At 64.6% G+C, this 57,671-nt stretch carries 44 protein-coding genes (2 of these 44 cut by a window edge); 20 read left to right on the top strand and 24 right to left on the bottom strand.

What is annotated here, in order from left to right; genetic code table 11:
- The 4 genes in view from GGQ90_RS00695 to GGQ90_RS00680 are tightly spaced (at most 32 nt apart) and all read left to right on the top strand, a layout consistent with a single transcriptional unit that may run on beyond the window.
- Positions 1 to 1,195 carry the 3' portion of an N-6 DNA methylase gene (locus tag GGQ90_RS00695; protein ID WP_188080349.1) on the top strand. Its footprint begins 494 nt before the window's first position, so the window shows 1,195 of its 1,689 coding nt (coding positions 495-1,689); the start codon falls outside the window, past its left edge; the stop codon is at positions 1,193 to 1,195.
- A gap of 32 nt (positions 1,196 to 1,227) precedes the next feature.
- Positions 1,228 to 3,513, top strand: coding sequence for a sensor histidine kinase (locus GGQ90_RS29625; RefSeq protein WP_188080348.1), 2,286 nt, complete (start codon positions 1,228 to 1,230; stop codon positions 3,511 to 3,513).
- Complete coding sequence (locus tag GGQ90_RS00685; RefSeq protein WP_188080347.1) at positions 3,510 to 4,628, top strand: hypothetical protein; 1,119 nt, start codon at positions 3,510 to 3,512, stop codon at positions 4,626 to 4,628. The genes GGQ90_RS29625 and GGQ90_RS00685 overlap by 4 nt, the downstream gene beginning before the upstream one ends.
- On the top strand, positions 4,625 to 5,305 hold the full coding sequence (locus GGQ90_RS00680) for a hypothetical protein (protein ID WP_188080346.1): 681 nt from the start codon (positions 4,625 to 4,627) through the stop codon (positions 5,303 to 5,305). The genes GGQ90_RS00685 and GGQ90_RS00680 overlap by 4 nt, the downstream gene beginning before the upstream one ends.
- Before the next feature lie 197 nt (positions 5,306 to 5,502).
- Here the strand turns inward: GGQ90_RS00680 and GGQ90_RS00675 are convergent, their stop codons facing one another.
- The 18 genes from GGQ90_RS00675 to GGQ90_RS00590 form a co-directional block, all read right to left on the bottom strand.
- A complete protein-coding gene (locus GGQ90_RS00675) occupies positions 5,503 to 5,697 on the bottom strand; it encodes a hypothetical protein (protein WP_188080345.1) in 195 nt (64 codons plus the stop codon).
- A gap of 375 nt (positions 5,698 to 6,072) precedes the next feature.
- Complete coding sequence (locus tag GGQ90_RS00670; RefSeq protein WP_188080344.1) at positions 6,073 to 7,140, bottom strand: caspase family protein; 1,068 nt, start codon at positions 7,138 to 7,140, stop codon at positions 6,073 to 6,075.
- Positions 7,141 to 7,169: 29 nt separating this feature from the next.
- The gene (locus tag GGQ90_RS00665; RefSeq protein ID WP_188080343.1) at positions 7,170 to 9,644 is read right to left on the bottom strand and encodes a GAP1-N1 domain-containing protein; all 2,475 of its coding nucleotides are present in this window, start codon (positions 9,642 to 9,644) and stop codon (positions 7,170 to 7,172) included.
- A gap of 17 nt (positions 9,645 to 9,661) precedes the next feature.
- The gene (locus GGQ90_RS00660) at positions 9,662 to 10,492 is read right to left on the bottom strand and encodes a TRAFAC clade GTPase domain-containing protein (RefSeq protein ID WP_188080342.1); all 831 of its coding nucleotides are present in this window, start codon (positions 10,490 to 10,492) and stop codon (positions 9,662 to 9,664) included.
- Positions 10,489 to 11,460 carry a TRAFAC clade GTPase domain-containing protein gene (locus GGQ90_RS00655; protein WP_188080341.1) on the bottom strand — a complete coding sequence of 324 codons (972 nt, stop codon included), beginning with the start codon at positions 11,458 to 11,460 and terminating at the stop codon, positions 10,489 to 10,491. The genes GGQ90_RS00660 and GGQ90_RS00655 overlap by 4 nt, the downstream gene beginning before the upstream one ends.
- A 3-nt stretch (positions 11,461 to 11,463) precedes the next feature.
- Entirely contained in the window at positions 11,464 to 12,807 is a 1,344-nt protein-coding gene (locus GGQ90_RS00650) for a GTPase-associated system all-helical protein GASH (RefSeq protein ID WP_188080340.1), read from the bottom strand.
- Positions 12,808 to 13,195: 388 nt separating this feature from the next.
- Complete coding sequence (locus GGQ90_RS00645) at positions 13,196 to 14,641, bottom strand: alpha/beta hydrolase (RefSeq protein ID WP_188080339.1); 1,446 nt, start codon at positions 14,639 to 14,641, stop codon at positions 13,196 to 13,198.
- 1,021 nt (positions 14,642 to 15,662) lie between these two features.
- Entirely contained in the window at positions 15,663 to 16,229 is a 567-nt protein-coding gene (locus tag GGQ90_RS00640) for a DUF1993 domain-containing protein (RefSeq protein WP_188080338.1), read from the bottom strand.
- A 66-nt stretch (positions 16,230 to 16,295) separates the two neighbouring features.
- The gene (locus tag GGQ90_RS00635; protein ID WP_246428075.1) at positions 16,296 to 16,718 is read right to left on the bottom strand and encodes a Dabb family protein; all 423 of its coding nucleotides are present in this window, start codon (positions 16,716 to 16,718) and stop codon (positions 16,296 to 16,298) included.
- Between the two features lie 55 nt (positions 16,719 to 16,773).
- Positions 16,774 to 17,808: a LacI family DNA-binding transcriptional regulator gene (locus GGQ90_RS00630; protein WP_188080337.1), complete on the bottom strand. Its 1,035-nt coding sequence runs from the start codon at positions 17,806 to 17,808 to the stop codon at positions 16,774 to 16,776.
- 73 nt (positions 17,809 to 17,881) lie between these two features.
- A complete protein-coding gene (locus tag GGQ90_RS00625; protein ID WP_188080336.1) occupies positions 17,882 to 19,564 on the bottom strand; it encodes a GMC oxidoreductase in 1,683 nt (560 codons plus the stop codon).
- A gap of 42 nt (positions 19,565 to 19,606) precedes the next feature.
- On the bottom strand, positions 19,607 to 20,455 hold the full coding sequence (locus GGQ90_RS00620) for a sugar phosphate isomerase/epimerase family protein (protein ID WP_188080335.1): 849 nt from the start codon (positions 20,453 to 20,455) through the stop codon (positions 19,607 to 19,609).
- Positions 20,452 to 21,015: a gluconate 2-dehydrogenase subunit 3 family protein gene (locus tag GGQ90_RS00615; protein WP_188080334.1), complete on the bottom strand. Its 564-nt coding sequence runs from the start codon at positions 21,013 to 21,015 to the stop codon at positions 20,452 to 20,454. Before GGQ90_RS00615 ends, GGQ90_RS00620 begins: the two co-directional genes overlap by 4 nt.
- Positions 21,012 to 21,863 (bottom strand): 3-keto-disaccharide hydrolase, encoded by an 852-nt coding sequence (locus GGQ90_RS00610; protein WP_188080333.1) that lies wholly within the window; start codon positions 21,861 to 21,863, stop codon positions 21,012 to 21,014. The genes GGQ90_RS00615 and GGQ90_RS00610 overlap by 4 nt, the downstream gene beginning before the upstream one ends.
- 18 nt (positions 21,864 to 21,881) lie before the next feature.
- Positions 21,882 to 22,796 (bottom strand): hydroxypyruvate isomerase family protein, encoded by a 915-nt coding sequence (locus GGQ90_RS00605; protein WP_188080332.1) that lies wholly within the window; start codon positions 22,794 to 22,796, stop codon positions 21,882 to 21,884.
- Positions 22,793 to 24,085: an MFS transporter gene (locus GGQ90_RS00600; protein ID WP_188080331.1), complete on the bottom strand. Its 1,293-nt coding sequence runs from the start codon at positions 24,083 to 24,085 to the stop codon at positions 22,793 to 22,795. The genes GGQ90_RS00605 and GGQ90_RS00600 overlap by 4 nt, the downstream gene beginning before the upstream one ends.
- Positions 24,086 to 24,153: 68 nt before the next feature.
- Complete coding sequence (locus GGQ90_RS00595) at positions 24,154 to 25,218, bottom strand: sugar phosphate isomerase/epimerase family protein (protein WP_188080330.1); 1,065 nt, start codon at positions 25,216 to 25,218, stop codon at positions 24,154 to 24,156.
- A complete protein-coding gene (locus GGQ90_RS00590) occupies positions 25,215 to 25,583 on the bottom strand; it encodes a c-type cytochrome (protein WP_188080552.1) in 369 nt (122 codons plus the stop codon). Before GGQ90_RS00590 ends, GGQ90_RS00595 begins: the two co-directional genes overlap by 4 nt.
- A gap of 127 nt (positions 25,584 to 25,710) precedes the next feature.
- Here GGQ90_RS00590 and GGQ90_RS00585 point away from each other — a divergent pair, with 127 nt between their 5' ends.
- The gene (locus tag GGQ90_RS00585; RefSeq protein WP_188080551.1) at positions 25,711 to 26,865 is read left to right on the top strand and encodes a Gfo/Idh/MocA family protein; all 1,155 of its coding nucleotides are present in this window, start codon (positions 25,711 to 25,713) and stop codon (positions 26,863 to 26,865) included.
- On the opposite strand, the gene GGQ90_RS00580 is transcribed toward GGQ90_RS00585, so the two are convergent.
- Positions 26,859 to 28,724, bottom strand: a complete 1,866-nt coding sequence (locus tag GGQ90_RS00580; RefSeq protein ID WP_188080329.1) for a gamma-glutamyltransferase family protein — start codon at positions 28,722 to 28,724, stop codon at positions 26,859 to 26,861. The genes GGQ90_RS00585 and GGQ90_RS00580 overlap by 7 nt on opposite strands.
- 80 nt (positions 28,725 to 28,804) lie before the next feature.
- The gene (locus GGQ90_RS00575) at positions 28,805 to 31,864 is read right to left on the bottom strand and encodes a TonB-dependent receptor domain-containing protein (protein ID WP_188080328.1); all 3,060 of its coding nucleotides are present in this window, start codon (positions 31,862 to 31,864) and stop codon (positions 28,805 to 28,807) included.
- 528 nt (positions 31,865 to 32,392) lie between these two features.
- On the opposite strand from GGQ90_RS00575, the gene GGQ90_RS00570 reads away from it, so the two are divergent.
- The 10 genes from GGQ90_RS00570 (at position 32,393) to GGQ90_RS00525 (ending at position 48,494) form a co-directional block, all read left to right on the top strand.
- Positions 32,393 to 34,282: a gamma-glutamyltransferase family protein gene (locus tag GGQ90_RS00570; protein ID WP_188080327.1), complete on the top strand. Its 1,890-nt coding sequence runs from the start codon at positions 32,393 to 32,395 to the stop codon at positions 34,280 to 34,282.
- Between the two features lie 13 nt (positions 34,283 to 34,295).
- Positions 34,296 to 37,253, top strand: coding sequence for an amidohydrolase family protein (locus tag GGQ90_RS00565; protein ID WP_188080326.1), 2,958 nt, complete (start codon positions 34,296 to 34,298; stop codon positions 37,251 to 37,253).
- Between the two features lie 297 nt (positions 37,254 to 37,550).
- Positions 37,551 to 39,185 carry a TldD/PmbA family protein gene (locus GGQ90_RS00560; protein WP_188080325.1) on the top strand — a complete coding sequence of 545 codons (1,635 nt, stop codon included), beginning with the start codon at positions 37,551 to 37,553 and terminating at the stop codon, positions 39,183 to 39,185.
- Positions 39,186 to 39,204: 19 nt separating this feature from the next.
- Complete coding sequence (locus GGQ90_RS00555) at positions 39,205 to 40,539, top strand: TldD/PmbA family protein (RefSeq protein WP_188080324.1); 1,335 nt, start codon at positions 39,205 to 39,207, stop codon at positions 40,537 to 40,539.
- 194 nt (positions 40,540 to 40,733) lie between these two features.
- Positions 40,734 to 41,402 carry a DUF4159 domain-containing protein gene (locus GGQ90_RS00550; protein ID WP_246428074.1) on the top strand — a complete coding sequence of 223 codons (669 nt, stop codon included), beginning with the start codon at positions 40,734 to 40,736 and terminating at the stop codon, positions 41,400 to 41,402.
- A gap of 135 nt (positions 41,403 to 41,537) precedes the next feature.
- Positions 41,538 to 42,527 (top strand): AAA family ATPase, encoded by a 990-nt coding sequence (locus GGQ90_RS00545; protein WP_188080322.1) that lies wholly within the window; start codon positions 41,538 to 41,540, stop codon positions 42,525 to 42,527.
- Positions 42,528 to 42,542: 15 nt separating this feature from the next.
- Positions 42,543 to 43,436 (top strand): DUF58 domain-containing protein, encoded by an 894-nt coding sequence (locus GGQ90_RS00540; protein ID WP_188080321.1) that lies wholly within the window; start codon positions 42,543 to 42,545, stop codon positions 43,434 to 43,436.
- Complete coding sequence (locus tag GGQ90_RS00535; RefSeq protein ID WP_188080320.1) at positions 43,433 to 44,596, top strand: BatA domain-containing protein; 1,164 nt, start codon at positions 43,433 to 43,435, stop codon at positions 44,594 to 44,596. Before GGQ90_RS00540 ends, GGQ90_RS00535 begins: the two co-directional genes overlap by 4 nt.
- Positions 44,593 to 46,692, top strand: a complete 2,100-nt coding sequence (locus tag GGQ90_RS00530; protein ID WP_188080319.1) for a DUF4175 domain-containing protein — start codon at positions 44,593 to 44,595, stop codon at positions 46,690 to 46,692. The genes GGQ90_RS00535 and GGQ90_RS00530 overlap by 4 nt, the downstream gene beginning before the upstream one ends.
- Entirely contained in the window at positions 46,689 to 48,494 is a 1,806-nt protein-coding gene (locus GGQ90_RS00525; protein WP_188080318.1) for a carboxypeptidase regulatory-like domain-containing protein, read from the top strand. Before GGQ90_RS00530 ends, GGQ90_RS00525 begins: the two co-directional genes overlap by 4 nt.
- Here the strand turns inward: GGQ90_RS00525 and GGQ90_RS00520 are convergent.
- On the bottom strand, positions 48,491 to 49,384 hold the full coding sequence (locus GGQ90_RS00520; protein WP_188080317.1) for a LysR family transcriptional regulator: 894 nt from the start codon (positions 49,382 to 49,384) through the stop codon (positions 48,491 to 48,493). The genes GGQ90_RS00525 and GGQ90_RS00520 overlap by 4 nt on opposite strands.
- A 115-nt stretch (positions 49,385 to 49,499) precedes the next feature.
- On the opposite strand from GGQ90_RS00520, the gene GGQ90_RS00515 reads away from it, so the two are divergent.
- Positions 49,500 to 50,993 carry a CoA-acylating methylmalonate-semialdehyde dehydrogenase gene (locus GGQ90_RS00515; protein WP_188080316.1) on the top strand — a complete coding sequence of 498 codons (1,494 nt, stop codon included), beginning with the start codon at positions 49,500 to 49,502 and terminating at the stop codon, positions 50,991 to 50,993.
- Between the two features lie 64 nt (positions 50,994 to 51,057).
- Here the strand turns inward: GGQ90_RS00515 and GGQ90_RS00510 are convergent, their stop codons facing one another.
- Positions 51,058 to 51,363, bottom strand: a complete 306-nt coding sequence (locus GGQ90_RS00510; protein WP_188080315.1) for a GIY-YIG nuclease family protein — start codon at positions 51,361 to 51,363, stop codon at positions 51,058 to 51,060.
- 68 nt (positions 51,364 to 51,431) lie between these two features.
- Here GGQ90_RS00510 and GGQ90_RS00505 point away from each other — a divergent pair, with 68 nt between their 5' ends.
- The 4 genes from GGQ90_RS00505 to GGQ90_RS00490 all read left to right on the top strand — a co-directional run bounded on the left by GGQ90_RS00505 (position 51,432) and on the right by GGQ90_RS00490 (position 56,401).
- On the top strand, positions 51,432 to 52,574 hold the full coding sequence (locus GGQ90_RS00505; protein ID WP_188080314.1) for an acyl-CoA dehydrogenase family protein: 1,143 nt from the start codon (positions 51,432 to 51,434) through the stop codon (positions 52,572 to 52,574).
- 11 nt (positions 52,575 to 52,585) lie between these two features.
- Positions 52,586 to 53,650 carry an enoyl-CoA hydratase/isomerase family protein gene (locus tag GGQ90_RS00500; protein WP_188080313.1) on the top strand — a complete coding sequence of 355 codons (1,065 nt, stop codon included), beginning with the start codon at positions 52,586 to 52,588 and terminating at the stop codon, positions 53,648 to 53,650.
- Positions 53,651 to 53,829: 179 nt separating this feature from the next.
- Positions 53,830 to 54,717 carry a 3-hydroxyisobutyrate dehydrogenase gene (gene mmsB / locus GGQ90_RS00495; protein ID WP_188080312.1) on the top strand — a complete coding sequence of 296 codons (888 nt, stop codon included), beginning with the start codon at positions 53,830 to 53,832 and terminating at the stop codon, positions 54,715 to 54,717.
- 100 nt (positions 54,718 to 54,817) lie between these two features.
- Positions 54,818 to 56,401, top strand: coding sequence for a cytochrome P450 (locus GGQ90_RS00490; protein WP_188080550.1), 1,584 nt, complete (start codon positions 54,818 to 54,820; stop codon positions 56,399 to 56,401).
- Between the two features lie 38 nt (positions 56,402 to 56,439).
- Here GGQ90_RS00490 and GGQ90_RS00485 read toward each other — a convergent pair whose 3' ends face one another.
- The gene (locus tag GGQ90_RS00485) at positions 56,440 to 57,072 is read right to left on the bottom strand and encodes a DUF4198 domain-containing protein (protein ID WP_188080311.1); all 633 of its coding nucleotides are present in this window, start codon (positions 57,070 to 57,072) and stop codon (positions 56,440 to 56,442) included.
- Between the two features lie 11 nt (positions 57,073 to 57,083).
- Positions 57,084 to 57,671 carry the 3' end of a TonB-dependent siderophore receptor gene (locus GGQ90_RS00480; RefSeq protein ID WP_188080310.1) on the bottom strand. It continues 1,482 nt past the right edge of the window, so only the last 588 of its 2,070 coding nucleotides appear in the window; its start codon lies beyond the right edge, outside the window — the gene reads right to left on this strand; it ends in the stop codon at positions 57,084 to 57,086.

Here is a 57,671-nt window from a genome sequence, read left to right as displayed (position 1 = left end):
CCTGACCCACTCCTTGTCCTTCCTTGAGAAGGATGGGCGTATGGCCTGGGTATTGCCGGGCGCATTTCTCCAAGCCGACTATGCAAAACCGATCCGCACATTCTTGGCCGGCGCCTTCAGCCGTGTGGCGGCGATCGTCATTCGCGAGCGCATTTTCCTCGATGTCGGCGCGGATGAGGAAACGGTCATCTTGCTCGCCGATGGCTATCAAGCTCCACCCTCAGGACATATCGAACTCGGTCAGGTTGAAACGCTGGATGCTCTACGGCAGCTCATGGCGGACTGGGACGATGGAAAATGGTCGGGGAAGAAATCCAACCTGCGCCCCGCCGCGCTGAATCTGTCGGAAGGCGAGAGCGATATTCTGGCTCGGATGGAGTGCCTGCCCGATTGTAAGTCGCTCGGCGATGTAGCCTCTGTTCAGATTGGGCTGGTCACAGGGGCCAATGAGTTTTTCGTTCTCGGTAACGAAGGGCTGGCGGAGGCCGGTCTTCTGGAAGAGGATTGTACGCCGATCCTCGCGAAATTCATTGCCGCGCCGGGTGTGTCATTTTCGCTGACCGACCATCTGTTGTTCCTTGCGGGCGGCGGCCGGGGCTATCTTGTCGATAGTGACGGGCAATGTGGTAATGCCCGCGTTCAGGCGTATCTTGAAACTTTCCCGCTCGAACGGCGCACGGAGACCAGCACCTTCAAAAAAAGAAAAATCTGGTCGAAGCCGGACGACGGACGGGTGCCAGATGCCTTTTTCCCTGTCATGCACCACTGGGGGCCGAGGCTTGTGCTGAACCCTTATGGGTTCACGAATACGAACACGATCCATCGGGTCTATTTCTCGGAGGCGTTGGACGACATTTCGCGCAAACTGATCGCCATTTCCCTGCTGACTAGCTTTTCGCAATTGTCCGCCGAACTGGTTGGGCGGCGATATGGCTCCGGGGTCCTCAAACATGAGCCACGCGAAGCCGAAAAAATCCGCATCCTGTTGCCAAAGATCGGCCCGGCGACGATCGAGAAGGCATTCAACGTCGTTGATCGAGACCTCAGAGCGGGCAGTCGAGAGAGCGCAATGAAGCGTGCTGACAAGCTGGTTTTTGCTGCGATCAAGCTTGATGATCGAGAGGCGGTTTCGATGGCATTGAGCGGGGCGCTCGAACATATTCGGCAGAACCGTCGCCCCCGGCGCGGTGCCTGAGCCTTGCGTCAGGCGAAGAGAATGACGGGCATATGAGCGGGGCGGGCGAGGCATTGGACCCAGAGCAGATCAAGACTGCGATCGAGGAGGAACTCAAGAAGGCCTCACCGGACTGGCATCGCATCGAACAATGGAGCCGGGCTCGCGTGGAGTCCGATCCGGACAATGTTCGCTTCACGGTCGATGCCGGCCATATTCAGCGCCTGGGTGCGGAGCTGGTGGGCAAGCAGGACACAGCGTTGTCCGAACTTATCAAAAATGCGTACGATGCCGACGCCACGAAAGTGACGCTGACCTTTACCGATTACCAGCAGCCAGGAGGCACATTGGTGATCGAGGACGATGGGTCGGGTATGCAGGATGACATCATTCGTTCGTCCTGGATGCGCATCTCAACGGCTTCAAAGGTCGATCAGCCTCTGTCCCCGATTTATCGCCGTGTCAGAGCCGGAAGGAAAGGCATCGGCCGCTTCTCGGTGCAGAGGCTGGGGAAATGGCTCTATCTCGAAACGCGCCCGAGGGGATCGACCACTGGTTTCCGCGTCAGATTTAGCTGGGACGAAGAATTTCGACCCGGCCGGGATCTCAATGAGGTCTTCAGCCAGATCGAGCGTTTCGGAAAACCGGCCGATGAATGCGGAACCACGCTCAGGATCGTCGATCTGAGAGATGGCTGGAGCGAAGCAGCTCTAGCCAAGGTCTGGCGATCGGTGCTCCTGCTTCAGCCGCCGTTCCCGGTGGCTCGTAGCGAGCCAGTTGAGCAGCACCCCTCGTCGGCGGACCCTGGCTTTGCAGTGAACATCAATGGGGTCAGCCGTGACGCCAAACGGTCAGAATATTCGATCGAGACCAGCTTCCTATCGCAGGCGTTCGCAACGATTTCGGCGTCGATTGATGAGGATGGTCGCGCCACGGTTCGCGTCGTTTCGCCAAAGAGCAATCTGGATGATAGTCAGGAATTCGACAAGAAATTCCTTGTCACCGGTCCGGTGTCGCTGAACGCTTCGTACTTCATTTATCATTCCTCGACACTGTCGGGAATGAATATGACCGCAGCAGCGGAACTGGGCCGCTTGTTCGGCGGCATACGGATTTATCGCAACGGCTTCCGGGTTCTGCCTTACGGCGAGGCAGCGGATGATTGGCTCGAACTCGACATCGACGTATCTCGCCGAGAAGTTATCGTCCCATTCAACAACCGAAATTTTTTCGGACATGTTGAACTCAACACTGACGCCAATCCGCTCTTCGAGGAAACCAGTAGTCGCGAGGGATTGCTGGAAAATGAGGCCTATGCCGAACTGAAGCAATTTGTTCGCGATGCTGTTGAATGGGCGGCTAAGCGGGTTGCCGCTGCGCGTAATCGCAAACAGGATGCTGGCCAGCGCGACTTCATACCTGAGCCCCGCCGCCCTTCTGAATATATTCGAACCGTTCGGGAGAATATGGGGATTTCTCCGTCTTCGAGCCCGGATGCTGTGCAAACCGATCGCGTCCTGGCAAAGGCTGAAGCCATTGCCACCGAGTTCGAGCAGCGGGTGGAGGAACAGCGGGCAGCTTCGCTGGAATATGAAGAGATGCTCCGACTGCTTGCGTCTTTGGGTTTGTCGATCAGCGTGTTCGGGCATGAAGTGAAGGGTGCCCGTGATGCCCTGCGGGCACGGCTCGATCTGCTGGAAGATGCGATCGAAGCCGTTCCCGATGCTCGGCAAAAGGCTGCTCTGGAGCGGCAATTCGCCGAATTGAAGCTTGGGTCAGACCGCATGTTCGATATCGGCGGATATATATCGGGCTTGATGTCAACGACAGAGAGCCGGCAACTTAGTCCCCTTTCGGTGGGCGGAGCGTTGCAGCGTTTTGCGACGCAGTTCACTGAATATATGAGCCGCCAGAATGTCGAGTTCGAGGTGAACGTCGATCCTCCCACGCTGCGAACCACGCCGATGCACCGCAGCGAACTGGATTCTGTTCTTCTCAATTTCCTGACCAACTCGATCAAGTCCATGCGCAATGCCCGTGTAAAGGACCGCAAAGTTCGCATGGACGCGAGACCGGACGGACGCTTTATTGTCATCGGTTTCGAGGACAGTGGTCCCGGTATAGCCGCAGCGGACCGAAACCGGGTGTTCGATGCGTTTTTCACCACTACCATGGCCGCAGACGACGATGGCGTTGCGGGACCAGGAACAGGCCTTGGTCTTAAAATCGTGAGCGACATAGCGGCAAGTTATGGCGGTGGCGCGTCGGTTGAAGAGGCGTCGCCTGGATATGGCTGCCGCTTCGAGTTTCGAGTGCTGGCCTTGGGGGAGGAAGCGTGACGTACAAAGGGATATTCGTGGACGATGCCGACCTCGTCTACGCTGAAACGCTGTCTTCGGCTGACAAACTTGTATTTCAGCCGGTGGGAGTTGGCGAAGTCGCCGTCCTGGCACGCAAGATTGTGAGCGAAGCGCCAATCATCGTCGCCATCGACTATCGTCTTGACGAACAGCCCGCCAGCTTGGCGGCGGATCAGACGTACAAAGGAAGTGCTCTTGCCCAGCATTTGCGCGATGCCTCCATCGAGCATCCGGATCAGGATTTTGCGCTGGTGCTGGTGTCCGCTGAGAGCAAGATCAAGACGCTCTATCGGCCGGATAAGACCGCGCATGACCTGTTTGACCGGGTTTACGTCAAGGAAGACATTAACAATCAGCGCGCGGCTATCCGTCAGGAACTCGTCAGCCTGTGTAACGGGTATGAGAAGCTCCGCGCCGTAGGTAACAAGTACGATATCATCGACCTGATGGCCGGAAATGATGATGATCGACCACATGTCGATGCCCAGGAAATTCGTACCAAATTGGCGGAGGCGGCTGCACCTCATGTCGCTGCCCGCATCCTCTTCAGCCTCATTGATCGTCCTGGTCCACTGCTCACCACGGAATATGCGTGTGCCTATCTGGGCATAGAGCCTGGTGACGGGCAGACCGTTACGGAGGTCATGCGCAATGCGGGGATCGCTTATGAGGGCGTTTTTGGTGATGCGTGGCCGCGCTGGTGGGCTCATCGCCTTGAGAGCTGGGCGCAGGGCATTTTCAAGCGCCGTGCCACTGGTCTCCCTGCGGTGGACCGCGCGCGTATATTGTCTGAAAGCACTGGCAAGAAATTTGAACCGGCGCGGTCGCCGTGGAATGATTCACCGAATGAGTTGATTTCCTTCGCTTGCGCTTCCTGTGGACGAGGTACGGAACTGCGGCATTCTGTGGCGGCTTTTGAGCCCAGTCAGCCCCGCTACATCGTCCGTCGCCGCATCTGTTGGGATTGCGTCCAGAAGGACCAATATGAGGCCGTGGAACCGCCACTCTCGATCGATGATGCTGACGAAGATCTGGCGGAGCAGGTCAAAGGCCGAGACAGGAATGAAGGTCATGCGGGCGGCGCTGAAGCATGATGATTTCGGCAGTGGAAGCGGGCGACGCGATGGGCGCCATCGCTGCGACATTGGAACGCCACGGCATCGTCGAGCCGGAGGGTTTCAGCGTTCTCTCGCGTTTGTCCCGCGAATTGAAACTGAAAAAGGATGCCTTGGCTTGGTCGGTGGAAGTCGACCGGGGTGCCCCGATCCTTTTCAAGCGGACTACCGATGAAAAGAGCCGAGGTGTAAAACCGCGCATTGTCGCGAAGGGTATCGAGATAGAGCAGGGCGATGGCACAGCATTGCCGTTTAGAGCTTTGGACATCGCGCTTGAGGTCGACGATGATGCCAGCGTGCCTTTGTCACGTTGGCATCTGGACTTGGCGAACAAGCCTGATGGCGTTCCGCAGTCCGGGCCTTTGACCCATCTCCAGTTTGGTGGCCATCACCATGATGACCGTGAAAAGGATCATCCGCTCAAGGTGCCGCGCTGGTGTCACCCGCCGATGGAAGTAGCATTACTTTGCGAGGTGGTCGCCGCCAACTTCTATGAGGAAGCATGGCTAGAGCTTCGCAACGAACCCAACTGGTGTCAGGCAATCTCGCTCTATCAGCGTCTCTGCTACAGGCATTATTTCGAAAGAATGACCAACAGCCTGTCGATCAGTTCGAGCACGGCACTCAGCGGCATGTGGGCTAGCACCTACGCCTAATATCATAGTGCTGCTAAATAGGCGGCGGATGCCTTGATACGCGAAGACCTGATTCCCCTACTGACCTCCAGTAGGGGCGCGCGGAGAAGTAGCCGTGACCGCTGTCTTGTTCCGTCCTTTCGCCGAGCCACTACATGGATGTCACGGGATCGGTCGACGTGGCAACGTCCAAACATGCAGAACTGGCCCGCATCACATCACGGGACGCCAAGCTTGCCTGATACCGCTTCAAGCTTTGATTTGTCCCACTCGCCTTTGAGGAGGGCTGCCATACGCTCCTCGAGCTGGTCAGCCAACATGGCGTGCGGCGCCGTCCCTGACTTGCCCGCGTTAGCGATGGCGTCGAGCAGGAGGTGCACCGCGCGATCCGCATCATGCGCGTCGCCATTCACCGAGTGGTCTGCAAACGGCGATATCTGGTCGCGAACTGCCTGAAAAGCGGAAGGTCTGCACTTGGGGAGCCGAAATCGAACTCTGAGCGTCTATAAAGGGTCGATGGTTGCCGGCAGCGTATGCCGCGTCGTGGGACGAAGCCGACGTTCCGAGCCCGTGCGCTTAACGGCGGATTCCGACAACAGCCGACGTTCGCATACCGGCCCATTGTAGATCCATCAGCCTATTTTTGCTGCCAACGAACTGACCCAATCCCAGCCATTGACACGCGCCGTTCGCTGCCCACAATCTGCCGCTTGGCGAGTCCGTTCGACCACCGAGTATGGTCATGCTTGGGGAAACACCGCATGACATTTACATTGCGCGCCGCCGAGTCAGCGAAGCGCCGCCAGCTCGCGGTGGGAGGGAAACTCTTCCAGTGCCTCGTCGATCAGGCTTTCGCGAGTAATATTGCGTCCGCCGCCGCCCTGCGACAGCAAGCGTAACGCCGAGAACCACTGCGACCGTCCGGTCCCGCCTAGCGTCAGGTTGGCTACGTCGCCGCCCGCACGGAGCCAGATCTGTTGGTCCGTCGGGCCTGCCGGGAACAGGTCCGACATGATCTGCTCGAGCGTGCGCTCCCGAACGGCGTAACGGGGCGCAAGGGACTTGGTCCCGCCGAGGTCAAGCGCAACGGCGAAGTTTTCCTCGAGTTCGGACGCCTTGAAGATCGGGTGCTGCTTGCCGGGAACGGCCTGCCTAACCGCCTCGGATACGTAGTTGAACAGGTCGAACACCCGGATTGTGCCGTCGCCCGCGGAGCCGGCGGCGCCCTTAAGGCCGGCAAGAATGGCAGTCGTGAAGACGCTGTTGCGCTCACCTCTTAGGACGCGCGACACTTCGGTCGCGCGCGACGAGGCGAAGATCACTCGGCCGGTCCCGCTCGCCAGCTGCTGCAGAGACTTTTCGTCGAAGCCCACGTCCAGCCCGTCGTCACCCACTTCGCCAAGGTCGGACTTGAGCGAGGCCGCGCCGGCCGCGTGGCACGCGTCGACAATGACGAGGACGCGCGATGCCTTGATCGCTGCGATCGCTGCAGAAAGTTCGGACTCGCTAAGCGTGGTGCCCGTGAGGTCACTCCGCCTGCAGTCGTAGGGGACGAGCGCGCTCGTCATCGCCCCGCCCGATCCGACGCGCGTGCCGTGACCGGAGAAGAATATCGCGACGGTGTTGTCGGTCGTCGATTTCGCGGCGAGCTCAGCGAGCGCCTTTCGAATGCCCGCGAGCGTCGCTTGACCATCAGTGAGGACCGTCACGTTTGCATCGGGGTAACCGCAGTACGACGGCGACTTCAGCGCATCGGCGGTGTCGCGCGCATCATTAAGGACCGCTTCGGGCAGGCGCCGGACCTCCTCATAATTAGCGACGCCGATCACGAGCGCCCGGCCTTGGTTAAACTGCATGCTCGTCTCCACAATCAGCGCGTTCCCGTTCAACCGCAGAACAGGGTGTCGTCGGCCAGCATGCTGAGGTTGGTGTTCTGGGGGTAGTCAATCCGCATCTCGCTAATCAGCTTCGAGATGCGCGGTGGCCGGCCGTTCTGGATATCGCGCAGTGCGCTGTGCCACCGCTCCTTACCCGTCCCATGGTGGCGCAGGTCTGAGTCCCGCCCGCCGGCGCGCGACCAGAGCGCCTCCTGGTCTGGCCCCTTCGGGTAGAGCTCGGCGGCAAGTTCCACAAGAGAGTCCCACTTTTCAGCGCTGCTGACCGACGAGAGGCCAAGGAACATCCTATCCCAGAAACCAATGAGGTCTATGCAGTGGCGCAGCGCCGGCGCGAGGTCTCCGCGGCCGCCGCGATAAAAGGCAACAAAATCGGAGACGATGTCGCGCCGCCGCCGCGTCGCGAGCGCGCGCCCGATGAGCTCGGCGTCGGCCGAGTTAAGCGGGCGCCTCGACCGAACGGCGGTCAGTATCCACGTGCGGAACCTACTGGCGTCAAGGCCGCCCAGCGCATCGACCACGCGTAGGCCCTCGGCGATCCCGCGCGCGGTTACCCGGTCGAGGAGCTGTCCGAGCCTCGCGTCGACCAGGATCCGGTCAGTAAGCGGGGCTTCGAGCGCAGCTTCCTTCGCGTCGGTGCCGAACCGGGCGAACCAAGCGTCGATGGTGGCAGCGAGCAGGCGGTCGCGGATAGTGGCGGGTAGCTTCGCCCATAGTTCGGTCCTGCGAGGAAACGAGGTGACGTCCGCGAGCGGTGTGGTCGATAGCCGGTCGAGGAGCTCGGTCGGCGGGTGGGCGCCGTCAATCTGCTCGGTGAGGAGCTGGTCAAACGCCATGCGCGGTTCGGCCGGCCCGTCCCAGGCGGCAGGGTTTTCCTTCAGCGACGCCGCCCAGACGCGGCGGTTGGCTACAGTAGACATGTCACGTCGCGCCAAAAGCTTCGGGTCCTCGGCCACAGCCTCGCCGGCGATTGTCAGCACCCGATCGTCGGGGACGTCGTCGAAGACGTCGAGAAGCTCGTCGCGCTTCACGCGGCGCAGAGCGAGCCGCATCGCTGTGGGGTCGGTGCTATTCTCGGCGGCGCTCTGGGCCCGCGCTGCGTCTGCCGGAGTCATACTGCCGCTGGCCGCGACCGCGTGCAGCCGGGGCAGCCCAAACCGGCCGGCAGCCTCGATGATTGGCTTCGCGGTAGCGGGATCCAGTTCGGTCGGTGCGGCGGCAACGACGGCGTCGAGTGCCTTACGGTCCGCGGCGACCAACGCGACGAGCGGCGACGACGTCCTGAAGGCGGCCTTGGCCCAACGCCAGAACGCGGCGGCGAACGCCCCACCGGGAGCTCTCGAAGAGCGTTCCAGTCCGCGTCGGGCAGCGGCGCGCCACGGCGCGACCGCGTCGGTGCCGACGAGCGCTTCGGTGACGATGGTCACCGCCTCGGTGTCGTGTGAGGCGGGATGGCCGTTATCGACCAACCATTCTTCTAGCGCCAGCCACAGGGTGCCGCTGGTCGCGAAGCCGGGGAGCGCAAGGTTGCGCAGCGTCAGGATCTCAGAAGGCGTCGCGCCGGGGAGCGCGCAAGAGAGGCGTCCGACGATGGCTTCCTTCTCGGCCGCGCCGCGCGCCGGATCCGGCGAGAGCCGCTCGATCAGCCTGGCGGCCGAGACGAGCCGAGCGACGGTGTCGGGGCTAGCCCTCGCCATTGCGTGCGCCTGCTCGAGGAGTTGCAGGTCTTGGAAGCCGTCGAGGTCGGCGCCGATACGATCCCCGAACGCATGGAGCTCATTGCCGTCGGGCGAGCCGTCGATCATGCTGGCGGCCTTGAGCCCGCCGGTGACGTTGCGGCCCATGACTCGCTGGTCCTGCCAGCGACCGATGAGCGAGGCCGGGGTGCAGACGATTGTCGGTCCGGGCTTCTCCACGACGTCCTTTGGGCTGAAGCTCAGCCGGAAGTAGAGCTTGCCGCGCAGCGCCGGCCAGAGCCGTCCCCACAGCGCGACGATGAGCTCTTCGAACCCGGCCGACCCGATCCGCACCACCGGGCCGTTCCCGCGGGCGACGAGCGCCTGCGCGGCGTCGGCCAGGTCGGGGGAGGCGGGCGGCATGTCCTGGCCGGGCGAAACGTCAAGCGGCTCGACAGCGTCGGGCGCGGCAGCGGCCGACGTGATAAGGTGCGTGAGGAGCGGGCGCAGGTCGTTCACGCCGACAATCTCGGCTAGGTCGCAGATGAGGGCGTGGGAGATCACCATGCCCGACCTGCCGACAGTGGGATCGCTGAACGTCCTCGCCAGGACATATTTGTCGCGCGAGGGGAACCCAGAGGTGACAGGCGACCAGTTAGCGCCCAGCGGCTCGGTGTCCGGTAGGTCGAGCCGCTGGGCCAAGTCGGCCGCGAGCCTCAGGTCACCGCTTGCGCATCTGAGCCCGTGCCCGTTCCGAATGGTACCGTATATCGCTTGGTCTACGCGCATTCGCGCTTCTCGCCCCTTCAGCTACCGGCGCTTAGCAGGTGATGGATGGGTAGCGTAAGGTCAGTATTCTTTTTGCCGTTCGGTTCAATGACGTATCCGAAGTGCTCGGGCCCTTTGCTGGCGTAGTCCATGTCGCGCGTCGTTGGACTGAGCGGACGCTCAAGGGCGGAGAGCCCCATGATTAGCGGCTGGCGCCAGTTTGATCGCACGAACGCCGAGACGAGGGGTAGCCTGGCGCCGAGCGCTTCGGCCGGCGTCTGCGCGGTCGCCGCTTCGTCCCAACAAGTGAGAAGCACACCGAGCCGTGGGATTCGCTGCGCCTTTGCGGCCGACCCGTAGGAAAAGAGCAGCATCTGCAGCAATTCCACCAACCGGGCTTGGTCAGACTGGTGCACCTCCCGGTTCTCGACCGAGGTGCCCTTTAAGTCAGCGAGCGGCTTTGAGAACATGTCGTCGCCGACGATAGCCTGCTGCAGCCGAACAAGAAGTAGCCAGGCGTCGGCCCCATCGACCCGCTTCTGCCATGCGTCAGGCAGACGCCGGTTTTCGATTACCGACTTTATCTGCTCGCCGCCGTACTCCGGCCAGATAAGGTCAGCCCGCCGCCCGCCGCTATCGACCACCGGCCAGACGCTGTCGACGTTTACCGTACGCGCCGTATGGCCGGCGGCCCGCCCTTCGTCGAGGCTCTCGAGCGCGGTCTCGAACGCCTCAAGATTAGTCGCTGCGCCGTTCATGCGTAACGCGCCCTTGACCCGCATCAGGCGCCTCAGCAGCTGCGCGCCGTAGTGCGTCTTCCCCACGCCGCTTTCGCCGACGAGGAGGATGGAATTAGAGGGGCCGCTCACAGCTTCCTGCTCCCGTAGATGAACAGTGGGTCTGCGGACGTGGACGCGGGCGGCGGCAGATTGACGCCCGGTCGTCGAACACCAATCGCCCATTGGAGGAGTTCGGTCAGCCCGACGCCCTTGTTGAGGAGCGGGTCCGTATCGGGGGCGCCGACCACGCTAACGGAGTGCTCGGTAGAATCCGGTATCGCGTCGTTGACGGCGCCGCGGACGGCCTCCTCAATTTCGGTCGCGATCTCAACGTCGGCCTTGGTCCAAACGAGGGCGACCGGACGGCGGCCGCGCTCCGCCCCTAACCGCTTGGCAATAAGTTGGAGCGAGCCACGGGCCGAACCCATAGCCTCACCGGCGAGCGCCTCGCGATCAGCGACGATCATGAACGCGTCGGCATGGTCGGAGACCCAGCGCGCGCCGGCGCCCTCCGTCGAGTCCGTGTTGATCGCCCAGCGCTGGAACCACTCACCCGGTGCGTCGGTAAAGAGGTAGTCCACTAGTGCCCCGCTCTCCTCGTCCCGGAAGGCTAGGTGAAGGAGCCCGGGCGCTCTGCCGCTGCGGCTAGAGGTGTGCGGCGGAAAGCGCGGTGGCTGGCCGGGTGTCCACCGCATAGCGCCCGCGGCTGCCTCCCACCCGGAGAGCGTGTAGGATCCGGCGAACAGGCATCTTTCCGGAGTGGCCAACCCTCGGCCAAGCAGGAGATACCATGCGGCGAGTAGTGTGGTCTTGCCTGCGTTCTGCGGCCCGACCACGCCGATAACGATCGGCTTGGCGCGCCCCGACACGAAGCCGAGGTCAGCTAGCCCGAAAGCGCTTCCGGACCAGGGCATCAGCATCTCGCCCGACAGGTCGTCGTCGGCAACATTGTCAGCGATGTTGCCGCCGCTCCAGATCGGGCATTTAGAGAGGTCGGTGTGGCCGAGGTCGCATCCGGTGTCAGGAACGAAGCACGTTGTCCGCGCACACTTCTCCATCGCTCAGCCCTTTCTAGCGGCGCCGCGTCTCGCAGGCGAGGCGTCGGTCGCGGCCTTGGAGGCCTGAAGCTCGCGGAATAGCCAGCCAGCCCAAGCGACCGTATCCAACTCGGAGTCGGCAGGAACACCAGTCAGCCGCTGGAAGCTTTCCACGTCCCTCGCGCCGGTGTGCGTAGGGTATCCGATCAAAGCGAGCAGCGGACCGCGTCCCGCCGGCTCCGCTGCCAGCTTCGCGGCGGCGGCACGCAGTGGAGCGAGCGTGGCCTCGTCCTGCGCTTCCTTGACAAGATCGCGCACAGTGCGCTTCCCGCCATCCGCAATTCCCTCTAGGCGCAGCACCGCCTCGCCCAGAAAAGCGGAGACGCTCGCGGGCGAGAAGAGCGGGACGGCGTCGAACAGATCGAGCGCCATCAGCGCGGCGGCGACGGAGGGCGGGAGTGTCCGGTAGCTCCTGCCGACCGATGGGGAGAATAGCGCCTCTCGCCACCAGAGCAGGTTCGTGCGCCGCTGGAGCCCAGCGGTCGCCGCGCTGACTGTTTTCAGCGTCTCGTCAACGTAGCCGGAGACTGCCTCGGCTAGCTTGGCAAACGGCTGGGTCAGGTCTGGCTGGCTGACCTTGATCTCGCCAATCGCGGTGTCGATGGCTTTCGCAATTGTGGTGCCAGCGCGCTGCCCAAATTCACTTACCCATTGGGTCGGGCTATTTTGCGGCCACTGCGGGTTCCCGTTAGTTGCGACATTCCCTTGCTGAGGATTATGGTATTGTGGACCGGCTGCTGCCATCATTCCAACCCGCAGGGCTGCCGCGGGGGCCTCGCCGATTTCAACCTCGGCCGCGTTCAGCTTTGGCGCGTCATATTTCAGCGGCTGGACCGACAAGTTCTCGGGCGTAGCCCACTCCGCCTCTGCGCGGAGGTCGACACGCCGCTCGACTTCCTCGACGATCCCAATCCAGATTTCGCGCTCGTTATCGACGGGCAAAAGCGGCAATGCGTTGCGGGCCGAGGCGACGAAGCAGACGCCGACGCGGTCGTCATCCGCCGAGGACGCGACGAGCGCATCGAGCAGCATGGCGCGGATCACTGCAATCGGCGTGGCCGAGAAAGTGTTGCGGTATGTCGTCCACCGCTTCTGGAGCGCGGCCAGCGCCTCCTGAACGATTGGATCAGCCTCAGGCGCGTCGGGGTCGAACGCGATCAGTGAGAAGCCAAGCGCCTTCGAGGGATTTTTCTTCAGCGCGGCGGCTAGATCACCTGCCGCTTGATTGAGTTTATCTAGCTTGGCGTCGTCGCCACCAACGTCGATCAACCCCCTGTTCAGGAAACCTTGTAGTATGCCGTCGCCCACGTTGCCCCCTTGCCTAATCCCGCTTTGTTCTAGCAACCAAAGCGGCGATGAAAAGCTCAAAAGCGTCCTCTGTCACGATCATTCGCAGTGCGCCGGTCAACTCCGGCTACCTGCTTTGTGGTTGGGCCGCACGATGTTGATGGCATTCATAAGCACACGCAATCACAGACAAACCCGGCTTGCGATCGCGATCATCCACTTGGCACACGATTGATCGGCCGCTTTGAGATCCCGCAGTCTCCAGCTGACAACTGGATTCAGAGGGATCAACTTCTATCTCGCGAAAAACAATGGAGTGGCCGACTGGCCAGACGGCAGGATGATTGTCACGGCGAATGAACGATAACTGTCACCCGTCGTGCTGCTCCTTCCCCGCATTGATTAGACGTCAACGAACGAACTCCCAGTGCTCCGCCGTGCCGCCAAGGGCCTTTCGCAGGCCGAACCTTTTATCCGGGGCGGTGTCACCTTGAATGAGGCGGTGTATGTCTGCAAGCACCGGGCGCATTTCGGCTGTGTAGCTATGGCCCAGCAATCCCAGATTGACGTGACTTGCGTCGATCGTGTCGACTCCGGGCACCACGGGGATGGGCGGAGCCAGCCCCGCGCGCGCAAAATGATGCAGGCGACGTGAGAGCCCGATCGCCTTGTCGTTATTCGTCACATAGAGCGTGGCCCGTGTGGACAGTCTGCCATACGCGGCAGCAAGGTTCCGAAAGAGCTGCGCATCGACGTCAGGCGCGGCAAGAAATACTTGGCCGAAACGCACTGGCGCTGCCGATGCGGCGGCATTGGCAATAGCATCCATCGCTCGCAGCAAGCCGCGGTTGCCCATTGAGTGGGCGATGATGTGCACTGCACTCGCGCCAGAGCGCTCGGCGAAATCGATTAGAAAGCTCCGGATCGCCAGCTCGCTTCCCTCTATCGCCGCTTCGTCGCCGGTATAGCCGGCGCCAAAGCCGAGCGACGGCCAGGAGAAGAACCCAGCCGGTCCCTTATGTGCCAGATCGACCTTAAGCTGGGCGGTCCGGCGCGCGGCATCCTCGAATTTGGTATTGTAACCGTGGAGAAAAACCAAGCCTTGTCGGTCACCAGCATCGAGTGCGGCGGTCTCACCAGCCAGTAGAGACCAAAATTGGCGTTCGCCGAGGATGTCCAATCCCTGCAATTTCACACGGTTATCGCCCCTAAGGATCCGACCAAATAGGCCGCGGCCTAACGAGCCGCTCGTCCGATCCTCAGGGACGAATACGCGGCATCGGCCGTGCGTCACGATCTCTGCCCGCTCACCTAGGAATCGACCGCGGGCGTTCCGTCGCCGGTTTGTACCGAACCAGACCATAACTTCCTGTCCGTCGGCTTGCTCGATGCCAATCCCTGCGCTCAGTGAACCCTTCGTGAAGTCTTGAGCGCGGCGCCGCGCGGCCCGCACTTCCTCGCGGCGCTGATCGATATGTCTGCGCACTCCATCAAGCGCTCGGGCCAACTGACCACCTGGAGAGAGCGATCGGAGTTGGGCAGCCATACGCTCCAGCGTGTTTTCGGCGCGCTGCACACGGTATGCCGCAGACGCGGCGGAATGGGGCTCCGCTCCTCCCAGACCGAGAAGTGGACCGGCTGTTTCGTCGCTGATCGTCGGACGGCCTCGGCGCAAACCGTTTTCGTCTGCCGCGCGATCGAGGTCGTCCGCGTCACTACCGCGCTCATTGGCGAGCATCTGGAATAGGGCAGCATTATCTGCGGTGTCTTCCATCGCGGCGTAACCGCGATAACGACCTGCCGCGAACTTTAGGCTGAAGCGAAGATCTGCCAGCGCATCCACGGTTCCTGCCACAACATCTCCCTCTCTCGCCCTGCAGACCCGAATAACCGCATTACGTTACTCAGGTGCACCTTACGTCTTAAGTGCAAGCTAAATTGTCAGTCACGTTTTTAATGGCGACATTTGATCGAAACGCCCAACGGCTGCTTCAGCCGACACGAGCAGCTATAGCTGCCCCGCGGTTTGAATGAGCGGACGTTTGCTATTCGCCTGTCCGGACCCGAAAACGGCCTGGCCGTTCTCCTCCAGAGTTCTGACGTGCCGGTCCGCGCCCTGAGGTTTGGTGTCCGCGCAGATGATCGCCCGCTCGGCTCGTTCCCATCTTCGGCCTTGATCAGATCGAGTGGCAGCTAATGGCGGGACCAGACATCCGCCCGAGCGAACGCGAATGGCTGACCCTGGTCGCGACCTGCCGGTTAGCGGACCGACCGGACCAAGGAACAAAAAATTGGCCGCGGAATGGCGACAGAGGGTTGAAACCAGAGATCGGCGGTGAACTCGACTGGTGTACGATTGGCTACCGAAAGGTCAGACAGGACTCGAATTCACGCCGGTTTCGCCGAAATTTTTTTGGGGGCTTATGCGGGGGCCTCTCGCATAAATCAGTAGAAATTAGCCTGTATAATCAAATTGGTAGTGAAATAACATGAGTCCCGTAAGCGCACCATTTTCCCGAAAAGCGCTGAACAATGTTTGTCGGACCCTTGTGTTCTGACCGCAGCAACGGGGGGCGGCACGAAATGCCTGCCAGGATGACTTAACGAACTGCAATAATGGAAACTCTTTGGTCTAAGTGCGACGCAGGCGTGTCGTACAGGCGGATAATCGGTCGGTGGCGGGGAAGCGCGCTCTACCAGCATCGCGTTCGCATCCCGCATGAATTGTCGGGGCACCGGGCAAGATGCATCTCAACCGCTCATCGGAATCACTGACGCGCAGTCAGGCTGGGGTGGAAGCCCTATATGATCGGAGCGCGTGAAAGCAGGAGGTGGCCGCGAACCAGCGCCTGCTGGCGGACCCAAGCCGTTTCACCTCATTGCGCAGGCAGGGTACCGGGCCGCAAATAGGGGAACATGTGCGCCACATAATCGACCTTGCCCAGATCCACGCCCTGCGCCCGCAGGATCGCGTAGGCGGTCATGATGTGGAAGTAGAATTGCGGCAGCGCCCAGTCGCGGACAAATTGCCCGGCGGTGAGGTCGAAGATCATGCCCTGCGGCAGCGCATGAGTGATCGGCGCCGCCGGATCGATGGACGGCGCATCCGCTGCAAGGCTTTCCACGATCGCGATGGTCTCGGCTATTCTCGCCTGCGCGTCGGCGATCGATCCGGGGCACTCGCCGGCATTGCGACCTTCGTCGAGCAATTGCCCGACCAGCGGCGGAAAGGCTTCGTCGCGCAGCCGGTACATGCCCTCCTGCGCCTGCACGCAGGCGAAGCGGATCTGGGTCGACAGCGGAAACATGTCCGGCGCCAGGCGCGCGCCTGGCAATGTATGCGCCGTGCCATCCTGTGTCCCGGCCTCGGCCTTGGCCAGCCAGGCCGACAAAGCGCCCAGCATCTGGACATAGGTGGGGGCAAGAATATCCGGCAGAATCATGATCTTCTCTCGTTCAGGCTGATGAGCGACCCTTAGCGCGGATCGGGCCGCCTTGCGATGCCCGGCTCAGCGATCCGGCACGACCTGCATGTCGTAGACCACGACCTTCTGCCACAGACGTTCGCAGGATTTGACGAAGGCCTGATGGATTTCGTGGTCCTGATAGACTTTCTGGTCGACCGCATTGTCGAAGACCATCAGTTCCGACACGTCGAAGGAGGAATCGACCACGTCGCGCTTTTCGGTGCTGGCGGGCACGCCGATTTGCAGGTCGCGGATCACGGGAATTGCGCGCAGCGTGCGCAGCCCGGCGATCAACTGGTCGCGATCGGCCTGATTGCCCGGCCGCTTCAGCCAGAAGAAGACATGATGGACCAGTTTCGCCTGAACTGGCGTTGCTGCCTGTGCCGAGGACTGTGCCGATGTCAGGGCCATGCCTGCGCCGCCCAATGCCATCATCGCCGCCAATTCCCTTCTGCTCGTTTCCATGATGCTCTGTCCCCTGTTGCTGAAAGGGCGGCGATCACCGCCACCCGGTGAAACCCTAAATACTGGCCGGCGCAATCGACGCGCGCTGCACCAGTTGATGGTCGAATATCTCGTCGCTGACGCGCATCCCGCCCTTGCCGAGCGCGCCGATCAGGCACTGGGTGGCGCGAAAGGCCATGTCCTCGACCGGCTGGCGGATCACGGTCAGCGGCGGCCAGACGCGCGAGGCGAGGATGGTGTCGTCGAACCCGGTGACGCTCAGATCATGGGGCAGGGTCAGCCCCATCTGTCCCGCCTGGGCGATGACGCCCGCCGCCAGATCGTCGCTGCTGCACAGGATCGCGGTCGGCCGGTCGGGCCGGGCGAGCAGGGTCTGCGCCGCCGCCATGCCGGACGCATGGTCGAACGCGCCATGCTCGACGATCAAACTGTCGTCCACGCGCAGGCCGGCATCCTGCAAGGCGGCGTAGAAGCCGTCGAGCCGGGCGGCGACCACGCTGTAATGATCGGGGCCGGCGACATAGGCGATGCGGCGATGGCCATCGGCAATGACGCGCCGGGTCAGCGCCTGCATCGCCGCCTGATTGTCGATCCGCACCGTCGATATGCCCGACAGCGGCGTGCCGGTGGCGATCGCGGCAAAGGGCACGCCGAGCGCCGGCAATATCGCCGATCCGCTCAACTGTTCGGCAAAGGGCGGGATCAGCAGCAGCGCGTCGGCGCCGCTGCGCACCAGTTCCTGGGCGATGCGTTCGGCTTCGTCCAGCGTCACGCCATCGCCGTCGCGCAGGATCAGTTGCAGTCCATTGGCATTGGTCGCGCGCAGCGATCCGACCAGCACCGCGTCGAGAAAGGGCGTGCGCCGGTTGCTGTAGATGAGGCCCACCGTCGTCGCCCGCGCCTTGGCCAGGCGGCGGGCAGCCAGATTGGGCACATAGCCCAGTTCCGCGATCGCCGCCTGCACCGTCGCGACGGTTGCTACGCTGGCCCGGCCGGCGCCGTTGATGACGTTGGATACCGTCATCGCCGACACGCCGGCCCGTTCCGCCACGGCGCGGATCGTCACGCCATTTTCCCGCCGCCTGGCCATCAGAAGATCATCCTCATGGCCCCTGATAGCCGGTTTTGCGGCGCAGCACAGCGTCGGGAGGGGGCCGGCCCTGTCAGACCCGGCCCGCCTTCATTTCCTTGACCGCATGGTCGACCGCGCGGGCGGTCAGCGCCATGAAGGTCAGCGACGGATTGACGCAGGAGATGGAGGCCATCTGCGCGCCGTCGGTGACGAACAAATTGCTGGCATCATGCGCCTGGCTCCACTGGTTGAGCACCGATGCGCGCGGATCGGCGCCCATGCGTGCGCCGCCCATTTCATGGATAGCGTCGCCCGGCACATGTTCGCGGACCGAACTGGTGACGTTGGTCAGGCCCGCGGCACGCAGCATCTTTTCGCCCTGTTCGCGGGCATCCGCCATCATCCGCATCTCATTGTCGCGGAAGGTGACGTTGAACTGCATCAGCGGCATGCCGAACCGGTCGGTCTTGTCGGGACTCAGCGCGACATAATTATCCTCATAGGGCAGGCATTCGCCAAAGGCGCCCATCTGGAATTTCCAGCCGCCATATTTGCGCATGCCCTGCTTCATCGACGCGCCGAAGCCGACCGGCTTGGACGGCTCGCGATAGGCGCCGCCCTGATAGCCATAGCCGCGCTTGAAGCCGACATCTTCGCTGTCGCCATTGTTGCGGAAGCGCGGGACATAGATGGCGCCGGGGCGGCGGCCATATTCGATGAACTCCTCCATGCCGGGAATGTCGCCCTTCACCCCGACGCGGAAGATATGGTCCATGATATAGCGGCCCAGCGTCCCGCTGCTGTCGAAATGGCTCTTGCCGCTGCCCGCCGGGCGCGAGTTCATCAGGATCTGGGTCGAGGCGAGCGTGGACGCGCACAGGAAGACCAGCCGCGCGGTCACGGTTTCGGCCTGTCCGGTCTTGGCATCGACGAAGCGCACGCCGCTGACCTTCTTGGTTGCCGGATCATAATCGAGGTTGGTGACGACCGCGTCGGACCGCAAGGTCAGCCGCCCGGTCGCGCGCGCGGCCGGCAGGGTGACCGCCTGGGTCGAGAAATAGGCGCCGAAGGAACAGCCATTGCCGCACTGGTTGCGCAGCTGGCATTTCGTGCGGTTCTGTTCGGGCTTGTCCTCGGTCATGTTGGACAGGCGCGCATTGATCATCTTGCGGCCGGGGAATTGCGTTTCCAGCCGCTGCTTCATCCATTTTTCAGCGATGTTCATCGGCATCGGCGGCTGGAACTCGCTGTCGGGCAGATAAGGCAGCTTCTCGCGCGATCCCGATACGCCGATATATTTTTCGACATAACTGTACCAGGGGACCAGATCCTCATAGCGGATCGGCCAGTCGCCGCCGATGCCCTCGCGCTTGTTCGCCTCGAAATCGGCCGGGCTCCAGCGGAAGCTCCAGCGGCCCCAGATCAGCGACTTGCCGCCGACCGCGCCAGGGCGGATCCAGTAGAATTTACTGCCGGCGCCATAATCATAGGGGTTCAGGCGGTCATTATTGTAGAAGGCCTGGTTGCTGGGCGCGACATAGCCATGCTGGGCGATGAAATAATCGCTCTGCTTGATTGGGTCGGGCATGATGTTGCGGGCGGGCACCTCATAAGCGGGCTTGCCGTCATAGGTATAATCCTCGCCATGCTCGACCATGTGGCCACGGTCGAGCATCAGCACCCGCAGCCCCTTTTCCGTCAATTCCTTGGCGGCCCAGCCGCCGCTGATGCCCGAACCGATGACGATCGCATCGTACCTGTCTGTCGAAGCCATGATGTCCTCTCCTGGATCTTTCTGTCTTGAGGCAGGTGGGGGTCAGAAGCGCAGCGCGCGCAGCGTTTGGAAGCTCTTGGTGATGTCGGGAATATAGGGCGCGGGCGCCTGGTCATTCTCGACATAGAAATGCTGGACGCCGGCGATGGCGTTCAGCTTGAAGATGGCGGCGAAATCGACCGTGCCGCTGCCGACCGAGGTCATGCTGCGGTCCGCGCGCATATCCTTCACATGATAGGAATAGATGCGGCCGGCCAGGCTGCGGATCAACGCCTGCGGATCCTGCCCGGCATAGATCGCCCAGTAGAGATCCAGTTCGATCTTCACCAGTTCGGGGTCGCACGCCTTGACCAACTGGTCGAACAGGCTGACGCCGTCCGGCTTGGTGGTGAATTCGAAATCATGATTATGATAGGCAAAGCCCAGGCCCGCGGCCTTGAGCTGCGCACCGAAGCGGTTGATGTTGACCAGCGCGGCCTTCCACGCCTCCGCATTGCGATATTTGTCGACCATATAGGGCAGGACGACGGTGCCCGCGCCCAGCGTTTTTGCCATGGCCACGCTGGCGTCGAACTTGTCGAGCAGCGCGTCATAGCCGATGTGCAGCGACGGGCAGGTGAGGCCCAGCCGGTCCATCGTGCTGCGGAGCAGCTTGTGGTCCATGGCGTCATAGCCGCCACCGCCAAATTCGACCTCGCGATAGCCGACCTTGGCGACCTTCTCCAAGGTGGCGACCGGATCGGCGGCGAACAGTTCGCGCACGGTGTAGAGTTGCAGGCCGACGCTGGCGATCTTGCCGGAGGCCCTGGCGGCCTGCGCGGCGAAGGGGGAGGCAGCGAGGGCGGCCAGGCCGCCGGCGCCCAGCATCATGGAACGACGGTTGAGGTTCATGCGGAATAGACCTTGTTGACCTGGGAATAGGGGAAGGCGCCGTTATATTCGCCCGGCACCGGCAGATATTCGCGTTCCTGGGTGATCCCGATCTCGGACGTGTAATAGCCCACGATCACCATCTGCCGGAACGCTTCGAAAAACTCCTCGCCCTTGGGAATCTGGTCGTTCATCGCCAGGGTCAGCAGTGCATCATGCTGCGCCGCCGATGCCTTGGTCGCGGGAATCTTGTAATCCTGCCAGCTGCGCGCATCGATTTCGGCAAGGCCGGCGATGATCGGATCGCGATCCTCCGCCACCGACCAGTCGGCCAGCAATTTCTCGATATAGGCGGGGACGCCGGCCTCGATCGCGCCGGGCGTGTCGGTCGCCGGCAGGATGCGTTCGCACAGTGCGGTCATCAGCGCGCGCTGATCGGGCGTGAACAGTTGCAGGCTGGGCGCGCCCTGGTCGATCACGCCAGCGGCCGGTATCACTCCGGCGGCGCGTGCCAGCGGCGCGAACAGCCCGGCGCCGAACATGGCGACCATGCCCGCCAGCGCATGTCTGCGGTCCATCATTGTCCTGCTCCCTTCAGATCTTGTGCGATGGCTTCGTCCGGCAGCGGCCGAACCCAGATGTTGCGGAACGACACGGGGCTGTCATGATCCTGCAGCTGGATCGGCGCCTTGTCCCCATGGGCCTGATATTGGGCGAGCGAACGCCATTTGGTGGTGCCCAGCATCGCCTGATGATTTTGCACCAGCACGCCGTTCAGCAGCGCGGTGACATAGGCGGGCCGGACCAGGCTGCCGTCGGCGGCGAAACGCGGCCGTTCGAAGATGATGTCATAGCTCTGCCATTCGCCCGGCTGGCGCGACGGGTTCACCAGTGGCGGCTTCCAGGCATAGACCGCGCCGACCGTGCCGTCGGCGTAGGTGGCGTTGTTGTAGCCATCCAGGATCTGCACTTCGTAGCGCTGCATGAACCAGATGCCGCTATTGCCGCGATCCTGCGAGCTTTTGGTCGGCGGATTGGGCGAACGAAATTCCAGATGGAGCTGGACGTCGCCAAATTCCTGCTTGGAGATCAGGCTGTTCTCGCCGCCGCTCTGGCTGCGGGGCGGGATGGTCATGATCCCCTTTTCCACGGTCCAGGGACCGCGCTCGCCGCGCCATGCGTCGAGCGACTTGCCGTCGAACAGGATGGTCGCGTCGGACGGTGCGCCGCCCGGCTGTGCCGCCGGGGTGACGACGGTGGGGGCGGGGCGATCGGGATCATGGACGTGCCAGTTGCCGCCGGGCAGGATCGGCGTGTCCTTGAAGCCCAGCTTGCCAGGCTTGTCTTGCGCCTGCGCCGCTGTGCCCACCAGCAGAGCCGTGGCCAGCGCGATACCCGTCCCTGCAAAGCCTGTCGGGATGATTTTCATCCTCGTCCTCCTCTCATCCTATATTTGGTCGATGGCGCGATAGGCGGCCACCAGCCGATCCTCGCCCTCGCGTCCGGCCAGCGAATTGCCATGTTCCATGCCGATCACGCCGCCATAATTGCGTGCCCTTAGCCAGCGCACGATATTGGCATAGTTGATCTCGCCAGTGCCCGGTTCCTTGCGGCCGGGATTGTCGCCGAACTGGATATAGCCGATCTCCGCCCAGCAGGCCTCCATCGTCGGGATCAGGTTCCCGGACTGGATCTGCTCATGATAGAGGTCCGCCAATATCTTGACGCCCGGACTGTTGGCGCCGCGCGCCACCGCATAGCCCTGGGCGATCGACTGCATATAGACGCCGGGATGGTTGGTGCGGGTGTTGAGCGGCTCCATCACCAGCGTCAGGCCGTGCGGCGCGACGATGTCGCCGGCGCGGCGCATGCAATCGATGATCCGGCCGGTCTGGATATCCTGCGGCACCTTGCGGTCCATGAAGCCGGTGACGACGGTCGCATGTTTCGCGTTCAGCCGCTTGGCGACCTCCACCGATGTGCGGATGTCGGCCAGGAAGGCTTCGCGCTCGGCATCGTCATTGCTGCCCAGCAGCGGGCGGAACTCCGCCCATTTGGGCATGCTGGCGACGAACACGCCCATGGTCATGCCGCGCTGCGCCAGCGCCTTGGCCATGGCCTCCTGTTGCTCAACCGGCCGCTTGCGCGCCTCATTATCCTCCCAGGCGCGAAAGCCCTGGTCGGCGGCATAGGCGATCTGCTCCAGCAATCCGCCCCGGCTGGCAAAGCTGCCTTCATGCGGGGCGTAGCCGAGCGAGAAGCGGGCGGCATTGGATGATCCCTTGCCGGCCGCAGCGGCGATGGCGGGGCTGGCGGCTGCGGCGACTCCGGCGGCGATCAGGTTTCTGCGCGACAGCTTCATGCCACCACCTCCGCCCGGCGACCAGCGCGTCGATCGGACAGCCAGATCAGTCCGAACACGACCAGCAGGATCAGCGGCACGAAGGCGAGGCGGGCGAAGGATTGCGACGCCGCCGCATCCTCCACCGCGCGCAGCGCTGGGCCGGTCAGGCGGGTGAAGGCCTCGGGACCGCCGGCCAGTTCCACCTTGGCCTGGTCGAACATCTCACCCAGCCGCGGCAGCACGAAGAAGCTGGCGAGCGCGCCGGCCGAACCGACCAGCCCCAGCGCCCAGGCATCACCGCGCGGATAGCGTTCGGCCACCGACGCCAGCATCGTCGGCCACATCGCGCATACGCCCAGGCCCCAGACGGTGGAGGCGAGGATGGCGGAGGCGGGCGACTGCGCCTGCGACAGCATGAACAGGCCGATCGCGGCGAGCAGGCTCGATACCCAGAGCAGGCCGGGATTGGACAGGCGGCCGGCGATCCGCCCGGCAAAATGGCGGAACACGAACATCAGCGCGCTGACATAGACCAAAAGCAGGATGCCGCGCATGCCGACCCGGTTGCTGAGCGCGACGTCGAGCCACTGGCCCGGTGCCAGTTCGGACGAGGCGGTCAGGAACATCGCGCCGAACCAGATGAAGAAGCTGGGGCGGCGGACCACTTCCAGCATCATGTCCTTCATCGCCTGGCTGCCTGCGGTCACAGGCGGCGCGGGGAAGCGGGTGGTGGCAGCGATCAGGACGACGCCGATGGCCGGGATATAGGCCAGCGCCATGATCGCCTGCCAGGGAAGCGCCGAGGCGAGGAACACGCCCGCAAGTCCGCCGACGATCAGCCCGCCGGGATACCAGGCGTGCAGCACGTTGAGGCGATGGGTCGTATCCTCGGGATAGAGACGGGCGGTGAGCGGATTGATCGACGCTTCGGCAAAGCCCCAGCCGATGCCCGACAGCAGCATGCCCAGCCATACGAGGTGATAGATGGTCATGCCGGTCGCCATGCTGCCCGCACCCACGATCAGCGTCGTGCCGATCAGGAAGGCGATGCCGCAGCCGATCAGCACGCGGCGGATGCCGATCGTGTCGAGAAAGGCGCTGACGACGAAGACGGTGATGGAAAAGCCCAGGAAGGCCGATCCCAGCGCCGCGCCAATCATCTCGCCGGCCGCGATCGGGGCGACAGGGTCGATCCATTCCGCCTTCAGGCTGCTCGCCACCGCCGCGCGGAGCGATGCGCTCATCGAGGCGGTGAACAGCGCCAGAACGCTCAGCCAGAAAAGTCTCTGCCGGTTAATCGCCGTCATATCGGCTCCTCTCCCTTTGGTCCCGCCGGCTTTCCGGTCAGGACATGTGTCGATCGTCGGTTGCGGCGTCAGCTGAGCCCCAGCCAGCGCCGGTTGTTGGCGGGATCACCGCCCCCTGCGAAATCGTCGAAGGCCCGTTCGGGCCGGCGGATCATGTGCGCCTCGATAAAGGGCGCGCCTTCGCGCGCGCCATCCTCGGGATGCTTCAGACAGCATTCCCATTCCAGCACCGCCCAGCCGTCATAGCCATATTGGGTCAGGCGCGAGAATATGCCGGTGAAGTCGACCTGGCCGTCGCCCAGCGAACGGAAGCGGCCGGGCCGGTCGATCCAGTCGGCATAGCCGCCATAGACGCCCGCGCGACCGGTCGGGTTGAACTCCGCATCCTTGACGTGGAACATCCGGATGCGGTCATGATAGATGTCGATGAACTGCAGATAGTCCATCGCCTGCAGCACGAAATGGCTGGGATCATAGAGGATGTTGGCGCGCTTGTGGCCGCCGACCGCATCCAGGAAGCGCTCGAAGGTCAGGCCGTCATGCAGATCCTCGCCCGGATGCAGTTCGTAGCAAAGGTCGATCCCCTGTTCGTCGAACGCGTCCAGGATCGGGCGCCAGCGCTTCCCCAGTTCGACAAAGGCTTCTTCCACCAGGCCCGCAGGCCGCTGGGGCCAGGGATAGACGAACGGCCAGGCCAGCGCGCCGGAGAAGGTCGCATGCGCCTTCAGCCCCAGTCGCCGACTGGCCACCGCCGCCAGCTTCAGTTGCTCGACCGCCCAGGCCTGCCGCTCGGCCGGCTTGCCGCGCAGCTCGGCCGGTGCAAAAGCATCGAAGGCGGCATCATAGGCCGGGTGGACCGCGACCAGCTGCCCCTGCAAATGGGTCGACAGCTCCGAAATCTCGACCCCGGCCTCGCGGCAGCGACCGATTAGGTCGTCGCAATAATCCTGGCTTTCCGCCGCTAGCTTGAGGTCCATGCAGCGCGGGTCGTTGCTGGGCACCTGAATGCCCTTATAGCCCGCCTGCGCCATCCAGCGCGCGGCATTGTCCAGATTGTCGAACGGAGCGGCATCGCCCATGAACTGCGCCAGGAAGATGGCCGGGCCGCGCATCGCGCCCTTCGCCACCGTCATTTCACGCTCTTGAGATAAGTGATGATCGCGGCGCGCTTGGCCGGATCGGGCGTGGAGATGGGCATGCGGCTGCCGGGCACCTTCTTGGTCGGCGCGGCGAGATAGTCGTCCAGCGCCTTCTCGTCCCATTTCAGCTTCGACGCCTTGAGCGCGGGAGAATAGTTGAAGCCGGCCAAGGTGCCGGCGGTGCGGCCGACGACGCCGACCAGATTGGGGCCAAGGCCGCTCTTGCCGCCGGGCTGCACGCTGTGACAGGCGCGGCAGGCATTGAAGGCCGGGGGCGCGGCTGGCGCGGTCTGCGCCTGGCTCGACATGGCGGGGATCATCACTGCGCTCATTGCGAGCGCTACCAGGCCGAAGCCCATTACCCTTTGCACCCTCGACTCTCCGTCTTGTCTATTGGTGTTATTTACCGGTAAACTGTTCCAATATGATCGGAAGATCAAGAGGCAGAATGAACGGTCTGTCGACTAATGGGAAAGAGGGATGAGGATGACAGGAAAAGCGTTGCGTCTGGGTATGGTCGGCGGTGGCGAAGGCGCCTTTATCGGGGCGATCCACCGCGCTGCCGCGGCGCTGGACGGCGATTGGCGGCTGGTGGCCGGCGCCTTCAGCGGCGACACGGATCGCAACCGGCGTTCGGGGGAGGCGCTGGGAATCGACCCGGCGCGCACCTATGATTCGCTCGATGCGTTGCTGGCGGGCGAACAGGTGCTGCCAGCGGACGAGCGGATCGATGCCCTGTCGATCGTGACGCCCAATCATCTCCACGCGCCGATGGCGATCGCCGCGCTCGACGCGGGTTTCCATGTCTTCTGCGAAAAGCCGATGGCGCTCGATCTGGCCGAGGCGCGCCAGATCGCCGCTGCCGCCGAGCGCTCGGGCCGGCATTTCGGCCTCGCCTTCACCTATAGCGGCTATCCGCTGGTGGAAGAGGCGCGGGCGCGTGTCGCGCGCGGCGACCTCGGCAAGATCAGGCTGGTGCAGGTCGAATATTCGCAGGGCTGGCTCAGCCAGGCGATCGACCGTGATGGCAACAAACAGGCCGAATGGCGCACCGATCCGGCCCGTGCCGGCCTGGGCGGCTGCCTGGGCGATATCGGCACCCATGCCTTTCACCTGGTCGAACATGTGTCGGGCCTGCGCGTCAGCGAAATCTGCGCCGATCTCAGCATCCATGTCGAGGGACGGCGGCTCGACGACGACGTCAATGTCCTGCTGCGCCTCGACAATGGCGCGCGCGGCATCCTCAAGGCGACGCAGGTCGCGGCGGGCGACGAAAATGGCCTGAAGCTGCGCATCCATGGCGAACATGGCGGGCTGGAATGGGCGCAGATGGAGCCGAATACGCTGACCCTGCGCTGGCTGGATCGGCCCGCCGAAATCCTGCGGGCGGCCGGCCCCGGCCTGCTGCCCACGACCCTGCCGCTGCTGCGCACGCCCAGCGGCCATCCCGAAGGCTATATCGAGGCGTTCGCCAATCTCTACCGCGCCTTCGCCACGCGCATCCGGGGCGGTGAAGCCTGGTTCCCGTCGGTCGGGGACGGCCTGCAAACCATGGGCTTCGTCGAGACGGTCATCGCCAACGCCGGGGGCGATGAAAAATGGACGACCTTGCCGACAGAAGGGGATGCGCTCGTTCAATAGCCCACGGCATAGCCCATCCGTCGGGGGTCGGCGCCAGCCATGCGGGCGCCCGATGCGTCGGCCAATATGCCCTGCACGCTGCCGATCGCATAGGGGCCGACCCGTTCGATCTTGTGCCCCATCGCGGTCAGGCGCTGGATCGTGGCATCGGGAAAGCGCCGCTCGGCCTGCACGGTGATGGCGGCGCCGGGCTTGTAGAAATTGGGATCGGCGTCGAGCGCGAAGCGGGGCGCTTCGATCGCGGCCTGGATCGGCAGGCCGCGATCGACGACATTGACCAGGAACTGGAACTGGGTCTGGCCGATCGTCTCGCCGCCGGGTGAACCGAAGACCAGTTTCAGCCGTCCCTTGTCGAGGACGATGGTCGGGCCATTGCCGAGCAGGGCGACCTTGCCCGGCGCGACCTTGTTGGGATGGCCGGCATAGGGAGCGGACGAGCCCAGGCGCAGGCCGTTGTTGAACAGGATGCCGGTATTGCCCATCACCAGGAAGGTGCCGAAGCCGCCGCCGACCGTCGTCGTGACCGCGATGGCATTGCCGTCGGCATCGACCGCCGACAGGCTGGTGGTGTCGCCGCCGCGCGTGTGATCGTCGCCCTGATGCGCGAAGTCCTGCCGTGCCGGCTCCAGCGCGGACCGGTCGAAGGCAGCGGCATTGCCGCCCTCGGGGTAGAGGCCGGCGCGGGCCGCGTCGATCAGCGTGCGCCGTTGCGCCGCGAACCGCTTGGACAGCAGCCCCTCGACCGGTGTCTGCGCGAATTTGGGATCGGCGGCATATTTATAGACATCGGCCTTCGCGACCTTGATCGCCTCGATCAGATAATGGGTGAAGAGCGGATCGTCGGCCGGCAGCGCGGCGAGGTCGAATCCCTCCACCAGATTGAGCTGTTCGCATAATTCCAGCCCCGTGCGCGAGGTGAGCGGGCTGCAATAGACGTCCAGCCCGCGATAATTGGTCGTGACCGGATCGTCCCAGCGCGGCCGATAGGCCTTGAGGTCATCGAGCCGCAGCCAGCCGCCCGTCTCCGTCGAGAAGCGGGCAAATTCCTGCGCGATCGGGCAGGTGTAGAAATAGTCGTGCGCCGCCTGCAAGGCGCGATCCCGATCGGCGCCACCCTTGAGCGCCTGGCTTTCCGCGTCGGCAAGGGCCTGAAAGCTGCGGGCGAGATCGGGATTGCGGAAGATGGAGCGTGGCGCCGGCGGCTGGCCACCGGGCAGGAAGATTGCCGCGCTGGTCGGATAGAGCGCCAGCGTCTTTTGCGCGCGCGTGATGAACATCGCGATGGAGGCGTCGAGCGGATGGCCGTCGCGGGCATAGCCGATCGCCGGTTCGAGCAGAGTCGAGAGCGGCAATTTGCCGAACCGGCGGGCCAGGGCGATCCAGCCGCCAAACGCGCCCGGGACGGTCAGCGCCTTGGGGCCATGGTCCAGCGCCTTGGGATCGCCATCGGGATCGAGCAGGCGCGGGGCGCCGCCGGTGAAGGCCAATGACTGGACCTTGCCCGTCTTGCGATCAAGGCAGGTGGCAAAGCCGTTGCCGCCCGCGCTCGACGCCCAGGGTTCGACCACGTTCATGACCGCCATCGCCGCGACCACGGCATCCGCCGCGGTGCCGCCCTGCATCAGCATGCGGGTGCCGGCCATGGCCGCCAGCGGATGGCCGGCGGTCACGCCGCCATGCGGCATGGGCACTTCGACCCGGTGCGCGGCGACGCTGGCGCTGCCGGTGCGGGGTGCGTCGGGCGCGCGCGCGCCTGATTGGGCCAGGGCGCGGCCGGGCAGGGTGGAGAGCGCCATGCCGGCAAGGCCGGCGGCCAGCATCTCACGGCGATCCAGGAAGGATGGGGGCGTATCGGACATGGCGGGGCGACCTTGCAGGGGAAAGGAAAAGGAGAAAATGGGCACGGCAACATCGCGCCGTGCCCATGTCTTGCAAGCCTTTAGAAGACCTTCTTCAGGCTGGTGTACCAGTAGCGCGCCTGCGGCTGGTAGAGGCTGGACAGATAGCCGCCAGACGAAAGTGGCGGATCCTTGTCGAAGATGTTGCGCGCGCCGATCTGAACGGTGGTGCCGTTCAATGGCCCGTCATTCTTGAACGTATATTGGCCGTAGAGATTGACCGTCGTCTGACCCTTCACCGTCCAGGGATTGGCGGCGGCATCGCGCACCGCATTTTCATAGACGCTGTCGATATATTGGGTGAAGGCGCCGATCTTCCACGGGCCAAGCGACCAGTCGAAGGTCGCCGAAAGCCGCCAGCGCGGCTGGCCATCGCGGCCGATCACGTCGCCGCCGCCCTGGATCGGCACGCCGGCATTGATCTCGCCGGCGGCCTGTCCCGCAATCACCTGCTGCACGCCCGCCGGGGCATCGACATAATAGCTGATCAGGCGCGAGGCATTCACGTTGAGCGAGAAGGTGCCGACCGACGTCGTGGGCAGGAAATAGTCCAGATTGAAGTCGATCCCCTGAACGGTGACCGGCAGCAGATTCTGGAAATTGGCGACGACGTAGAGCAGTTCGCCGACCGGCGCGAGGCCGGTGCCGGCGACGCGGGCGATATCGTCCGCCGTCGGATCGCGGCGGATGACGTTGGGGTTGCTGCTGCCCTGGGTGCGCAGCAGATAGTCGAGGTTGAGCGCATTCTGATAGTCGAGCAGGCCCACGACATTCTTCTGCTGGATCTTCCAGCGGTCGACGGTGAAGGTGACCTTGCCGAGGCCATCGCCCAGTTTCGGCGACAGGACTGCGCCGAAGCTCCAGCTGGTCGATTCCTCGGGCTTCAGGTTCGGGTTGCCGCCGCTGCGACGCAGCACCGACACGTTGCAGACCGCGCTGGAGAAATTGGTCGCGCGCCCGGAGCGGACATCGGCGTCGCACAGCACATAATCGAAGCCGCCATTGACGCGGTCGAGCGTGGAGGTGTTGATGACCTCCAGGTTCGGCGCACGGAAGCCCTGCGACCAGGAGCCGCGCAGCATCATGCCCTCCAGCAATTCCCATGATCCCGCGACCTTGGGCTTCGCCACGGATCCGACGTCGCTATAATCCTCATAGCGGCCGGCAATCTGGAAATTCAGGCGACGGAACATGGGGATTTCCATTTCCGGGCTGAAGATCGGAATGGCGAGTTCGGCATAGGCCGACTTCACGTTGCGCTTGCCGCGTACGTCGGGGCTGGGGCTGGCGCCGCCAAGGTCGGAGCCATAGAAGACGCCCGTGACCGCGTCGGTATAGGTGGTGTCGACCCCGGCAATGCCGCCCTGATAGGTGGATCGATTGTCATGATAGGTCTCGCGCCGCCATTCGATGCCGGCCGCGACGCCGATGCTGTTGTCGGCCCACAGGCCCAGCAGATTGGCGTTCGACACCTTGAAATCCCACAATGCCAGCGAGGTGCGGGTCTTGCGGGTCGCCTCGATCATGAAACTGTCGATCGTGGACTGGCTGTTGGGGGTGCAGTCACCGATCGAGGGCGTGGCGACGCAGCCGCCATTGAACGGATTATAGGCGTCGGGCGTGGTCTTGTTGATCGCCTGCTGCAGCAGCGTGTTGGAGAAATTCTCCTGCGTGTCCTTGGCCGTGGCCCAGGTGTAGAGGCCGGCGGATTCCCAGTCGAAATCGCCGATATTGCCGCGCAGGCCGCCCAGGAAACGATATTGGTAATTGGTCACGTCGACCTTGCGCGATCCCACATCGACATAGCTGAGCGACGTGATCTGGACCGGCAGCCCTTCGGCCGGCACCACCGAAAGGTCGAGGCCGGGGAGGCGGTTGGGCGATCCGACCGGGCCGAGAGGGTTCCAATAGGCATTGGCCGCCACGGTGATCGGAATATTGGCGAGCGAACCGGGGGCGCCGATCGTCGAACTGGTCTTGCCGCGATAGAAGCCGACCTCGCCGAAGAAGGAGAGGGAATCGGAAAGCTCATAGTTGAGATAGGAGAAGACGTTGATGCGCTTTACCGACGGCTGGACCGTCAGGTCGTCGAAGGTGGCGGGCGAATTGAAGCGCAGGTTGGAATCCGCGCCCGACATTTCCGTCGCGCCATTGCCGTCATCATAGCAGGTATCGGGCGTGCCCGATGCGATCCGGCAACCGGCATTGGCGCTGGGCTGGATGTGGAACTGGCCGGAACTGTTGGTGAAGGCAGTGCCGTTGCTGGTGAGCGTGCGATTGAGGAAATTGGCGCCGCCGCCGGGGCGAACGACGCGGAACGTGCCCCATGGCGTGCTGGTGCTGGTGCCGTTCCACGCCGCCACATTGGCAAAGGGGGTGCCGGCCACATAGTCGCGCCGGTCGACGCTGGCGGTATAATCCTGGTCGCTGAGATAGAGTTTCGACTTTTGCGCATAGCCGGCGAAGATCGAGATATTGCCGCGGCCTTCGGCGAAATCGAATCCGACCAGGCCATTGGCGGCAAATTCGCGCAGATTGGTGCCTTCCGCGCCGCCATATTGGACGTCGAACTTGGCGCCCTTGTAATCGGACTGGAGCACGTTGTTGACCACGCCGGCGACGGCGTCCGAACCATAGAGGGCGGCGGCGCCATCGCGAAGCACTTCGACGCGCGCGATATTGCCGACGGGAATGGTGTTGGCATTGTAGCCGAAGGTGGGGACGCCGGAATCGACGACGCCGGTGATCGCCTGCGACGTTGGGTGCAGCACGGTGCGGCGGCCGTTGATCAGCAGCAGCGTATTGCCCTGACCCAGGCCGCGCAGCGAAACGGTCGATACGTCGCCGCGTGCAGCGTTGGCATTGCCGCCGCCCAGCACCTGTTCGTTGAAGGTGACGCCGCCCAGTTGCGGGATGGAACGATAGAGGTCGGCGCCCGACACCGCGGCAACGGCTTCGATTTGCTCTTCGCCGATGAGGCTGACCGGCAGGGCGCCGGCGGTATTCGCGCCCTTGATCTGCGAACCGATGACGACGATTTCCGCAGCGGCCGGTTCATCGGCCTGCGGGGCGGCGTCGGTGGTGGACTGGGCCTGTGCCATGCCGGCCGTCAGCGCCCAAAGACTCGCACTTGTTAGGGCACTGGTTAAGGCGAAAAGCGTCTTTCCTCTTTCTCTCGTCATTATCGTTCCCCTGTGATGAAGCCTTAAGCTTCGCGCCGTTAGGCAAAAGTGCCTTTTCGGTTCAGAGATCGGGGTGTCCGGCAAATGTAGGCGCGGCACGACGCGTGCAGCGACCCGTTCTTATAGATGACCGTTCAGATAGTGCATTTGCAGGCCCTCCCGAAAACTGGAGTTCCGGCATCGTCCCCTGCGTGGGAAGTCGTTTTTGCTGTCGCCCTCACGACAGCAAGGTGTTTTCGGGCACAACACCCACCATTGTGCGCGTTCATTGCGCTAAAACTCATCAGGATGAAATTTCCACTATAAGTTTTGAAATATTTTATAATAATTTCCGGGCTTGTGGCGTTATGGCGGAAATCCTGGCCTGGGTCGTTGTGGAGGAGTATCGGCCGGAAAGCGCCTTCCCTCGGGCCATGCCGGATATGCCGATTACAGGGGATTCCATCGATGAGCGATAGCGGAAAGCAGGGGGTGACCCGTCGTGAGTTTGCGGCGTCGGCGATGGCCGGCGCGGCATTGGTCGCGGGGGCGGCACCGGCCTCGGCACAGGCCGGGAATGCGCCGGCAAAGCCCGGCAAGGCGGCGATAGAGCCAACCAGATTGGTTAGTGCAGGTGAAACGCTACGGCCGGAAATCGTCGGCCAGTTCGGCATCGTCGCAGCCGGCCGCCATTATGCGGTGGCGGCGGGGACGCGCATCCTGCTGGCCGGCGGCAACGCGACCGACGCTGGCGTGGCGGCGGTGTTCGCTGCGGCCGTGACCGAGATTTCGCATTTCGGCTTCGGCGGCGAAGCGCCGACCATCATCTATGACGGCAAGACGAAGAAAGTGTCGCTGATCAGCGGTCAGGGCGTCGCGCCGGGGCTGGCCACGCCCGACAAGTTCGCCGATGCCGGCGTCATTCCGGGCAATGGCCCCAATGGCGGCACCGTGCCCGCGATGGTCGATGCCATGGCGCTCGCGCTCCAGCTCAACGGCACAATGGGCCTGCATGAAGTGATGCAGCCGGCGATCGAACTGGCCGACGGCTTCGTCATGTATAATTTCCTGGCGGAAGTGTTCGTCAGCCAGCAGAAGGCGACGTCCAAATACAAGGACGCCTACGACGCTTATTATCCCGGTGGCCAATTGCCCAAGACCGGGGAGATTTTCCGCCAGCCCAATCTCGCCCGCACGATGCGGATCATCGCTGACGCGGACGCGGCGGCGTTCAAGAAGACCAGGGATCGCAAGGCCGCGATCCAGGCCGGGCGCGATGCCTTCTACAAGGGCGATATCGCCCGCCGGATCGGCGCCGCGATGGAGCGCGACGGCGGCCTGATGCGCTATGAGGATCTCGCCAGATACAAGGGCAAGGTCGAGGCGCCGGCAATGACCAGTGTCTTTGGCTATCAGGTCTGCAAGGCGGGTTTCTGGAGTCAGGGGCCGGCCATGCTGATGGCGCTCAACATTGCCGAGGCGGCCGGGATCGCGACGATGGAACCGGGCTCCGCGCCCTATCTTCACACCGTTGCCGAAGCGATCAAGCTGGCCTTCGACGATCGCAACATGTATTTTGGCGATCCCGATTTCGCGACGGTGCCGATGAAGGGGCTGTTGTCGAAGGACTATGCGGCGCAGCGGGCCAGGCAGATCGGCCCGCGCGCGTCGCTGGAGCATCGCTTCGGCAATCCCTGGGCGTTCGAGGGCAGGGCGCGGACCACGCCGCAATTCACGCCGCATATGCTGAAAGCCCCGTCCAAGCCGACCGCCGACACGACGGCGATCGAGGTGGTGGACAAGGACGGTAATCTCTTTTCCTGCACGCCCAGTTCCGGCTGGATGCTGGGCGGCGCCTATATTGCGGGCGATACCGGCGTGCCGATGAGCAACCGCCTGACCGTGTTCGATCTTGATCCGGAAAGCCCCAATGTTCTGGTGCCGCGCAAGCGGCCGCGCACGACCCTGTCGCCGTCGATGGTGCTCAAGGACGGCCAGCCCTATCTGGCGATCGGGACGCCGGGCGGCGACAATCAGGATCAGCAGATCATGAATGTGCTGCTGCGGGTGTTGGCGTTCGATCAGCCGCTCCAGGCCGCGATCGAGGCACCGCGCATCAACTCCAATCATTTCCATGGCTCCTTCGGCATCAAGAAGGATGAGCCGGGCGTGCTGGAAATCGAGGATCGCGTGCCCCAGGCCGTGCGCGACGACCTGACCGCGCGCGGTCACAAGCTCGACCTGCTGGGGCCGTTCGCGGTGTCCACCGGCATCGTCGCAGCCGGCGTGGTGCCGGGCAGCGGCACGCTGCGCGGCGGCGCGGATGTGCGCCGCGAACGCTATATATTTGGTTGGTAAGGGGATCGATCCGATGAAATCTGCCTTCAAGCTTCTGTCGCTGGCCCTGTTGTCGGCCGGCGCCGCCCAGGCCTATGCCCAGCCCGCCAATCTGCCCCCGCCCGGCGGCGAAACCCCGATCGCCTTCGACGTGCATGAAGGCACGTCCATGGCGGTGTCGGTGTCGCCCGACGGCAAATGGCTGGCGGTCGACCTTCAGGGTAGCCTGTGGATCATCCCGACGAGCGGCGGCAAGGCGAAGCGGATCACCGACTATTTCAACGACGCCCGCCAGCCGGTCTGGTCGCCCGATGGCTCGCGCCTCGCCTATTTTTCCTATCGCGACGGCAATTATGATCTGTGGACGATCAAGCCGGACGGCAGCGACATGCGCAAGCTGACCGAGGGCGCCTATGATGATCGCGAGCCGGCCTGGTCGCCCGATGGCCGGACAATCGCCTTCTCGTCCGACCGCAGCGGCAATTACGACATCTGGACGCTGGACATTGCCAGCGGTGCGATGAAGCAGGTCAGCAGCAACGGGCGCGAGGATCGCCTGCCCAGTTGGTCGCCAGATGGCGCGCGCATCGCCTATTCCGGGACGGAGGGCAGCAAGACCGCCCTCTATGTCACGGCCCTTGCCAATGGGCAGGAAAGCCTGCTGAAGCAGGTGGAGGGAAAGATCGACGCGCCGTCCTTCGGCCCCGCTGGCGAACTCGCCTATGTCGTGCAGGACGCGCAGGGCAGCCGTCTGGAGATTGATGGCAAGGCGGTCAGCGGGACCGAAAATATGTTCCCCTTCCGGATTTCCTGGGGGAAGGGCGGCTATTATTATGTGTCCGACGGCAAGATCCGCAGCCGCAAGGGCACCAGCCTGTCGACCGTCAACTTCGCTGCCACGCTGGAGGTGGTGAAGCCCAGCTACACCCGCGCCAAGCGCGACTGGGATTCGACCGCGCCGCGCAAGGCGCTGGGTATCGTTCGCCCGACCATCTCGCCCGACGGCAGCCGCATCGCCTTTGCCGCACTCGGCGATCTCTATGTCATGTCGTCCAAGGGCGGGGTGCCGGAGAATCTTACCAGGGATGGCGCGCTCGACACCGATCCGGCCTGGTCGCCGGACGGCCAGAGCCTGGTCTACACCTCCGACAAGGGCGGCGGCCTGCCACAGCTTTGGATACGCGACATGAAGACCGGCAAGGATCGCCGGTTGACCGACATCGACACCCAGCCGCTGGGTGCCGCCTGGTCGCATGACGGCACGCGGATCGCCTATATCGATGTTGACGGGCGTTGGGGTGTCGCTGGCCTGTGCGTGGTCGATGTCGCGACCGGCAAGATCACCCGCCTTCAGGGATCGCTGGGCCAGCCCGGCAGCCCCAGCTGGTCGCCCGACGGCAAATATGTCGCCATCCCGCTATCCTACAAATATTCCAACAGCTTCCGCGAGGGCACCAACCAGGTCTACATGGTGCCCACCGATGGCGTGGGCAAAGCCTTCTGGCATCTGCCCGAGCCCAATATGTCGATGGATACCCGCGCCGGTGGCGGTCCCGCCTGGTCGCCCGACGGGACGAAGATGGCCGCCATCTATGAGGGGCTGCTGAAGATCTGGCCGGTCGCCGCTGATGGCAAGCCGTTGGGTCCGCCACGCTCCTATACGTCGGACATTTCCTATTTCCCGACCTGGACCGGCGACAGCAAGACGATCCTGTATCAGTCGGCCGACACGCTGAAGTCGCTCGATACCGAAACCGGCGCGATCACCGACATTCCGCTGGACCTGACCTATCGCATCGCCAACCCGACCGGACGCACCGTCATCCATGTCAGCAACCTGGTGGACTCCGTCCATGACGTGACCCAGCATGACAAGGACATCATCGTCGACGGCCACCGCATCGCCGAAATCCGCGACCATGATCCCGCGCTTCACCAGGCGGAACATTTCGTCGACGGCACCGGCCTGACCGCCATTCCCGGCCTGATCGAACATCATTCCCATGCCCAGAAGGATTTCGGCTCCAATCTGGAACGGGCATGGCTCGCCTATGGCATCACCACGGTCCGCGATCCGGGCACGCAAATCTATGATGCGGTGGAGGATCGCGAGGCGGCGGAATCGGGCGTGCGGCTGTCACCGCGCCTCTATGTCGCAGGACCGCTGCTCGAATGGCAGCGCGTCTATTACAAGATGGGCGTGGCGGTCTCCAGCCCGGCCCATCTGGAGCGCGAATTCACCCGCATGCGTGCGCTTCATTATGACATGATCAAGAGCTATGTGCGCATGCCCGATCTGTTCCAGCGGCAGATCGTGCGCGCCGCGCATGAGATGGGCATACCGGTCAGCGGCCATGAAATCTTCCCGGCCGCCTTTTCCGGCGTCGATGGCACCGAGCATATGGGCGCGACCAGCCGGCGCGGCTATTCGCCCAAGCAGGGGCCGCAGGGCATGGCCTATGAGGATGTGATCCAGCTCTTCGGTCGCAGCGGCCGGACGCTGACGCCGACCCATTTCGGCGCGATGACGCCCTATCTGGCCAAGCATCCCGGCTACAAGGACGACCCGCGCCTCAACCTCTATCCGGTCTGGGCACGGGAAACGATCACCGAAGCCGACCCGATGGCGACCATGTTGCGCCCGCTGCTGGAGGGGCAATATAAGAGCCTGAAGAAGATGTATGACGCCGGCACGCTGGTGACGGCGGGCACCGACACGATGATCGCCAATAATCTCCATGCGGAGATTTCCTCCTATGTCGACGCCGGTCTGACGCCGTTCCAGGCGCTCCAGACCGCGACCGTCAATTCGGCGAAGGATCTGAATCTGGATGCGGGCACGCTGGAGGCCGGCAAGCTGGCCGACATCGTGCTGGTTGACGGCGATCCGCGCGCCGACATCGCCAACACCTTCAAGGTGAAGAAGGTGATGATGAACGGCGTCATCCATGATGTGGACGCCATCGTCGCCGGTGGCATGCGGAAAAACTGAGGTTCGCTCGGATGGAAGCGTTCGGATACGCTTCCATCCATAACTGCCAGATAAGTATCGCGATTTTTCCCGCGTCCGGCGCATGCGCAAGTCGGTGCGTGCGCCGGCATGTCGTTCGTCGGTTCTGGTTGCCGGTTGGTCGAAAGCGTTGCCCCCACGCCCTGTCGCCCGGAAAAGCCGTTTGACCTCATCTGTCCGGCTCGCAATGATCCGCGCCATCCACGCGGGGGGTGCCAAGGGGGTGGCCTTCGCGACAAGACAGACCCGCGACCTGCGGGCATTCCAGTGGAGGCTATCTTGCATAGACGCGACTTCCTGGCCTTTGGCACTTTGGGTGTCGGCGGGCTCGTCCTGCCGTCCTTTTTCGGCAAGGTCATTGCAGCAGAGGATCTGAACAGCGCACTCGACATCGGCTTCAAGAAGGGGCTGGCCGACGCCGCGATGAACGCGGCCAAGAGCGCCGGCGCCAGCTATTGCGACGTGCGTGTCGGCCGCTACCTGCGCCAGTTCGTCATCACCCGCGAAAAGAATGTCGAGAATATCGTCAACACCGAATCCACCGGTGTCGGCATCCGCGTTCTGGCCAATGGCGCCTGGGGCTTTTCGGCCACCAATGAGCTGAGCAAGGAAGCGGTCGCCAAGGCGGCGCAGCAGGCCGTCGCCATCGCCAAGGCCAATGCACCGCAGCAGAGCGCCCCGGTCCAGCTCGCCCCGGTCAAGGGCGCGGGCGAGATCAGCTGGAAGACGCCGATCGTTAAGAACAGCATGGCCGTGCCGATCAAGGACAAGGTCGATCTGCTGATGGGCGTCAACGCCGCTGCCATGGACGCAGGCGCCGACTTCATCAATTCGATCCTGTTCCTGGTCAATGAGCAGAAATATTTCGCCAGCACCGACGGCAGCTATATCGATCAGGACGTTCACCGCATCTGGGCGCCGATGACGGTCACCGCGGTCGACAAGACCAGCGGCAAGTTCCGCACGCGCGAGGGCCTGTCCTCGCCGATGGGCCTGGGCTTCGAATATCTCGACGGCGCCGCCAGCGGCAAGACTGTCCTGCCCAACGGCGTCACCGTCTATGGCAACAGCTATGACATGAAGGAAGACGCGATCGCCTCCGCCAAGCAGGCGCGCGCCAAGCTCAAGGCGCCGTCGGTGAAGCCGGGCAAATATGATCTGGTGCTCGACCCGTCGCACACCTGGCTCACCATCCATGAATCCGTCGGTCATCCGCTCGAACTGGACCGTGTGCTGGGCTATGAAGCCAATTATGCCGGCACCAGCTTCGCCACGATGGACAAGCTGCAGGCGCATTTCCAATATGGCAGCGACAAGGTGAACATCGTCGCCGACAAGGTTCAGCCCGGCAGCCTGGGCGCCGTCGCCTATGATGACGAGGGCGTGAAGACCAAGAAGTGGGATCTGATCCGCGATGGCAAGCTGGTCGGCTATCAGGCGATCCGGGACCAGGCCCATATCGAGGGCAAGAAGGAATCGGACGGCTGCGCCTATGCCGACAGCTGGTCCAATGTGCAGTTCCAGCGCATGGCCAATGTCAGCCTGGAACCGGGCAAGACCAAGCAGAGCGTTGCGGACATGATTTCGGGTGTCGAGGACGGCATCTACATCATCGGCGACGGCAGTTTCTCGATCGACCAGCAGCGCTACAACGCCCAGTTTGGCGGTCAGCTCTTCTACGAGATCAAGAACGGCAAGATCGGCCAGCAGATCGAGGATGTCGCCTACCAGATCCGCACCCCGGAATTCTGGAATGCCTGCGCCGGCGTCTGCGACCAGAGCGACTATCGCCTGGGTGGTTCCTTCTTCGACGGCAAGGGGCAGCCGGCCCAGGTCTCCGCCGTGTCGCACGGGTCTTCGACCGCGCGCTTCAACGGTATCAACGTCATCAACACCGCGCGTTCGCTCGGTTGACGCTTAGGGAGATAATGAGATGAGCATCCTTACCGAAGCGCAGGCCAAGGAAATCCTGACCAAGGTCGTCGCCCTGTCGAAGGCCGACGAGTGCAGCGCGCAACTGACCGGCAAGATCCAGGGCAATATCCGTTTCGCCCGCAACGACGTGTCGACCGCGGGCCTGACCGACGATATCGAGCTGGCGGTCCAGGTCGCTTATGGCAAGAAGGTCGGCACGGCCACCATCAACCAGTTTGACGACGCCTCGCTGGAACGCGTGGTACGCCGGGCCGAAACGCTGGCCAATCTGGCCCCGGACAATCCGGAATTCATGCCCGCGGTTGACAGGCAGGCCTATAAGGCCAGCCCGACCTTCGCCCAGTCGACCGCCGACATCACGCCGGAATATCGTGCCCAGGTGGCGTCGACCTCGATCAGCGCCTGCAAGTCGCAGAAGCTGATCGCGGCCGGCTATCTGGAGGATAATCAGAGCTTCGTCGCGATCGCGAACAGCAAGGGCAATTTCGGCTATCAGCGCTCGACCATGCTGGATTATACCTGCACCGTCCGTACTGAGGATGGCCGGGGTTCCGGCTGGGTCGGCACCGACACGCAGGACGCCGCCCGCTTCAAGGCGGACAGCGACATCCAGATCGCGATGCGCAAGGCATCGGCCTCGTCCGAGGCCAAGGCGCTGGAGCCGGGCAAATATACCGTGATCCTGGAACCGATGGCAGCCGCTGGCCTGATCGGCTTCATGTTCTACTTCTTCGGCGCGCGCGAGGCGGACGAGGGCCGCAGCTTCCTGTCGAAGAAGGGCGGCGGCAACAAGCTGGGCGAACAGGTGTTCGGGCCGCAGGTCAATTTCTACACCGACCCGTGGGATCCGGTCGCGCCCTGCCTGCCCTGGGACGATGATGGCCTCGCCCGTCAGCGCGTCGACATGGTCAAGGACGGCAAGGTCACCAACCTCAACTACAGCCGCTACTGGGCGAGCAAGCAGGGCAAGCCCGCGATCGGCCAGATGGGCAATATCCTGATGACCGGCGGCACCAAGACCACCGCCGACCTGGTCCGCTCGACCGAGCGCGGCGTGCTCGTCACCCGCACCTGGTATATCCGCATGGTCGATCCGCAGACCGTGCTGCTGACCGGCCTGACCCGCGACGGCACCTTCTATGTCGAGAACGGCCAGATCAAATATCCGATCAAGAATTTCCGGTTCAACGAGAGCCCGGTGATCATGCTCAACAATGTCGAAGAGCTGGGTCGCCCGGTCCGCGTGCCGCCGGACGAAGTGTCGATGAACATCGTCGTGCCGCCGATGAAGCTGCGCGACTTCACCTTCACCTCGCTCTCGGACGCGGTGTGACGGTTTGAGCTGTGCATGATCCTCCCCTGTGAAGGGGAGGGGGACCATTGCGAAGCAATGGTGGAGGGGTGTCACCCTATCGATAGCGGGACACCCCTCCGTCTGGCTTCGCCAGCCACCTCTCCTTCCAGGGGGGGATCATGCAAATCCCTATGTGATTGGATGTGATGACACGCGGCGAGTTTCTTCGGTGGATGGCGGGCGGTCTGGCTGGCGCAATGCTGGCCCGTCCGCTTGCCGCCGCGGGAGGCTATGATTTCTGGTTCACGCGGCTGCGCTATGACTCGGGCGACTGGGATGTGGACCAGCGCATGCCGTCCAACCTCATCACCTCGCTGATCGATTACACGATGCTGCGGGTCGATCCGAAGGAGCATGTCGTCGCTCTTTCTGACCCGAAGATGCTGACCGCGCCTTTCTGCTACATGGCGGGGCACAAGCTGGTCGAATTTTCGGAGGCCGAGCGGCGCAATTTCGAGCGCTATGTCCGCAATGGCGGCTTCGTCCTGGTGGATGATTGCAACCATGACATAGACGGGCTGTTCGCCCGCTCGTTCGAGGCGCAGATGGCCAAGATTTTCGGCCCTAAGGGCTTGAAGACGCTGCCCAGGACCCATCCGGTATATCGCAGCTTCTTCAAGTTCGACGGGCCGCCCAATACCGGGCTGGAACTGAACGGCTGGGGCGACGATCTGGTCCACGACTATCTCAAGGGGATAGAGGTCAATGGCCGCCTGGGCGTTCTCTACAGCAACAAGGATTATGGCTGCGAGTGGGACTATGACTGGCGCAACAAGCGCTTCCTGGCCGAGGATAATACCAGGTTCGCGGTCAATATCGTGATGTACGCGCTGTCGTCGTGACGCCTTCGCTCTACTTTTTCGTCATCCCCGCGGAGGCGGGGATCCATCTCCCAAGCCATCCCCAGCCGCAAGGTCCGGTGATGGATTCCCGCCTTCGCGGGAATGACATCGTTATTCGAGGATAGCAGACCGATCATGACCGATATCAGCGAAGCGGAAATCCAGCAGAAACTGGCGCGCCTCGGCGAATTGCGCGCGGCGATCGGCCAGGCGATCGTGGGGCAGGGGGCGGTGGTCGAGCAGTTGCTGATCGGCCTGCTTGCCGGCGGCCATTGCCTGCTCGAAGGGGTGCCGGGTCTTGGCAAGACATTGCTGGTCCGTTCGCTCGGCGAAGCGCTCAAGCTCGACTTCCGCCGGGTACAGTTCACCCCTGACCTGATGCCGAGCGACATTCTCGGCACCGAATTGCTGGAGGAGGATCATGGCACCGGCCATCGCAGCTTCCGCTTCCAGAAGGGGCCGGTCTTCACCAACCTGCTCCTCGCCGACGAACTCAACCGCACCCCGCCCAAGACGCAGGCGGCGCTGTTGGAGGCGATGCAGGAGCGCACCGTCAGCTATGGCGGCACCACCTATCAGCTTCCCTCGCCCTTCTTCGTGCTGGCGACGCAAAACCCGCTGGAACAGGCCGGCACCTATCCGTTGCCCGAGGCGCAGCTCGATCGTTTCCTCCTCCATATCCGAGTCGATTATCCGACCGAGCAGGAAGAGCATGACATTCTCGCCCAGACCACCGGCGCCAGGCCCGGCACGGTCCCGGCGGTGATGCAGGGCGAGGAAGTGCTGGCGCTCCAGAAGCTGGTGCGCGACGTGCATTTCGGCGAGGATCTGCTGCGCTGGGTGACGCGCATCGTGCGCGCCAGCCGGCCGGGCGAGGGCGCGCCGGAGGAAATCCGCAAATATGTGAAATGGGGCGCGGGGCCGCGCGCGGGCCAGTCGCTGATCCTGGCGGCCAAGGCGCGCGCCTTGCTCCAGGGCCGTCTGGCGGCGACGCGCGAGGATATTGTCGCGCTGGCCGGGCCGGTGATGCGCCACCGCCTGCTGCTGTCCTTCGCCGCCGAGGCAGAAGGGAAGAGTGCCGACGATGTCGTCGCCGCGCTCGTCCGCGCCGTGCCGCTCGGCTGATCCGGACACAACGCCATGGCCGATTTCATTCCCCCCGATGTGCGCAGCCGGCTGAAAAGCCTGCGCCTGCTCACGCGCCGGGCGGTGGGATCGCATGGCCTCGGCCTGCATCACAGCCACAGCCGGGGCGCGGGCCTCGAATTTGCGCAATATCGCGCCTATGAGCCGGGCGACGAGCTGCGCCAGATCGACTGGAAGCTCTATGCCCGGTCGGACAAATTCTTCGTCCGTGAAGCGGAGCGGGAAAGCCCGGTCGCGGTCTGGATATTGATGGATGCCAGCGCGTCGATGGGGCAGGCGGACGCGACCCGGCCCGATTATAGTCGGCTCGATGCAGCCAAGGGGATCGCCGCCAGCATCGCCGAACTGGCGATGCAGCAGGGCGATCGCTTCGGCTGGATGGCGCTCTCCGACACGGGGCTGCGGCTGTTGCCGCCCGCCACCGGCCTGCGCCAGCGCGACCGGCTGCTGCTCGACATGCTGCCGCTGCGGGCCGAAGGGGGCTTTGCCGTCGACGCGCAATTGGGGCCGGTCTGGGAACGGATCGGCGCGCATGATCTGGTGATCCTGCTCAGCGATTGTTTCGAGCCGGGTGCGATCGATCTGGTCGAGAAGCTGGCCGCCGCCGGGCGCGAGGTGCTGGCGGTCGAGATGCTGACCGTGGGCGAGCGGGATTTCCCGTTCGACGGCGGCTATCGCTTTCGTGACCCGGAGACGGGCGAGGAACTGCTGGGCGACGGCGCCGCGCTGCGCGCCGAATTTCTGCGCCGCTTCGGTGAGGCGCGCGCGGAACTCCATGCCCGGCTCGATGCGGTCGGCATCCGCCGCGCGAGCCATGTGCTGGACGAGCCGATCGACCTGCCGCTGCGCCGCCTGTTCGACGCCCATGACGCGGCCGAATATTCATGATGCCCGCCTTGTTGCTCCCCGCCGCGCTGGCCGGCCTGCTGGCGCTGCTGATCCCGCTCGCGATCCATATTGCCCGGCGCAGCGAGCAATTGCCGACCGATTTTGCCGCGCTGCGCTGGCTGCGGCAGAAGCCGAAGCCGCGGTCCCGCCTGCGCTTTGACGAATGGCTGCTGCTTGCCCTGCGCCTCACCCTGCTGACACTGGTCGTGCTGTGGCTCGCCCATCCGGTGCTGTTCGGTGCTGCGAGCAAGCAGCCCTATGTCGCGCTGACGCCCGGCGTCGATCCGGCGGCGGTAGATGACAAGGTGCTGGCGGAGGGCAGGGCGCACTGGCTGGTGCCCGGCTATCCCCGTGTCGAACCGGGCAAGCCGATCACGGCCGACGCCATCCCGCTCGCCAGCCTGGTGCGCCAGCTGGACGCGGACCTGCCGCAGCGCGCGCCGCTGACCATCATCGTGCCGCAGATCCTCCAGGGTGCCGATGCGGAGCGACCGCGCCTGTCGCGCAAGGTCGACTGGCGCATCGTCCCCGGCGCGATGCCGGCGGGCAAGCCGGTGCCGGTGAAGCTGCCGTCGATCGCCATCCGCGCCGATAGTGCCCATGCGGGCGGGTTGCGCTATATTCTGGCGGTGGCGGGCAGCTGGCAGTCGGCGGGCAAGCCGGCCGATGTCGACAGCGGCCCGCTGACCGCCCCATTGCCGCCGTCGGACAAGATCTTGTTCTGGATGAGCGCCGGCACTTTGCCCGATGCGCTGCAACGCTGGATCGCGCAGGGCGGGCAGGCGGTCGTCCCATCCGATGCGCTGCTGCCCCAGGGCGCGACGCCCGCGCCCCTGTGGCAGGATGATCTTGCCCGGCCGCTGGTGGAGGCGATGCCGATCGGCGGGGGACGCCTGCTCCGCTTCACCCGCTCGTTGCAGCCCGCACGGATGCCGCAAGTGCTGGAGGCGGATTTCCCCGCCCGCCTGCGCGCGCTGATCCAGCCGCCGACTGTGGCGCCACAGCGCACCGATGCCGCCGCCTATGCGCCGCTGACCGGTGGACGTGCCTACCCGCAGCCGCCAGCCGACCTGCGCCCCTGGCTGGCGCTGTTGATCGCGGCGCTGCTGCTGGTTGAACGCTGGTTCGCCACCAGCAAAAAGCGGGCGATCGCGCCATGAGCGCCGATGCTCTGCTCTCCACCTGGCTGAGGCCCAGCCGCCAGCGCGTGCGGCTCGACACGCTGCTGCTCGGCCTGCCGGGCCTGTTGCTCGCAACCACACTTGTCTGGCGCTTGGCCGGACTGGTGCCGGCGGCGATCCTGCTGCTGCTCTGCAGCGCGCTGCTCAGCGGCCTCATCGTCCGCCGCGCCCGGCGTTTCGACCAGGCCTGGCTGGTCCGCCGCCTCGACGCCCGCCGTGCCGATCTGGAGGATAGCAGTGCGCTGCTTTTCGCCGATCCGCAGGCACTGGGGCCGCTGCAACGGCTGCAACGATCCCGCCTTGACCAGCGGCTGGGGCAGGGCATGCCGGAGGAACTGGCGCCGGACTGGTCGCGCCGCATGATTATCGCACTCTGGGCCGTGGCTTTGCTCGGCATCGCCACCCTGTTGCTCTGGCCGCGCGGCAGCGACAAACCCGTCGTATTGGCCCCTGCGGCCGAGGGCATCGCCGCAAAGCCCGGCATTCCGCGCCTGGTGGCGCAAAATCTGCGTATCATCCCGCCCGCCTACACCGGCCTGTCGCTGCGCGACGAGGCCAAGCTCGACGCCCGCGCACCGCTGGGAACGCGCCTCGAATGGACCTTCCGCTTCGACCCGCAGGCGAATGCGCCGGCGCTGCTGCCGCTCGGCGGCGCGGGCGTTGCGCTACGCCGGGATGGCGAGCACTGGATCGCCAGCCGCACGCTGGATGCCTCCTTTCTCTACCGCGTCGACCCTGCCTCCGGGCGCGGCCCGCTGCCGCCGCTGCACCGGATCGATGGCGTCGTTGATGCGCCGCCGCAGGTGAAGCTGATCGCGCCCGCCGCCAGCCTCAACATGGTGGCGCCGGGCCAGCGTAGCTGGACCCCGGTCTTCGCCGCGACCGACGATTATGGCGTCGCCGCCACCGCCCGGCTGCGCATCACATTGGCGATCGGCGAGGGCGAGAATATCCGCTTCACCGAGCGCGAAATCGCAGTGTCAGGCACCGGAGCGGCGCGCGACCGGCGCTTCGCCCCGCGCCTCGATTTCGGCGCGCTCGGCTTTTCGGCCGGCGGCGACATGGTGGTGCAGATCATCGTGCGCGACAATCGCGTGCCCGCGCCGCAGGAAGTGCGCGGCCCCAGTGTCATCCTGCGCTGGCCCGCGGTCAAGGCGCCCGAGAGCGGCGGGCTGCAAGGCATGGTCAACACCACTTTGCCGGCCTATTTCCGCAGCCAGCGCCAGATCATCATCGATGCCGAGGCGCTGCTGAAGCGCAAGCGCAACCTGTCGACCGACAAATATCTGTCGCAATCCAACGGCATCGGTAACGACCAGAAAATCCTGCGCGGCCGCTACAGCCAGTTTCTGGGGGGCGAGAGCGAAGGCGAGCCCAGCCTGCCGACCGCCGACGCGGATGGCCATGGCGAGGGCGACGGCCATGATCATGGCCCGCCGGTCGCGACCCCCAATGTCTTTGGCGAGAAGGAGGACGTGCTCGCCGAATTCGGCCATCCGCACGATGAATCGCCCGCCTCCAGCCTGGACCCGGAAACCCGCGCGATCCTGAAACAGGCGGTGGATGAGATGTGGCAGTCGGAAATGCAGTTGAAGCAGGGGCGACCCGACCTGGCCTTGCCCTTTGCCTACAAGGCGCTGCGCTTCATCAAGGAAGTGCAGCAGGCGACCCGTATCTTCCTGTCGCGCGTCGGCCCGGAATTGCCGCCGATCGATCCCGCCCGGCGCATGACCGGCAAGCGGGAAGGGATAGCGGGCAATTTCGAGCCGCTGGTCGCGGTCGAGGGCGATGACGGCCCGGCCGCCGCCGCATGGCGCGGATTGGCGCAGGGGCAGATGCCCCTCGACGCGCTGGAGGGCTGGGCGCGCGCCAACGCCGCACGCTTGCCCGATCCGCTGGCATTGAGCGGTGCGATCGACGCGGCCCGGCGCGATCCGGGCTGCGCCTCCTGCCGCGACAAGCTGCGTGCGCAATTGTGGATGGCGATGGAGCGGCCGCAGGGCGGCGTGGCGCGGCGGCGCCCGGCCGATGCTGCCGGCGCCCGCTATCTCGGCGCGATCGGGGGACGCCCATGAGCGCGCAAGTCATTACCGCGCTGCTCCTCGGCGCGGCCGTGCTGGTCGGCTGGGCCAGGCTGCTGCTGTGGCAGCGCACGGCCGGCGATCTGGGCGCACGGCCCTGGCGCCTCGTGGCCCTGCTGCTGCTCCAGCCGGTCGTCGCGCTGCTCCTTTATTTCGCCCTGTTCCCGCCCGCTCTGCCGGTGGCGGGCGGCACGCTGACGGTCGCGACCCAGGGCAGTGCGCGCTTCGCATCGGCCGGCAAGGGCGCGCATCTGGTCGCGCTGCCCGAAGCGCCGGACGTGGCGCGCGCCGAAGCCTTGCCGGATCTGGCGACCGCGCTGCGCCGCTATCCCGACACCCGCCGCCTCGTCATCCTGGGGCAGGGCCTCGTCGCCCGCGATCGCGATGCGGCCAGGGGGCGCGCGATCGATTACACGTCGCCGCCGTCCCGGCCCGGCCTGATCGCGCTGGCCAAGCCCGACAGGGTCGCACCGGGGGGCACCTTCGCGATCGGTGGGCAAGTGGCGGGCCTGCCGAAGGCGCAGGTCGAACTGCTCGATCCCGCCGGGCGCGTCACCGATGCCGCCGCTGTGGATGGCGACGGCCGTTTCAGCCTGACCGGCACCGCCCGCGCCGCCGGCACCGCCGAATTCACCCTGCGCCTGCGCCGCGCCGATGGCGGGCTGGTCGAACAGGCGGTGCTGCCCCTGCGGATCGAGGGCGATGCCGCGCCGCGCCTGCTGATCCTCGCCGGTGCGCCGGGGCCGGAGGTCAAATATCTGCGCCGCTGGGCGACCGACGCCGGCTATGCCGTCACCGTGAACATGAGCGCGGGCGGCGGCATCGCGCTGGGCGACGCACCGGTGGCGATCAACGCCGCCAGCCTGCGCCGCTATGACCTGCTGGTCGCTGATGATCGCGCCTGGACCGGCCTTGGCGGCGCACGCGGCGCGGTGCTGGACGCGGTGCGCGGCGGCATGGGGCTGCTGCTACGCGGCAGCGGTCCGGCCGACGGCGCCCTGCGCGGCCAATGGCGCGCGCTGGGTTTCGACCTGTCCGGCGGCAATGGCGTCGCGCCGATCGCCCTGCCGGCATCGCTGGCCGCCGATCGCGCCCGCACCCGTGCCGGCATCGGCAGCGCCGACATACCCGCGGACCTCAATATCGGCGACGACCTCCTGCCCGAAGCGACCCGCATGGATGGCGTCCCGACCGGTCGCGACGCGGTGCCACTGGTGCAGGACGCCGCCGGCACGCCGCTCGCCGCCTGGCGCGCGCTGGGTGCCGGCCGCGTCGCAGTCTGGACCGGCCTCGACAGCTTCGGCCTGGTGCTGAGCGGCCGGGGCGATCTTTATGGCGACTGGTGGAGTCGGATGATGGCCGCCGTGGTGCGGCCAATTGCCGGTTCGATGCCGGCCTTCTCAGGCCCGGCCTGGGTGAGCGAACGGATCAGCCTGTGTGGCCTGAAGCCTGGCGCCCGTGTCGATGACGCGCCCTTGGCGATCGATCCGGCGACCGGCGATTGCGCCGCCTGGTGGCCTGATCGCGCAGGTTGGCACCAATTGCGCCGGACGGATGGCTCGTCAGCGGCCTTCTACATCTACCCCGCCAATGCCCTGCCGGCGCTGCGGACCGCGCAGATGCGTCAGGCCATGACACTGTTACAGGGCACGGATCAGAAGACGGATTTTGCCACGGCCGCACGCGCCTTTCCCGGCCCGTCCTGGCCCTGGCTCCTCGGCTGGCTGATCGCCAGTGCCCTGCTCTGGTGGTTCGAGCGGTCCCGGATCGGCCGCATGGCGATCCCGCAGACCTAACCCACGCCCAGCATCATCGGTCGCAACCGCTCGCTCGTCGCCACCAGCCAGCCGACAAACTGGTCGATCCGGGCAATGCCGCGCAGGTCGCGGGGCACCACCAGCCAGAAGCTGCGCTGGATGTCGACCGCCTCGGCCAGGACGCGGACCAGCCCCGGCATGGCGTCGCCGATGAAGCAGGGCAATATGCCGCAGCCCGCACCGCTGGCGATGATCTCCGCCTGGGCATTGATGCTGCTCGACCGGATCGACGGCTCCAGCCGGGCGTCAACCTCCGCCAGATAGCGCAGTTCGGGCGCATAGATCTGGTCGGGGACATAGCCGACCAGCACATGGCGCAGCAGGTCGCCCTTGGCCTTCAACGGCGGCGCGCTCTCCAGATAGGCGGGTGTGGCATAGAGGCCCAGATGATAGTCGGTCAGCTTGCGGGTGATCAGCGGACCGGTCTTGGGCCGGGCCAGCATCACCGCAATATCCGCCTCGCGCCGGGAAGGATTGAGGAAGCCGCTCGACGCCACCAGATCGATCTCGATGCGGGGATGATCGGCGGTGAAGCTGCGCAGATGCGGCGCGATCACCCGGCTGCCAAAGCCTTCCGAAGCGCTCAGGCGGATCGTCCCGGCCATCTGCGCGCCGGCCGCGCTGCCGCTTCGCTGCACGCCGAGCGCCGCCGCCTCCATCCGCTCGGCCTGTTCCAGCAGGCGCGTGCCATGGTCGGTCAGCACATGGCCGGCCGGCGTATGCTCGAACAATCGTTGCTCCAGCGTCTGTTCCAGCCGCTTGATCCGCCGCGAGATGGTGGTGGCGTCCATCTTGGTCATCGCCGCCGCCGTGCTCAGGCGCTCGGTGCGCGCCACCGCCAGGAACAGGCGCAGGTCGTCCCAGTTCATGGATGCGGCATTTTTGCAGGATGGATATGCATATCCGTCATATTGCCTGCATTTCTGATATGCTGCAAGGCGGGTGAAAGCATATTGGCCAAAAGCATATTGGAGAGGATGGACCATGCGTATCATCGATCATGTCATCAGCGGTCATGTGGGCGATGGCGGCCGTACCAGCGACGTCTTCGACCCCAATGGCGGCACCGCACAGGCGCAGGTGCGCCTCGGCACCCAGGCCGATCTCGATGTTGCCATGGCCGCCGCACTTGCCGCCCAGCCGGCCTGGGCCGCGACCAACCCGCAACGCCGCGCCCGTGTCATGTTCGCTTTCAAGACGCTGGTCGAACAGAATATGGACGAACTCGCCCATCTGCTCAGTTCCGAACATGGCAAGGTGATCGCCGACTCAAAGGGCGACATCCAGCGCGGGCTGGAGGTGATCGAGTTCGCCTGCGGCATCCCTCATGTGCTCAAGGGCGAATATACCCAGGGCGCCGGCCCCGGCATCGACGTCTATTCGATGCGCCAGCCGCTCGGCGTGGTCGCCGGCATCACCCCGTTCAATTTCCCCGCGATGATCCCGATGTGGATGTTCGGCGTCGCCATCGCCTGCGGCAATGCCTTCATCCTCAAGCCCAGCGAACGCGACCCCAGCGTCCCCGTGCGCCTCGCCGAACTGATGCGGGAGGCGGGGCTGCCCGACGGCGTGTTGCAGGTCGTCCATGGCGACAAGGAAATGGTCGACGCGATCCTCGACCATCCCGAGATCAGAGCGGTCAGCTTCGTCGGCTCGTCCGACATCGCCCATTATGTCTATCGCCGCGGTGTCGAGGCGGGGAAGCGCGTCCAGGCGATGGGCGGCGCCAAGAATCACGGCATCGTCATGCCCGACGCCGATCTCGACCAGGTGGTGAATGACCTGGCCGGCGCGGCCTTCGGTTCGGCGGGCGAGCGCTGCATGGCGCTGCCGGTGGTGGTGCCGGTGGGCGAGGCGACGGCGATCGCCCTGCGCGAGAAGCTGATCCCGGCGATCGACGCGCTGCGGGTCGGCGTCTCGACCGATGCCGACGCCCATTATGGCCCGGTCGTCACCGCCGCGCACAAGGCGAAGATTGAATCCTATATCCAGATGGGCGTCGATGAAGGCGCCGAACTGGTGGTCGACGGGCGGGGCTTCAGCCTGCAGGGACATGAACAGGGCTTCTTCGTCGGTCCGACCCTGTTCGATCGGGTGACGCCGCAGATGCGCAGCTATCAGGAGGAAATTTTCGGCCCCGTGCTTCAGATGGTGCGGGCTGACAGTTTCGAGGACGCGCTGCGCCTGCCGAGCGACCACCAATATGGCAACGGCGTCGCCATCTTCACCCGCAACGGCCATGCCGCGCGGGAATTTGCCGCGCGGGTCAATGTCGGCATGGTCGGCATCAATGTGCCGATCCCGGTGCCGGTCGCCTATCACACGTTTGGCGGCTGGAAGCGCAGCGCCTTTGGCGACACCAACCAGCATGGCATGGAAGGCGTGAAGTTCTTCACCAAAGTGAAGACCGTCACCCAGCGCTGGCCCGACGGCGGCGCCACCGGCGACAGCGCCTTCGTCATCCCGACCATGGGGTGAGGGGAGCGGGGAGGCACGGCAATGCCTCCTCCGTCATGCTGGCGAAAGTCAGCATCCATTCTCTCTAGGCCAGAGGCGGAAAGCCCAGCATGACGGCACGATCTTCCCAGAATGGATTATCCTGTTCGATCAGCGCGATCTTCCAGTCGCGTCGCCAGGCTTTCAATTGCTTTTCTCGCACGATGGCGGCGTCCATCGTTTCGGCCATTTCATAATGGATCAGCCGCTTTACCCCGTGACGTGCCGTAAAGCCAGGGACAGCGCCGGTGCGATGCTGATGCAGCCGCGCCATCAGGTTGGATGTGACCCCGATATAGATTGTGCCATGACGCCCGCTGGCAAGGATATAGACGCAAGGTTGACGGTTCATTCCGGCACCGCGCTAAATGGATGCTGACATCCGTCAGCATGACAAGTTGAAAGAATGAGACAAGCCCCATGACCCAGTTCGACCTCACCGACGAGCAGCGCGCCGTGCAGGAACTGGCGCAGCGCTTCACCGCGGATGCGATCACGCCCCATGCCGCCAGGTGGGACGAGGATCATCATTTCCCCCGCGACACCATCCGTCAGGCCGCTGAACTGGGCTTTGGCGCCATCTATGTGTCGGAGGAGAGCGGCGGCATCGGCCTTGGCCGGCTTGAATCGGCGCTCGTCATGGAAGCGATGGCCTATGGCTGCCCCTCCACCTCGGCCTTCATATCGATCCATAATATGGCTGCCTGGATGATCGATCGCTTCGGCGACGAGGCGGTCAAGCAGCGCTATCTCCCGTCGCTCGTCACTTGCGAGACGATCGCCTCCTACTGCCTGACCGAACCCTCAGCCGGCTCCGACGCGGCATCGCTGCGCACCCGCGCAGTCCGGGACGGCGACCATTATGTCGTCACCGGTTCCAAGGCGTTCATTTCGGGCGGCGGCGAAAATGACATCTATGTCGTGATGGTCCGCACCGGCGAGGATGGCCCCAGGGGCATCAGTTGCCTGGTGATCGAAAAGGACATGGATGGCGTCAGCTTCGGCGCGCAGGAGCGCAAGCTCGGCTGGCATTCGCAGCCCACCGCCCAGGTCAATTTCGACGGTGTCCGCGTGCCGGTCGCCAATCGCGTCGGCGCGGAGGGGCAGGGCTTTGCCATCGCCATGGCCGGGCTCGACGGCGGCCGTCTCAATATCGGTGCCTGCTCGCTCGGCGGCGCCCAGCGCGCGCTGGATGAGGCGGTCAATTACACCCGCGACCGGCGCCAGTTCGACCGCGCGATCGCCGATTTCCAGAATACCCAGTTCACCCTGGCCGATATGGAGACCGAGCTTCAGGCCGCCCGCGCGCTGCTCTATCTCGCTGCGGCGAAGGTGAGCGAGGGCGCGCCCGACAAGACCAAATTCGCCGCCATGGCCAAGCGCTTTGCGACCGATACCGGTTCGGCCGTGGCCGACCGCGCGCTGCAACTACATGGCGGCTATGGCTATCTGATGGACTATCCGGTCGAGCGCATCTGGCGCGACCTGCGCGTCCACCGCATCCTGGAGGGCACGAACGAGATCATGCGCATGATCACCGCCCGCGAACTGCTCAAGGCCTGAAGGGGGTGACCATGACCGACGATATGCTGATTGCGGTGGAGGGCGGCGTCGGCCGCCTGCGGCTGAACCGGCCCAAGGCGATCCATGCGCTGACCCGCGCCATGTGTGCGACCATGACCGACGCGCTGCTCGCCTGGCAAGATGATCCGGCGATCCGCGCGGTGATGATCGACCATGCCGAAGGGCGCGGCTTCTGCGCCGGCGGCGACATCCGCCTGATCGCGGAGAGCGCGGCCGGCGACAATCTGGCCGCGCGCGATTTCTTCGCGACCGAATATCGCCTGAACCATCTGCTCTTCACCTATGGCAAGCCGGTGATCGCCTTCATGGACGGCATCACCATGGGCGGCGGCGTTGGCATCGCCCAGCCGGCGCGCCATCGCGTCGCGACCGAACGCACCGTCTATGCCATGCCCGAAACCGGCATCGGCCTGTTCCCCGATGTCGGCGGCGGCTGGTATCTTTCGCGCCTGCCGGGTCGGTCGGGCCGCTATCTCGCCGTCACCGGCGCGCGCATCGACGGGGCGGACGCGATCGCACTCGGCCTTGCCACCGACTATCTGCCGAGCGATCGGCTGGAGGAGGCGAAGGCGGCGATCATCGCCGACCCGTCCGATATCGACGCGGTACTGGTGCGCTTCGCCGTCACCCCGCCCGACAGCCATTTCGCCACCCGCCTGCCGGATATCGACCGGCTGTTCGCCAGCGACCGGCTGGAGGATATCTATGCCGCGCTGCGCGCCGACGGATCGGACTGGGCGCAGGCGCAACTGGCCGCGCTCGACACCAAATCGCCCCAGACGATGAAGGTCGCGCTGCGGCAATTGGCGCAGGCCAGCCGCCTGACCCGCTTCGTCGACAATATGGCGATGGAATATGATCTCGCCTGCCGCATCATCGCCCGCCCCGACATTGTCGAAGGCGTGCGTGCGCTGATCGTCGACAAGGACAACCAGCCGCGCTGGAACCCGCCGACGGTGGAGGCGGTGACCGACCAGCTGGTCGACGCGATCTTCGCGCCGCTGCCGGACGGCGAGCGCTGGACGCCGCTGCCCAAGGCGGCGGTCGACGCCTGAGAGTGTATTTGGAAATGCGCCGCTGGCGCATCCGCACCGGCCCGCACCCCCACCCGACCGCCCATCAGGGTACCATGTCTGGGCGGTCGGGTGGGGGTGCGGGCTGGTGCCGCATCGAAAATGCGCTCTTCCGCGCATTTTCCAAACAGATTCTGATATAATAAAAGGAGAGGACGGACATGAGCAGCATCGGCTTCATCGGCCTGGGCAATATGGGCGGCGGCATGGCCGCCAATCTGGTGAAGGCGGGCCACGCTGTCACCGCCTTCGACCTGTCCGAAGCTGCGCTGGCCCGCGCCGAAGCGGCTGGCTGCACGCGCGCGGCATCGGCGGCGGATGCGGTTACGGGTGTCAGCATCGTCGTCACCATGTTGCCCGCCGGCAAGCATGTCCGCGCCGTCTATGGCGAGCAATTGCTGGGCGCGGTCGGACCGGACACGCTGCTGATCGACTGTTCGACCATCGACGTCGCCTCCGCCCGCGCCGTCATCGAACAGGCGGCCGAACACGGCCTCGCCATGGTCGATGCGCCGGTGTCGGGCGGCATTGCGGCGGCCAATGGCGGCACCCTGACCTTCATGGTGGGTGGCGAAGATGCCGCCTTCGCCCGCGCCGAACCGATCTTGCAGGCGATGGGCAAGGCCGTGATCCATGCCGGCGCGGCGGGCGCGGGGCAGGCGGCGAAGATCGTCAACAACATGCTGCTGGGCGCCACCATGGTCGCCACCTGCGAAGCCTTCGCCCTCGCCGAAAAACTGGGCCTCGATCTCCAGACCTTCTTCGACATTTCATCAAAGGCGTCGGGGCAGAGCTGGTCGATGACCAGCTATTGTCCGGTGCCCGGCGTCGGCCCGGAAACGCCGGCCGACCGCGATTATGAGGGCGGCTTTGCCAATGCGCTGATGCTCAAGGATCTGAAGCTTGCGGTGGAGGCCGCCCATGGCGTTGACGCCAGCGTGCCGATGGGGGCGGCGGCAGAGTCGCTCTACCAGGCGCTCGTCAACAGCGGCGCGGGCGCGAAGGATTTCTCCTCCATGATCCGCTTCCTCAAGGGCGCGGCGGCCTGACATCCCTGACTTGACTGCAACCACATATGATCTACTGTGTATCATATGTGGTTGCGCGATCGCTCCTGCGCGCGTGACGGCAGCATGGGAGAGAGAGATGATGGTGGCACTGGAGGCGCGCGACTATTTCACCGATCGCGGCATATTGCAGGATCCCTACGCCTTTTTCGAGGCGGTCCGGGCACATGGCCCGGTCTATCAGCCGCCGGGGCGCGACTATCTGATCGTCACGGGCTTTGCGGAAACGCTCGAAGTCCTCGCCAATGCCCAGGATTTTTCCGCCGTCAACGCACTACAGGGGGCGGCGGCCCCCTTGCCTTTCGTGCCGCAGGGCAGCGACATCAGCGCGCAGCTCGAAGCGCACCGGCCCGATTTTCCCGGCGGCACGATGCTGGTCGGGCTGGACGACATGCCCCACACAATGTTGCGCGGGCTGGTCAACCGGCTGTTCACTCCCTCTCGCCTGAAGGCGAATGAGCGTTTCATATCGGATTATTCGGACCATCTGGTGCGCCAGGCGGTGGCGCAGGGGCGCGCCGAACTGATCCGGGACATCGCCACCCCCTTCGTCACCCTGGTGATCGCGGATCTGCTGGGCGTGCCGGCGGAGGATCGCCAGCGCTTCATGGACCTGATCGATGCCGCACCGCCGCCCGGCAGCCTGGACGCGGCGGACAATGACTATGCGGGGGAGGGGCATCCGCTGATCGTCATGGGCTCCTATTTCGCCGCCTATGTCGAGGATCGGCGGCGTCATCCGCGCGAGGATATATTGACCGAGCTGGCGCTGGCCAAATATGCCGACGGGACCACCCCCAGCGTGGCGGAGATCGTCAATCTCGCCACCTTCCTGTTCGGCGCCGGTCAGGACACCAGCGCCAAGCTGCTGGGCAACGCCATGCGCTATATTGTCGATCAGCCGGGCCTTCAGGACCAGCTGCGCGCTGACCCGGCGCTGATCCCGGCCTTGATCGAGGAGGTGCTGCGGATCGAGGGATCGAGCAAGCAGACGGCGCGGGTCGCGCGGCGCGATACCCGGATCGGCGATCGGGCGGTGCCAGCGGGCACCTGCATATTGCTGGCACTGGCGGCGGCCAATCGCGATCCTGCGCGCTGGGCGGGGCCGGCCGATCTGCAACTGGATCGTCCCCGTATCCGCGAGCATGTCGCCTTCGGCCGGGGCAAGCATGTCTGTGCCGGCGCGCCGCTTGCCCGTGTCGAGGTGCGGATCATCCTGGAGAAATTTCTGGAGCATAGCAGCGCGATCGAACTCGACCCGGCCCGCCATGGCCCGCCCGGTGCCCGCGACCTGTATTTCGAGCCGAGCTTCATTATTCGCGGGCTGGCCGATCTGCATCTGACCCTGACGCCATCGGCCGCCGCGCTGGCCGACCAGGCAGAGGCAGGGGCAGGGGCGTTCCCCGTTGCGGGGCAAAAGCCGCAACCGCAGGCGGAACCGCAGGACGAAATGCTGTCGACCGCTCGCACGAAGATCGGCGTGCTGCTGGCCGATCCGCAGACGCGCAGCCTGCTCGATCGCTATTTTCCCGGCGTGGCCGATGACCAGCGCATCGCCATGGCGAGGGGCATGACGCTCCGCGCGATCCAGCCCTTTGCACCGTCGCAGTTCACCGATGCGGCGCTCGACGCGCTGGATGCCGATCTGGCGGCTCTCGCCGCTTGAGACGGCGGCGCGGGTCGATGGCCCGCGCCGCTCCGGTCTCAATTATTGACGAAGGTCAGCGTGGCGATGTTGTAGAGCGTCGCCACCTTGGCCCCGCGCAGGCTGAGGTCGCCCTTTTCCTCCTGCGTCGCGGTCAGGATGTAGCGGCCCTTTTCCTTGATCGGCAGGGTCACGCGGCCCTGGGCGTCGGTGACGAAGCCCTTCGACCATTTGTCGGGCGAGATCGCGGTCACCTTGACCCCGGCAAGCGGCTTGCCGTCGCGGACCAGCGTGAAGCTGTTGGCGCCCGCAGCGGTCGGCACGATTTCCAGCGGCATCCCCGCCTTGGCCTCGCTGCGGCCGGCGCGCGCATAATAGATCACGCCTTCCTTCTTGCCGTCCTCGCCCCAGGGATCGAACACGCTGTCGTCGATCACGCGCACGTCACCGGCGGGCACGGCGACCTCGATATAGCCGGCCTTGCGCACTTGCGCGGCGGAGGATGCAGGCACCAGCTTGGGCGCCTTCAGCTTCTCGAACTCGGGGTCGCCGCCTTCGGGCAGCGGATCGCCCGGTTCGCCCAGATAGATGCGGGCCGGGCCGGCGCCGTCACGCTCGACCCACACTTCATGCGCCTGCGCCATCACGGGCAGGCAGGCGATCGCCAGCAGCGCACTAGTCCATTTCAGCATAGTCTCTCTCCTCAGAAACGGAAGCCGACCGTGCCCATGACGTTGCGCGGCGCGCCCATGAAGCAGTCGCCACGCGCCAGGCAGGACGCGTAGAATTTCTTGTTGAGCAGGTTGGTCGCGTTGAGCGCGAAACGCCAGTCCTGCCAGGTGATTTCCGCCAGCGCGTCGACGGTGGTGCGCGACGGCGTGACGATCGACCAGATCGAACTGGTCGACACGCTCTTGCCGCTATAGACGACGCCGCCGCCCAGCCGCAGTTGCGCCTCGTCGGCCAGGCCGAAGGTCTTGGTGGACCAGAGCGATGCGGTGTGGCGCGGCATATAGTCGAGGCTGGTGTTGGTTTCCGACTTCAGCTTCGAATAGCCATAATTGGCCAGCAGCTCGAAATTGCCGGGCAGGGTGTGGCTCGCCTCGATCTCGAAACCCTTGGTGTTCAGCACGCCCGACTGGGTCGTGCCGCCGGCGGCGAGATAGAGGACGCGGTTGCGCTCCTTGATCTTGAAAACGGTGGCGGTGACCAGGGTGCTGGGCGCCGGCTGCCACTTCACGCCGGCTTCATATTGGGTGCCGGTCTGCGGCTTGTAGGCATCGCCATAGCT

The organism is Sphingobium scionense (assembly GCF_014197035.1).
Lineage (GTDB): Bacteria > Pseudomonadota > Alphaproteobacteria > Sphingomonadales > Sphingomonadaceae > Sphingobium > Sphingobium scionense.
This window is presented reverse-complemented; position numbering and strand designations above follow the sequence as displayed.

Excerpts from the sequence above, each read along its gene's own strand:
- GGQ90_RS00630 (WP_188080337.1), bottom strand. The coding sequence starts at position 17,808 with ATGGCCAGGCGGCGGGAAAATGGCGTGACGATCCGCGCCGTGGCGGAA.
- GGQ90_RS00490 (WP_188080550.1), top strand. The coding sequence starts at position 54,818 with ATGGTGGCACTGGAGGCGCGCGACTATTTCACCGATCGCGGCATATTG.
- GGQ90_RS00520 (WP_188080317.1), bottom strand. The coding sequence starts at position 49,384 with ATGAACTGGGACGACCTGCGCCTGTTCCTGGCGGTGGCGCGCACCGAG.
- GGQ90_RS00595 (WP_188080330.1), bottom strand. The coding sequence starts at position 25,218 with ATGACGGTGGCGAAGGGCGCGATGCGCGGCCCGGCCATCTTCCTGGCG.
- GGQ90_RS00505 (WP_188080314.1), top strand. The coding sequence starts at position 51,432 with ATGACCCAGTTCGACCTCACCGACGAGCAGCGCGCCGTGCAGGAACTG.
- GGQ90_RS00585 (WP_188080551.1), top strand. The coding sequence starts at position 25,711 with ATGACAGGAAAAGCGTTGCGTCTGGGTATGGTCGGCGGTGGCGAAGGC.
- GGQ90_RS00515 (WP_188080316.1), top strand. The coding sequence starts at position 49,500 with ATGCGTATCATCGATCATGTCATCAGCGGTCATGTGGGCGATGGCGGC.
- GGQ90_RS00510 (WP_188080315.1), bottom strand. The coding sequence starts at position 51,363 with ATGAACCGTCAACCTTGCGTCTATATCCTTGCCAGCGGGCGTCATGGC.
- GGQ90_RS00590 (WP_188080552.1), bottom strand. The coding sequence starts at position 25,583 with ATGGGCTTCGGCCTGGTAGCGCTCGCAATGAGCGCAGTGATGATCCCC.
- GGQ90_RS29625 (WP_188080348.1), top strand. The coding sequence starts at position 1,228 with ATGAGCGGGGCGGGCGAGGCATTGGACCCAGAGCAGATCAAGACTGCG.
- GGQ90_RS00605 (WP_188080332.1), bottom strand. The coding sequence starts at position 22,796 with ATGAAGCTGTCGCGCAGAAACCTGATCGCCGCCGGAGTCGCCGCAGCC.
- GGQ90_RS00610 (WP_188080333.1), bottom strand. The coding sequence starts at position 21,863 with ATGAAAATCATCCCGACAGGCTTTGCAGGGACGGGTATCGCGCTGGCC.
- GGQ90_RS00580 (WP_188080329.1), bottom strand. The coding sequence starts at position 28,724 with ATGTCCGATACGCCCCCATCCTTCCTGGATCGCCGTGAGATGCTGGCC.
- GGQ90_RS00640 (WP_188080338.1), bottom strand. The coding sequence starts at position 16,229 with ATGATTCTGCCGGATATTCTTGCCCCCACCTATGTCCAGATGCTGGGC.
- GGQ90_RS00670 (WP_188080344.1), bottom strand. The coding sequence starts at position 7,140 with ATGCAGTTTAACCAAGGCCGGGCGCTCGTGATCGGCGTCGCTAATTAT.
- GGQ90_RS00550 (WP_246428074.1), top strand. The coding sequence starts at position 40,734 with ATGGCGGGCGGTCTGGCTGGCGCAATGCTGGCCCGTCCGCTTGCCGCC.
- GGQ90_RS00485 (WP_188080311.1), bottom strand. The coding sequence starts at position 57,072 with ATGCTGAAATGGACTAGTGCGCTGCTGGCGATCGCCTGCCTGCCCGTG.
- GGQ90_RS00625 (WP_188080336.1), bottom strand. The coding sequence starts at position 19,564 with ATGGCTTCGACAGACAGGTACGATGCGATCGTCATCGGTTCGGGCATC.
- GGQ90_RS00600 (WP_188080331.1), bottom strand. The coding sequence starts at position 24,085 with ATGACGGCGATTAACCGGCAGAGACTTTTCTGGCTGAGCGTTCTGGCG.
- GGQ90_RS00540 (WP_188080321.1), top strand. The coding sequence starts at position 42,543 with ATGGCCGATTTCATTCCCCCCGATGTGCGCAGCCGGCTGAAAAGCCTG.
- GGQ90_RS00500 (WP_188080313.1), top strand. The coding sequence starts at position 52,586 with ATGACCGACGATATGCTGATTGCGGTGGAGGGCGGCGTCGGCCGCCTG.
- GGQ90_RS00620 (WP_188080335.1), bottom strand. The coding sequence starts at position 20,455 with ATGAACCTCAACCGTCGTTCCATGATGCTGGGCGCCGGCGGCCTGGCC.
- GGQ90_RS00535 (WP_188080320.1), top strand. The coding sequence starts at position 43,433 with ATGATGCCCGCCTTGTTGCTCCCCGCCGCGCTGGCCGGCCTGCTGGCG.
- GGQ90_RS00635 (WP_246428075.1), bottom strand. The coding sequence starts at position 16,718 with ATGGAAACGAGCAGAAGGGAATTGGCGGCGATGATGGCATTGGGCGGC.
- mmsB (WP_188080312.1), top strand. The coding sequence starts at position 53,830 with ATGAGCAGCATCGGCTTCATCGGCCTGGGCAATATGGGCGGCGGCATG.
- GGQ90_RS00525 (WP_188080318.1), top strand. The coding sequence starts at position 46,689 with ATGAGCGCGCAAGTCATTACCGCGCTGCTCCTCGGCGCGGCCGTGCTG.
- GGQ90_RS00665 (WP_188080343.1), bottom strand. The coding sequence starts at position 9,644 with ATGCGCGTAGACCAAGCGATATACGGTACCATTCGGAACGGGCACGGG.
- GGQ90_RS00615 (WP_188080334.1), bottom strand. The coding sequence starts at position 21,015 with ATGATGGACCGCAGACATGCGCTGGCGGGCATGGTCGCCATGTTCGGC.
- GGQ90_RS00570 (WP_188080327.1), top strand. The coding sequence starts at position 32,393 with ATGAGCGATAGCGGAAAGCAGGGGGTGACCCGTCGTGAGTTTGCGGCG.
- GGQ90_RS00545 (WP_188080322.1), top strand. The coding sequence starts at position 41,538 with ATGACCGATATCAGCGAAGCGGAAATCCAGCAGAAACTGGCGCGCCTC.
- GGQ90_RS00655 (WP_188080341.1), bottom strand. The coding sequence starts at position 11,460 with ATGGAGAAGTGTGCGCGGACAACGTGCTTCGTTCCTGACACCGGATGC.
- GGQ90_RS00565 (WP_188080326.1), top strand. The coding sequence starts at position 34,296 with ATGAAATCTGCCTTCAAGCTTCTGTCGCTGGCCCTGTTGTCGGCCGGC.
- GGQ90_RS00530 (WP_188080319.1), top strand. The coding sequence starts at position 44,593 with ATGAGCGCCGATGCTCTGCTCTCCACCTGGCTGAGGCCCAGCCGCCAG.
- GGQ90_RS00575 (WP_188080328.1), bottom strand. The coding sequence starts at position 31,864 with ATGGCACAGGCCCAGTCCACCACCGACGCCGCCCCGCAGGCCGATGAA.
- GGQ90_RS00680 (WP_188080346.1), top strand. The coding sequence starts at position 4,625 with ATGATGATTTCGGCAGTGGAAGCGGGCGACGCGATGGGCGCCATCGCT.
- GGQ90_RS00555 (WP_188080324.1), top strand. The coding sequence starts at position 39,205 with ATGAGCATCCTTACCGAAGCGCAGGCCAAGGAAATCCTGACCAAGGTC.